This window comes from Micromonospora sp. NPDC049679 (assembly GCF_040659735.1).
In the GTDB taxonomy this organism is placed as follows: Bacteria; Actinomycetota; Actinomycetes; order Mycobacteriales; family Micromonosporaceae; genus Micromonospora_I.
Genome location: NZ_JBFANZ010000036.1, coordinates 1 through 53,935, shown reverse-complemented (window position 1 = coordinate 53,935; position 53,935 = coordinate 1). Strand labels below are relative to the sequence as shown.

Annotated in this window: 44 protein-coding genes and 3 pseudogenes; 26 read left to right on the top strand and 21 right to left on the bottom strand. The window is 70.4% G+C overall.

All coding sequences use genetic code 11. The annotated features are described in order from the left end of the window. Positions 1 to 168 (top strand): annotated as a pseudogene (locus AB0J06_RS21075) (galactose-1-phosphate uridylyltransferase); the annotation flags it as partial. A 44-nt stretch (positions 169 to 212) separates the two neighbouring features. Here AB0J06_RS21075 and AB0J06_RS21070 read toward each other — a convergent pair. The 8 genes from AB0J06_RS21070 to AB0J06_RS21035 all read right to left on the bottom strand — a co-directional run bounded on the left by AB0J06_RS21070 (position 213) and on the right by AB0J06_RS21035 (position 8,803). Continuing rightward, positions 213 to 2,237: an EAL domain-containing protein gene (locus tag AB0J06_RS21070; protein WP_357430643.1), complete on the bottom strand. Its 2,025-nt coding sequence runs from the start codon at positions 2,235 to 2,237 to the stop codon at positions 213 to 215. Positions 2,238 to 2,400: 163 nt separating this feature from the next. Then, positions 2,401 to 3,423, bottom strand: coding sequence for a mechanosensitive ion channel domain-containing protein (locus tag AB0J06_RS21065; protein ID WP_357430642.1), 1,023 nt, complete (start codon positions 3,421 to 3,423; stop codon positions 2,401 to 2,403). 230 nt (positions 3,424 to 3,653) lie between these two features. Next, positions 3,654 to 4,454 carry a rhomboid family intramembrane serine protease gene (locus AB0J06_RS21060; RefSeq protein ID WP_357430641.1) on the bottom strand — a complete coding sequence of 267 codons (801 nt, stop codon included), beginning with the start codon at positions 4,452 to 4,454 and terminating at the stop codon, positions 3,654 to 3,656. A 61-nt stretch (positions 4,455 to 4,515) separates the two neighbouring features. Beyond that, positions 4,516 to 4,926: a hypothetical protein gene (locus tag AB0J06_RS21055; RefSeq protein ID WP_357430640.1), complete on the bottom strand. Its 411-nt coding sequence runs from the start codon at positions 4,924 to 4,926 to the stop codon at positions 4,516 to 4,518. Positions 4,927 to 4,971: 45 nt separating this feature from the next. After that, positions 4,972 to 5,838: a universal stress protein gene (locus AB0J06_RS21050; protein ID WP_357430639.1), complete on the bottom strand. Its 867-nt coding sequence runs from the start codon at positions 5,836 to 5,838 to the stop codon at positions 4,972 to 4,974. Between the two features lie 43 nt (positions 5,839 to 5,881). After that, positions 5,882 to 6,766 (bottom strand): universal stress protein, encoded by an 885-nt coding sequence (locus AB0J06_RS21045; protein ID WP_357430638.1) that lies wholly within the window; start codon positions 6,764 to 6,766, stop codon positions 5,882 to 5,884. A 141-nt stretch (positions 6,767 to 6,907) separates the two neighbouring features. Then, positions 6,908 to 7,711 carry a universal stress protein gene (locus AB0J06_RS21040; protein ID WP_357430637.1) on the bottom strand — a complete coding sequence of 268 codons (804 nt, stop codon included), beginning with the start codon at positions 7,709 to 7,711 and terminating at the stop codon, positions 6,908 to 6,910. 252 nt (positions 7,712 to 7,963) lie between these two features. Next, positions 7,964 to 8,803, bottom strand: a complete 840-nt coding sequence (locus tag AB0J06_RS21035; protein ID WP_357430647.1) for a universal stress protein — start codon at positions 8,801 to 8,803, stop codon at positions 7,964 to 7,966. 137 nt (positions 8,804 to 8,940) lie between these two features. Between AB0J06_RS21035 and AB0J06_RS21030 the strand changes: the two genes are divergently transcribed. The 5 genes and pseudogenes from AB0J06_RS21030 to AB0J06_RS21010 all read left to right on the top strand — a co-directional run bounded on the left by AB0J06_RS21030 (position 8,941) and on the right by AB0J06_RS21010 (position 11,952). After that, positions 8,941 to 9,612 (top strand): HAD family phosphatase, encoded by a 672-nt coding sequence (locus AB0J06_RS21030; protein WP_357430636.1) that lies wholly within the window; start codon positions 8,941 to 8,943, stop codon positions 9,610 to 9,612. A gap of 73 nt (positions 9,613 to 9,685) precedes the next feature. Next, a complete protein-coding gene (locus AB0J06_RS21025; protein WP_357430635.1) occupies positions 9,686 to 9,922 on the top strand; it encodes a helix-turn-helix domain-containing protein in 237 nt (78 codons plus the stop codon). Continuing rightward, a pseudogene (locus AB0J06_RS21020) lies at positions 9,919 to 10,113 on the top strand (Clp protease N-terminal domain-containing protein); the annotation flags it as partial. The gene AB0J06_RS21025 and the pseudogene AB0J06_RS21020, both read left to right, overlap by 4 nt. Positions 10,114 to 10,293: 180 nt before the next feature. Then, positions 10,294 to 10,473 (top strand): annotated as a pseudogene (locus AB0J06_RS21015) (Clp protease N-terminal domain-containing protein); the annotation flags it as partial. Between the two features lie 363 nt (positions 10,474 to 10,836). Further along, positions 10,837 to 11,952, top strand: coding sequence for a S1 family peptidase (locus AB0J06_RS21010; RefSeq protein ID WP_357430634.1), 1,116 nt, complete (start codon positions 10,837 to 10,839; stop codon positions 11,950 to 11,952). A 161-nt stretch (positions 11,953 to 12,113) separates the two neighbouring features. On the opposite strand, the gene AB0J06_RS21005 is transcribed toward AB0J06_RS21010, so the two are convergent. Next, the gene (locus AB0J06_RS21005; protein ID WP_357430633.1) at positions 12,114 to 14,306 is read right to left on the bottom strand and encodes a hypothetical protein; all 2,193 of its coding nucleotides are present in this window, start codon (positions 14,304 to 14,306) and stop codon (positions 12,114 to 12,116) included. Positions 14,307 to 15,567: 1,261 nt separating this feature from the next. On the opposite strand from AB0J06_RS21005, the gene AB0J06_RS21000 reads away from it, so the two are divergent. Continuing rightward, on the top strand, positions 15,568 to 15,870 hold the full coding sequence (locus AB0J06_RS21000; protein WP_357430632.1) for a hypothetical protein: 303 nt from the start codon (positions 15,568 to 15,570) through the stop codon (positions 15,868 to 15,870). 208 nt (positions 15,871 to 16,078) lie between these two features. On the opposite strand, the gene AB0J06_RS20995 is transcribed toward AB0J06_RS21000, so the two are convergent. Further along, positions 16,079 to 16,354 carry a hypothetical protein gene (locus AB0J06_RS20995; RefSeq protein ID WP_357430646.1) on the bottom strand — a complete coding sequence of 92 codons (276 nt, stop codon included), beginning with the start codon at positions 16,352 to 16,354 and terminating at the stop codon, positions 16,079 to 16,081. A gap of 733 nt (positions 16,355 to 17,087) precedes the next feature. Here AB0J06_RS20995 and AB0J06_RS20990 point away from each other — a divergent pair. The 10 genes from AB0J06_RS20990 (at position 17,088) to AB0J06_RS20945 (ending at position 32,123) form a co-directional block, all read left to right on the top strand. Continuing rightward, a complete protein-coding gene (locus AB0J06_RS20990) occupies positions 17,088 to 18,314 on the top strand; it encodes a helix-turn-helix transcriptional regulator (protein WP_357430631.1) in 1,227 nt (408 codons plus the stop codon). Between the two features lie 12 nt (positions 18,315 to 18,326). Continuing rightward, positions 18,327 to 18,857, top strand: coding sequence for a GNAT family N-acetyltransferase (locus tag AB0J06_RS20985; protein ID WP_357430630.1), 531 nt, complete (start codon positions 18,327 to 18,329; stop codon positions 18,855 to 18,857). A 268-nt stretch (positions 18,858 to 19,125) separates the two neighbouring features. After that, a complete protein-coding gene (locus tag AB0J06_RS20980) occupies positions 19,126 to 25,161 on the top strand; it encodes a polymorphic toxin-type HINT domain-containing protein (RefSeq protein WP_357430629.1) in 6,036 nt (2,011 codons plus the stop codon). Next, the gene (locus AB0J06_RS20975; protein ID WP_357430628.1) at positions 25,158 to 25,565 is read left to right on the top strand and encodes a DUF4240 domain-containing protein; all 408 of its coding nucleotides are present in this window, start codon (positions 25,158 to 25,160) and stop codon (positions 25,563 to 25,565) included. Before AB0J06_RS20980 ends, AB0J06_RS20975 begins: the two co-directional genes overlap by 4 nt. Positions 25,566 to 26,083: 518 nt before the next feature. Continuing rightward, positions 26,084 to 27,082, top strand: coding sequence for a diacylglycerol kinase family protein (locus AB0J06_RS20970; RefSeq protein WP_357430627.1), 999 nt, complete (start codon positions 26,084 to 26,086; stop codon positions 27,080 to 27,082). Beyond that, the gene (locus tag AB0J06_RS20965) at positions 27,079 to 28,074 is read left to right on the top strand and encodes a YihY/virulence factor BrkB family protein (protein WP_357430626.1); all 996 of its coding nucleotides are present in this window, start codon (positions 27,079 to 27,081) and stop codon (positions 28,072 to 28,074) included. The genes AB0J06_RS20970 and AB0J06_RS20965 overlap by 4 nt, the downstream gene beginning before the upstream one ends. A gap of 100 nt (positions 28,075 to 28,174) precedes the next feature. After that, positions 28,175 to 29,677 (top strand): phosphatase PAP2 family protein, encoded by a 1,503-nt coding sequence (locus AB0J06_RS20960; protein WP_357430625.1) that lies wholly within the window; start codon positions 28,175 to 28,177, stop codon positions 29,675 to 29,677. Positions 29,678 to 29,723: 46 nt separating this feature from the next. Further along, positions 29,724 to 30,533, top strand: a complete 810-nt coding sequence (locus AB0J06_RS20955; RefSeq protein ID WP_357430624.1) for an endonuclease/exonuclease/phosphatase family protein — start codon at positions 29,724 to 29,726, stop codon at positions 30,531 to 30,533. A 190-nt stretch (positions 30,534 to 30,723) separates the two neighbouring features. After that, positions 30,724 to 31,551 carry an NAD(+) diphosphatase gene (gene nudC / locus AB0J06_RS20950; protein WP_357430623.1) on the top strand — a complete coding sequence of 276 codons (828 nt, stop codon included), beginning with the start codon at positions 30,724 to 30,726 and terminating at the stop codon, positions 31,549 to 31,551. Positions 31,552 to 31,592: 41 nt separating this feature from the next. Next, positions 31,593 to 32,123, top strand: a complete 531-nt coding sequence (locus AB0J06_RS20945; RefSeq protein ID WP_357430622.1) for a GNAT family N-acetyltransferase — start codon at positions 31,593 to 31,595, stop codon at positions 32,121 to 32,123. Positions 32,124 to 32,134: 11 nt separating this feature from the next. Here the strand turns inward: AB0J06_RS20945 and AB0J06_RS20940 are convergent, their stop codons facing one another. The 3 genes from AB0J06_RS20940 to AB0J06_RS20930 all read right to left on the bottom strand — a co-directional run bounded on the left by AB0J06_RS20940 (position 32,135) and on the right by AB0J06_RS20930 (position 34,738). Continuing rightward, on the bottom strand, positions 32,135 to 32,290 hold the full coding sequence (locus AB0J06_RS20940; protein ID WP_357430621.1) for a hypothetical protein: 156 nt from the start codon (positions 32,288 to 32,290) through the stop codon (positions 32,135 to 32,137). Between the two features lie 25 nt (positions 32,291 to 32,315). Continuing rightward, the gene (locus AB0J06_RS20935; protein ID WP_357430620.1) at positions 32,316 to 33,278 is read right to left on the bottom strand and encodes a TIGR03557 family F420-dependent LLM class oxidoreductase; all 963 of its coding nucleotides are present in this window, start codon (positions 33,276 to 33,278) and stop codon (positions 32,316 to 32,318) included. Positions 33,279 to 33,442: 164 nt separating this feature from the next. Beyond that, entirely contained in the window at positions 33,443 to 34,738 is a 1,296-nt protein-coding gene (locus AB0J06_RS20930) for a hemolysin family protein (protein WP_357430645.1), read from the bottom strand. Between the two features lie 155 nt (positions 34,739 to 34,893). Here AB0J06_RS20930 and AB0J06_RS20925 point away from each other — a divergent pair, with 155 nt between their 5' ends. Continuing rightward, complete coding sequence (locus tag AB0J06_RS20925) at positions 34,894 to 35,514, top strand: DedA family protein (protein ID WP_357430619.1); 621 nt, start codon at positions 34,894 to 34,896, stop codon at positions 35,512 to 35,514. Between the two features lie 24 nt (positions 35,515 to 35,538). Here the strand turns inward: AB0J06_RS20925 and AB0J06_RS20920 are convergent, their stop codons facing one another. Genes AB0J06_RS20920 through ureA form a run of 3 tightly spaced genes read right to left on the bottom strand, consistent with a single transcriptional unit; the run spans position 35,539 to position 38,638 of the window. Beyond that, a complete protein-coding gene (locus AB0J06_RS20920) occupies positions 35,539 to 36,237 on the bottom strand; it encodes a VOC family protein (protein ID WP_357430618.1) in 699 nt (232 codons plus the stop codon). 26 nt (positions 36,238 to 36,263) lie between these two features. Continuing rightward, positions 36,264 to 37,955, bottom strand: a complete 1,692-nt coding sequence (locus AB0J06_RS20915) for an urease subunit alpha (protein ID WP_357430617.1) — start codon at positions 37,953 to 37,955, stop codon at positions 36,264 to 36,266. Next, positions 37,952 to 38,638: an urease subunit gamma gene (gene ureA, locus AB0J06_RS20910; RefSeq protein ID WP_357430616.1), complete on the bottom strand. Its 687-nt coding sequence runs from the start codon at positions 38,636 to 38,638 to the stop codon at positions 37,952 to 37,954. The genes AB0J06_RS20915 and ureA overlap by 4 nt, the downstream gene beginning before the upstream one ends. 178 nt (positions 38,639 to 38,816) lie before the next feature. Between ureA and AB0J06_RS20905 the strand changes: the two genes are divergently transcribed. Beyond that, positions 38,817 to 40,460 (top strand): methyl-accepting chemotaxis protein, encoded by a 1,644-nt coding sequence (locus AB0J06_RS20905; protein ID WP_357430615.1) that lies wholly within the window; start codon positions 38,817 to 38,819, stop codon positions 40,458 to 40,460. Between the two features lie 391 nt (positions 40,461 to 40,851). On the opposite strand, the gene AB0J06_RS20900 is transcribed toward AB0J06_RS20905, so the two are convergent. Beyond that, positions 40,852 to 42,474 (bottom strand): methyl-accepting chemotaxis protein, encoded by a 1,623-nt coding sequence (locus AB0J06_RS20900; RefSeq protein ID WP_357430614.1) that lies wholly within the window; start codon positions 42,472 to 42,474, stop codon positions 40,852 to 40,854. 180 nt (positions 42,475 to 42,654) lie between these two features. On the opposite strand from AB0J06_RS20900, the gene AB0J06_RS20895 reads away from it, so the two are divergent. Continuing rightward, positions 42,655 to 43,839 carry a saccharopine dehydrogenase NADP-binding domain-containing protein gene (locus AB0J06_RS20895; protein ID WP_357430613.1) on the top strand — a complete coding sequence of 395 codons (1,185 nt, stop codon included), beginning with the start codon at positions 42,655 to 42,657 and terminating at the stop codon, positions 43,837 to 43,839. Here AB0J06_RS20895 and AB0J06_RS20890 read toward each other — a convergent pair. Continuing rightward, complete coding sequence (locus AB0J06_RS20890; RefSeq protein ID WP_357430612.1) at positions 43,829 to 44,263, bottom strand: NUDIX domain-containing protein; 435 nt, start codon at positions 44,261 to 44,263, stop codon at positions 43,829 to 43,831. The two genes, AB0J06_RS20895 and AB0J06_RS20890, sit on opposite strands and share 11 nt — an antisense overlap. 246 nt (positions 44,264 to 44,509) lie before the next feature. On the opposite strand from AB0J06_RS20890, the gene AB0J06_RS20885 reads away from it, so the two are divergent. Together AB0J06_RS20885 and AB0J06_RS20880 are read left to right on the top strand one after the other, a co-directional pair. Beyond that, on the top strand, positions 44,510 to 44,956 hold the full coding sequence (locus AB0J06_RS20885) for a hypothetical protein (protein WP_357430611.1): 447 nt from the start codon (positions 44,510 to 44,512) through the stop codon (positions 44,954 to 44,956). Positions 44,957 to 45,175: 219 nt separating this feature from the next. Continuing rightward, a complete protein-coding gene (locus AB0J06_RS20880; RefSeq protein WP_357430610.1) occupies positions 45,176 to 46,531 on the top strand; it encodes a cellulase family glycosylhydrolase in 1,356 nt (451 codons plus the stop codon). A gap of 252 nt (positions 46,532 to 46,783) precedes the next feature. On the opposite strand, the gene AB0J06_RS20875 is transcribed toward AB0J06_RS20880, so the two are convergent. Further along, on the bottom strand, positions 46,784 to 47,917 hold the full coding sequence (locus AB0J06_RS20875) for a hypothetical protein (RefSeq protein ID WP_357430609.1): 1,134 nt from the start codon (positions 47,915 to 47,917) through the stop codon (positions 46,784 to 46,786). Positions 47,918 to 48,064: 147 nt separating this feature from the next. Here AB0J06_RS20875 and AB0J06_RS20870 point away from each other — a divergent pair, with 147 nt between their 5' ends. Next, on the top strand, positions 48,065 to 48,721 hold the full coding sequence (locus tag AB0J06_RS20870) for a response regulator transcription factor (protein ID WP_357430608.1): 657 nt from the start codon (positions 48,065 to 48,067) through the stop codon (positions 48,719 to 48,721). Positions 48,722 to 48,828: 107 nt separating this feature from the next. Beyond that, a complete protein-coding gene (locus tag AB0J06_RS20865) occupies positions 48,829 to 50,160 on the top strand; it encodes an ATP-binding protein (RefSeq protein ID WP_357430644.1) in 1,332 nt (443 codons plus the stop codon). Here the strand turns inward: AB0J06_RS20865 and AB0J06_RS20860 are convergent. Together AB0J06_RS20860 and AB0J06_RS20855 are read right to left on the bottom strand one after the other, a co-directional pair. Next, positions 50,149 to 51,819 carry a tetratricopeptide repeat protein gene (locus AB0J06_RS20860; RefSeq protein ID WP_357430607.1) on the bottom strand — a complete coding sequence of 557 codons (1,671 nt, stop codon included), beginning with the start codon at positions 51,817 to 51,819 and terminating at the stop codon, positions 50,149 to 50,151. The genes AB0J06_RS20865 and AB0J06_RS20860 overlap by 12 nt on opposite strands. 58 nt (positions 51,820 to 51,877) lie before the next feature. Then, positions 51,878 to 52,354, bottom strand: a complete 477-nt coding sequence (locus AB0J06_RS20855) for a MarR family transcriptional regulator (protein WP_357430606.1) — start codon at positions 52,352 to 52,354, stop codon at positions 51,878 to 51,880. Between the two features lie 47 nt (positions 52,355 to 52,401). Here AB0J06_RS20855 and AB0J06_RS20850 point away from each other — a divergent pair, with 47 nt between their 5' ends. Both AB0J06_RS20850 and AB0J06_RS20845 read left to right on the top strand, forming a co-directional pair. Then, entirely contained in the window at positions 52,402 to 52,923 is a 522-nt protein-coding gene (locus AB0J06_RS20850; RefSeq protein WP_357430605.1) for a VOC family protein, read from the top strand. A 32-nt stretch (positions 52,924 to 52,955) separates the two neighbouring features. Further along, complete coding sequence (locus AB0J06_RS20845; RefSeq protein WP_357430604.1) at positions 52,956 to 53,840, top strand: hypothetical protein; 885 nt, start codon at positions 52,956 to 52,958, stop codon at positions 53,838 to 53,840. Positions 53,841 to 53,935: the final 95 nt, after the last annotated feature.

Here is a 53,935-nt window from a genome sequence, read left to right as displayed (position 1 = left end):
CGGGAGTTGGGTTATCTGCATCTGCAGTTGTTCAGTCCGCGGCGGGCGCCGGGCAAGCTGAAGTATCTTGCCGGTTCGGAGGCGGCGATGGGGGTCTTCGTCAACGACGTACGTCCGGAGGACGCCGCGCGGATGCTGCGCGACAGGGGCGTCGCTCGACTGATCTGACCGTGCCGGCTGGACGCGCACAGCGCAGGCGCGACAGCCGTTGATCAACCGCGAGCGAGGAGCCGGTCGACGGCCTCCGGAGCGAGTGGTCGGGCGAAGTGGAAACCCTGGGCCTGCCGATAGCCCATGTCGCGCAGTCGTTCCGCCTGCGCCGCGGCCTCCACGCCCTCGGCGATCACCTCGATTGCGAGGCTCTCCGCCAGTTGGACGACGGCGCTGGCGACCGCGGCCTTGCGGCCATCGACGGTGACATCGTCAACGAAGGATTTGTCGATCTTGATGATGTCGACGGGACAGTTCGCGAGGATCCCCAGCGACGACTGTCCGGTGCCGAAGTCGTCCAGCGCGACACGGACGCCCAGTTCGCGTACAGCGTGCAAGGTCGCCAACACGGCGCCGTCGTCGGCCATGGCGGTCTCGGTGAGCTCGATGACCAGGCCGGCGGGATCGAGTCCGGTTTCGGCGAGCACCTTCTGCAGTTCGACCGCGAACTGCGGTTCCCGGAGCTGATGGGCCGAGACGTTGACGTGCGTGGCGAACGCCGTGACACGCGGCGCCGCGCGCTGCCACCGGCTCGCCTGCCGGCAGGCCTGCTCGAGCACCCACCGGCCCAGTGGAATGATCAGACCGGTGCGCTCGGCGACCGGGACGAAGTCCGCCGGTGACACCGGCCCGCGGGTAGGATGCCGCCACCGCGCCAGCGCCTCCACACCGACCACGGCGCCGTCGGTGAGCTGGACGATCGGCTGATATTCCAGGTGCAGCTGCCCCTCGGTGAGGGCCTGCCGCAGCCCGTCGAGCAACGCCGCCTGTTCCACGACGCGGGCCTTCATCCCGGGGCGGTAGTAGGCGGCCCGGCACTTGCCCCCGTCCTTCGCCACGTACAGCGCGATGTCCGCGTTGCGCAGCAGGTCGGCGCCGCGGTCCCCGGGGCGGCCGTGGGCCACACCGATGCTGGCCCGCACGGCCAGGTGATGGCCGGCCGCCACCACCGGCTGGGTGAGCGCCGCGAGGACCCGCCGCACCAGCCGCTCGACCTCCGCCTCCCGCAGGCCATGCACGAGTACGGCGAACTCGTCCCCGCCCAGACGCGCCACCGTGTCGACCCCGCGTACGTGTCGGGACAACAGCTCCGTCGCGGTGACCAGAAGCTGATCGCCGACGTCGTGCCCCAGCGTGTCGTTGACCATCTTGAAGTCGTCGAGATCGATGAGCAGCACGGCCGGCGGGCGGTCACCGTGGTCGCCGGCGGCCGCCGCGTCGAGCTCGCGGGAGAACAACCCGCGGTTCGCCGCTCCGGTCAGCGGGTCCCGGTCGGCGAGCAGTTGCAGCTTCGCCTCCAGCGCCCGCCGGTCGGTGATGTCGAGGAGCGCCCCGGAGAGTCCCTGCACAGTGCCCCGCTCGTCGGTGATGACGCCCTTGTAGAACGTGACGTCATGCACCGATCCGTCCGCGTACCGCACCTGCGCTTCGTAGATCTGGCTGCCGCCCGCCTCGATCAGCGCCCGATCGGCTTCGGCGTACACCGCGGCCAGTTCGCTCGACCAGATCTCGTGGACCGTACGCCCGATGATCTGATCGCGCGGCACGCCGACGTACTCCTCGAAGGCCCGGTTGCAGGCGCCGTACACGCCGTCGGCGGCCTTGCTGAAGATGGGCGCCGGAATGTTGTCGATCGCGGTCTGCAACTGCTGAAGCGTCCGCGCGGTCTGCACGACGCCGGTCCCGGCGAGCAGCACGCTCACCGGTCCATCGAAGCCGGCGGTCTCCAGCTGGGCCAGCGCCGCGGCCGCGGCGGACAGCTCGGCGGCGGCCACCACGATCCGGTCCGGGCGTGCCTGTCTCCCGGTCGGTCCGTTCGTGGCCAGCAGGCACGACGCCTCCGCCGGTGAGATCCACGGCGGTGACCCCGGATCGGCGTGGCCGGCGGGCGCGAGCCCGTCGGCGCTGATCCTGAGTATGACGGGCTCGTCACGACAGCGGTCGTCGCGACGGGACGGTCCATCGCCGTCGCGGCCCGCGGGAAGCCGCCGGTCGGACGGATCCGTTTCCCGATCCGCGATGCTCACCCGGCAGGCCCTTCGTCTCAGAGGGAGAAACTCCGAGCTACCTATCGGCATGATCAACGCCGACGTTAAGGGCGGGCGTGACCGATCTCGCCGTCGACCGTCCCGCGCGGCGCACGGCGCGGATGAAGCCGTGGGGTTCTGCTGGAGGCCGAAAGGGCCCGTGTCAGGGTTGGTAGGCGCTGCGGGTGCGCGGCAGCCACTGGGGATGCTGATCGCGGAGGTATTTGATGAGCGCCTCGCGCAATTGGCAACGGAGCCACCAGACACGGGCGCCGTCCGGCGCGGACACCGCGATCCGGATCGTGACCCCCTGCGGGGTGGTCTCCGTCGTCTCAAGCACCCAGTACTGGTGGTCCCAGTTCTCGTTCGTTTCGAGCAGCCGCCCGGTCTCCGCACGCACGTTGTCGATGTCGGCCGTGTAGTCGAGCTGGAGTTCGATGGTGCCGATCACGCGGGATTCGTAGCGGGTCCAGTTCTGGTACGGCTTGGTGGTGAAGTAGGTCGTCGGCAGGACCAACCGACGTTCGTCCCAGCTCCGCACGATCACGTGGGTGAGCTGCACGTTCTCGACATGCCCCCACTCGCCTTCCAGCACGACGACGTCGTCGACGCGCAGGGCGTCGGTGAAGGCGATCTGGATGCCCGCCAGCACATGCGAGAGGGTGCCCTGCGCGGCGATGCCGAAAACGATGCTGGCCAGGCCGGCCGAGGCGAGCAGGGACTGCCCGACCACCCGGACCGGGGCGAAGGTCATCAACACGAAGGCGAGCGCCAGCACAGCGAGGAGCGAGGCGACCAGCCGGCGGATGATCTGGATCTGTGTCCGGAGCCGCCGGGCGCGCGGATTCTTCGCCAACTCCTGCACCGGGTAGCGGTGGATCAGTGCCTCCTCCACCACCCGCAACAGCTTCATCAAGGACCAGGCGACCGCGACGATCAGCAGAATCAGCAGCAGGTGCCGCAGCGGGCCCAACTGTTTGCGGGGCAGGCCGGTGAGGGGCAGCGCGACGTACATCGCGATGATCGCGAACAGGGCGGCCAACGACCGTTGATAGTTCTGCTTCGCCTCCGCGAGGTGCGCCTCGTAGCGGCGCCCCTTCAACGCCTTGAGCACCACCAGGACGAACAGCCAGGCCAGCACTCCGGCCCCGAGCCCGGCACCCAGCAGAATGAGCCACCCGCGCATCACCCGCGCCCCCGCCCATCGCGGCACGACAGCGGTGGCACGGTCGGGCCGGGTGCGCCCCGCTGCCGTCGTGGCACACATCGCTGCCCAAGTGGCAGCTTCCCGATCCCCGTCACCGGATGCCCCCGTCGCATGCGTTCCCGGATTGCCTCCGGCTCGGTCAACGACGCTTTCCGGCAGCGGCTACGTCCGGCCGCGCGCGTCGCGCGCGACACGTCCACGGCTCCTGGTCACGCCCGGACCCGACCGCTCCTTCGCGTCGTGCCCGGCGGACGCCGCTCACGCAGCGGCAGCGCGATCATCATGCCGACGACGAACCCGACCAGGTGGGCCAGGTACGCCACGGAACCGGCGTTGGAGACCGCGTACCCGGACGAGTAGAGCCACTGCAGTGCGAACCACAGCCCGAGCACGAACCAGGCCGGCAGGCGGAGCGGGATGAACAGCAGAATCGGCACCAGGCTCCACACCCGGGCCCGCGGAAAGAGCATCAGGTAGGCGCCGAGCACGCCGGAAACCGCACCGGACGCCCCGACCAGCGGCTGCGTCTGCGTCGCGTTGGCCAGCGCGAAGCCGTACGCCGCGGCGTATCCGCAGAAGAGGTAGAACAGCAGGAACCGCAGCCGTCCGAAACGGTCCTCGACGTTGTTGCCGAAGACCCAGAGGAAGAGCATGTTGCCGAGCAGGTGCAGCCAGCCGCCGTGCAGGAACATCGAGAACAGCACCGACAGGGCGGGGATCTTGTCGTACCACCGTCGTTCGATGACGCAACCGGGGCCGCCGGGTCCGACGCCCACCTCGCCGGTGGCGACCGTGGGCAGCGGCCGGTTGTCGACCAGCTCGCGAGGAACCGCGCCGTACCGCTCGTAGAACGCCTCCTGGCGGCAGAGCTCGCCGAGACTGTCGCGGGTGACGCCCGTGCTCGCCGCCGCGGGTGTCAGCAGGAACACGACAATGTTGACGCCGATCAGCAGCCAGGTGATCCAGGGCGTACGGCGTACCGGATTGATGTCATGGACCGGGACCACCACACGCCCTACTGTGCCGCAGCCGCCTCGTCGACGCGACCCCCTTTGTGGGCGTCCGGGGGTGTCAGCCCGGGACCGTGGCCCGCTCGGCAGGGCGGATGAGAACGGCCGCGGCGGCGAGCGCGACCAACCCGGCGACCGGCCAGAGCAGGCCGGGCGCCGCGCCGTACAGCGTCGTGCCGAGCAGCGGAGACAGGAGCATGCCGCCGATCGACGCGGCCGCGTACAGACTCTGGTAGCGCCCCACCGCGCCCGGCGGTGCCAGATCGGCCGCGCGGGCGGTGGCGGTGGGCTTGTAGAGCATCTCGCCGGCGGTCCCGACGAGCACCGCCACGAACGCGATGATGACGCCCGGCACGGCGCCGAGCACCAGCCAGCCCAGGCCGACCAGGAGATAACCGGCGCCGATCACGGATGACGCGTGGTGTCCGGCGAGGCGGCGGGCGATCCGTGGCTCCAGCAGCACGATCACCACGGCGCGGCCCCGACCTGTGCGGCTCCGCCGGACCCTGCTCCTGGACTACGAGCCGGCCACCAGGACCGGGCACTCCGCGTGCTGCACGAGCCGTTGGCTGACCGAGCCGAGCAGCAGCCCGGCGAAGCCACCGTGTCCACGTGACCCCACCACCATCAGCCCCGCGCCCCGGCTCGCCTCCACCAGCGCGTGCGCGGGATCAGGGCCACGCAGCAGGCTCTCCTCCACGAGGATCCCGGGACACCGCGCCTGCACGCTCGCCACCGCCGCGGCGACCAGTTCCGCGGCATCCGCCACCGCCGTCGCCTCGATGCCGGCATGCGTCTCACGCACCTCGCGGACCGTCTCTCCCCACCAGACATGCGCCACCACCAGCAGCCGTGACCGGCGCACCGCCTCGTCCGCCGCGTGCGTGAGCGCGGCGGCGCTCGTCGGCGACCCGTCGACGCCGACCATCACCGGTCCGGAGTGGTCGACCGGCCGGTCCGGGGGGCGCACCACCAGCACCGGGCAGTGCGCGTGGCTGGTCACCTGCGCGCCGACGGATCCGAGCAGCAGTTCGGCGAAGCCGCCCCGGCCGCGGTTGCCGACGACCACCAGGTCGGCGTGACGTGACTCCTCGACCAGCGTCGCCGCCCCGCCACCGGGCACCTGCCGCGTCTCCACGGTGAGCCCCGGCCAACTCCGGCGCAGCTGCGCGGCCGTGTCGGTCAGCATCCGCTGCGCGGGCTCGCTCGGGGTGGGCGTTTCGCCGTCGTACGGGTTGGTCGGCAGGCCGTAATCGGACGCGTGCAGGAAACCGTGCACCAGATGCAGCGGGCGGGACCGGGTGGTCGCCGCGTAGGCCGCGTGGTCCGCCGCGACGAGACTCGCCGGCGACCCGTCGACCCCGGCGATGACCGGTTGGCTCATGGCTCCTCCGTCTCGCCGTGCGCGCGCGGTCAGGACCGGTAGGTCACGGCTGTGGCTGCTGGACGATGGTGAGCGGACAGCAACCGTGGTGCAGCACCGCATGGCTCACCGCGCCGAGCCGCAGCCCGGGAAAGCCGCCGCGGCCGCGGGCGCCGACCACGAGCAGTTGCGCGCCTCCCGACTCCGTCACGAAGACCTTGGTCGCCCGCCCCTGGACGAGCCGGTGGGTGATCGGCACCTGCGGATAGCGTTCGCGCCACCCCGCCACCGTCGCGGCGAGCGCCACGTTCTCGTCGGCGTCGAGCGCGTCGATGTCGGAGACCGGCGCCTGCGGTTGACCGAACGCGGCGGGCAGTGACTGGGTCCGGGCGTGCAGCACCACGACGGCGGCCCCGCGCAGCGCGGCCTCCTCGACGGCGAATCCGACGGCCAGTTCCGACAGGGGTGAGCCGTCGACCCCGACGACGACGGGACCGTCGGCGCGGTCGTCGCCGCGCGCGACCATCACGGGACACGCGGCGTGCGCGGCGACCTGGGTGGCGACCGAGCCGATCAGCGCGCCGGCGATGGCACCGAGCCCCTGGTAGCCGAGGACGAGCAGGGCGGCCCGCCGCGACTCGCGGAGCAGCACCGGCGCGGGGGAGCCGTCGACGATTGCGTGGATCACCACCCGGTCCGGCGCCGCGCGGGTGGCCTCGCCGACCGCTTCGGCGAGGATGTGCTCGGCCTGGTTACGTAGGCCGCCATCGGGTGGTCCGGCCGGAGCGGGACCGAGCGGCACCTTCAGCTGCGGCCAGATGAACGCGTGCACCACTCGCAGCGGGCGGCGCCGCAGGGCGGCCTCGCGTGCGGCCAACCGGACCGCGGCGAGTGCGGACGGCGAACCGTCCACACCGACGACGACGGGCGCACCGGTCTCGGTACTCATCGATCCCACCTCCGCCGACCGGGTGCAGAGCTGAGGCCGGCGACCCCGTCGGTCACCGTCTCACCATAGCCGTGAGCGAGCTGCGGTTTGCCCAGTTCGCGGGCTTGACGGGTGCGGGGGCGGACGGTGGGTGACCGGCGGTCAGCGGGCGACGGCCACCGGGCAGGCTGCATGGTGCAGCATGGCCTGGGTCACCGAGCCGAGCAGCCGCGCCTGCCAGCCGCGGGCCCCGACGACCAGCAGTTGCGCCTCGCGGGACAGTTCGCCGAGGGCCACGTCCGCGCGGCCGGCGACCGGGCGTCGCTCGACCGGCACGTCGGGGTGGCGCGTGAGCCAGGGCGCGAGCGCGCCGTCGAGCAGTGGGTCGCCGTCGGTCGGTGCTCCGCTCGCGCCGGCGTGCACCACGATCAACGGCGCGCGCCGCAGCGCCGCCTCCTCGAAGGCCAGGTCGAGCGTGGGCGCCATCCAGGGCGAGCCGTCCACCCCGACGACGACGGGCGCACGGGGCCGCTCCGAACCGTCGGTGACGATGACGGGGCATCCGGCCCGGGCGGAGACCTGCACCGCCACCGAGTCGACCGGCATGCTGACGGACGCCCGGAGGGTCTCGTTGCCGAGCACCAGCAGCGCGGCCCGCGCGGAGAGATTCAGCAGCGTGGGGAGCGGCGCGGCGTCGACGACCTCGCCCGACACGGGCAGCGCGGGTCGGTCGGCGCGGGCCTCGGCGACCGCGTCCGCGACGATCCGCTCGGCGTCCTGACGTGGCGATCCGTAGTCGCCACCGGGAGCGTCGGGTGGTGCGAACGGTGGCCAGACGAATGCGTGTACGACGTGCAGCCGGCGCTTGCGCAACAGGGCCTCCCTCCGCGCGAGCCGTACGGCGGGAAATTGGGCTTTCGTCGCTTTGACCCCGACCACGACGGGGAGTCTCTCTCCGCTGTCCACCACGATCACCTCCGGGTGCGCTTGAGCACCGGATCCACCGGCCTCCCCAATCATCGCTGGCACTCGATGGTGTGGACCACCGTTGCGGGGGGCCAGATCTCGGGTCAAACGCCGGAGATCGGCGATCGGTGCGGTCGAAGCGCTTCCACAGTGGATGACCAGAGCGGATGTCGACCTGCGCGGCGTCGGCGCGGTCGCGACGGAGGGCGGACGCGTTCCACGATGGACATCAGCCTCAGCTGGTGAACCGCGCTAGACGATGGCGGGGATGTCCCGCACGATCACCACCGGGCAGGGGGAGTGGTGCAGCACGGCCTGGGCGACCGGCCCGAGCGGTCCGCGCAGGGGGTGCTCGCCCCGCGCGCCGACCACCAGCAGTCCCGCGGACTGCGACTGCGCGACCATGACGGCGGCGGGTTCGCCGGGCAGGACCTGCCGGCGGGTGGAGACGCCCGGGTGCTTCTCCTGCCACGGTCCCACCGCCTCGGCGAGCTGCGCCGCGGTGACGTCATCCGCGTCGGGTGAGTCGCCGTCGGTGACCCGGACGACCACGAGTTCGGCATGGCGGTGCGAGGCGGCCTCGAACGCGAATTCGAGCGCGCGCTCGCCTCCGGCCGAGCGGTCCACGCCCACCACGACCGGCCCGAGACCGCAGCGCTGCTCCCCGCGCGCGAGCATCACGGTGCAGTTGGCCCGCGCCGCGAGCTGTACCGCCGGGGCGTCCATCGGCAGGCAGGTGTGGTGCGAAAGGTCCCCGTCGCCCATCACGATGAGCCCGGCGAGGTGCGACTCGCGCAGCAGCGTGGCGGTCAGGGTGCCCTCGCCGATCTCGACCGAGGTGTCGATCCGGGGAGCGACCTCGGCGGCGACCGCGGTCGCGCGGCCGACCAGCGCCTCCGCCGCCGGCCGCAGCTCGCCGTCCGGCGGCGCCGACCCGTCGGGGATCCAGTTGAGCGCGTGCACCAGTCGGAGCGGACGGCGCTGCAGGGCCGCCTCACGCGCGGCCAGTCGGACCGCGCTGAGACTGGATGCCGAATCGTCCACGCCGACCGCGATCCGGCTTTCCGCTCGCTGTGGATGCTGAGTTGGCATCATGCCCCCTAGCTTGGGCGCGCCTTCCACTCCGGCGCTGCCGGCCCTGCCGCCGTGGTGCCCGTACCGCCAGGCCGAGGGTATCGGCCGGGGGAGGTACGGCGCCGCGAAACGGTGAGCCAGGGCAGGATGGAGCCATGATCGCTGCGGTTGTCTTCGACCTCGACGGTGTGCTCGTCGATTCCGAGCCGGTGTGGGAAGAGGTGCGGCGGGCGTACGTCGCCGAGACGGGCGGATCGTGGTTAGCGGAGACGCAGCGACGGTTGATGGGGATGAGCACGGGTGAGTGGTCCTGTTACCTGAGCGGCGATCTCGGCGTCGGCCGCGATCCGGAGCGCGTCGCGGTCGAGGTGATCGGGCGGATGGCGGAGCGCTACCAGGAGCGTCTGCCGTTGGTGCCGGGTGCCGCCGGGGCGGTCCGGCGGCTCGCCGCCCGTTATCCGCTCGCGCTGGCCAGCTCGTCGCCGCGGCTTCTGATCGATCGGGTGCTGCAGGCGGCCGGGCTCACCGACGACTTCGCCGTGACGGTCTCGACCGAGGAGGTGGCGGCGGGGAAGCCGTCGCCGGACGTCTATCTCGCGGCGGCGGCGGGTCTCGGGATCGCCCCGGAGCGGTGCGCCGCGGTGGAGGATTCGAGCAACGGGCTTCGCTCCGCGGCGGCGGCCGGGTTGGCGGTGATCGCGTTGCCCCATCCCACGTACCCGCCGGCGCCCGACGCGCTCGCCTCGGCGGACCTGGTCATCACGACGCTGGACGAGCTGACGCCCGAGGCCGTCGCCGGCCTCGCTTCCGACCGGACCGCGCGCTGACGTAGGCCGCCGGCGCTGCCTTCTATTGTCAACCAGGGTTGACAAAGTTCGCCTGTCAACCTAGGTTGACACTATGAGTCACGCAACGGAACTGGCCGCGGCGGCCGCGAGCACCGATCCCCGGATCGGGCTGCGTGCCGTGCTCGCCCTGCGCCGTCTGTTGGAGAGCCTGGAGATCGTGCAGGTCGACAACGCCCGGCGCCAGGGGTGGTCCTGGCAGGAGATCGCCGACGCGCTCGAGGTCAGCAGGCAGGGAGTCCATAAGAAGCACGCCGGCCGCGCGCCGGCGCGCACCTCTCGGGAGGCATGATGTTCGAACGGTTCACCAATCGTGCCCGCGAGGTCGTCACGCGCGCGGTCACCGAGGCCGAACGCCTCGAACACGACCTGGTCGGCACCGAGCACCTTCTGCTCGCCCTGCTCGGCGACGACGCCGGTCTCGGCGTGACGGTCCTGCGAGATGCCGGGGTCGACGCCGATGACCTGCGCGCGCGGATCGAGCGACATGTCGGGCGGGGGCCGCGCGTGCTCGGCGACGCCGACGCCGCCGCGCTACGCGAGATCGGTATCGATCTCGACGCGGTACGGGCGAAGATCGAGGCGACCTTCGGCGCCGGGGCCCTCCGGCCGCCGGCCGACCCTCCGCGGTGGGGGTTGCGGCGCTGGCGCCGCGGTGGTCGCTTCTCGCCCCGCGCGAAGAAGGTGCTGGAGTTGTCGTTGCGTGAGGCGCTGCACCTCAAGCACAACTACATCGGTACCGAGCACATCCTGCTCGGGCTGGTGCGCGAGGGCGAGGGGCTCGCGGCGCTCGTTCTCACCGAGGCCGGTGTCGACCTGGCCGACCTTCGTCGCCGCGTTCTCGACGCCCTCCGCGCGGCGGCCTGATCCTCCGGGCGCCTGAACCCCGGGGTCCGGTGGGCCCGAGACCGTCCCGCTGGTTCCGCACCGCCCGCAGCATGACTTTCCAGCGCCGGCATTCCATCCCGGGATGCCGGCGCTGTCCTCACCCGAACGGGTGCCCGGCGGGAGGGGAACGCGGGGCCGGGTGATGTCCGATCCGCTGGTTAATGCAGATGGTGCACGTCTTGATATGACATGAAAGTGATGTACTGCCATGCATACATGCGGATTAGCGTTACGAACCTGACGGCGTTGCCACATTAGCCGGTTAACCGGGGTTAATGCGCGCGCACCGTTCCTTACCCCCCTATGAAGGGACCGTCAATGCGCAGACTCGCGTCCGCCGCGGCAGCCACGCTGTTCGCAGCAGGCATCGTCGCCGCGTTCCACCAGCCGGCCACCGCCGCCGCCCCGACCGAGGACCCGGCCGCCGGCGTCTCGGCCGAGGTCTTCACCGCCATGCAGCGCGACCTGGGCCTCAACGTCGACCAGGCCAAGGCCCGGCTGCGCAGCGACGCCAAGGCCGCCCGCACCGAGCAGACGATGCGCGGCAGCCTCGGCAACCGCTTCGGCGGCGCCTGGGTGCGCCCCGACGGCGCGCTCGCCGTCGCGATCACCGACGCGTCGCAGGCCGCCAAGGTCCGTGCCGCCGGCGCGACCCCGACGGTGGTGAGCCGCAGCGAGGCCAGCCTCAACGCCCTCAAGGACACCCTGGACGCCCGCACGGCGCCGAAGTCGGTGACCGGCTGGTACGTCGACGTCGCCAGCAACACCGTGGTCGTCGAGACCGTCAAGGGCGGCGAGGCCGCGGCCAAGGCGTTCGCGGGCAGCAGCGACGCGGTCCGGGTCACCGTGGTCAACGAGGCCCCGAAGACCCTCTACAACTTCTACGGCGGCGACGCCTACTACATCGGCGGCGGGCGCTGCTCCGTCGGCTTCGCGGTCTCCGGCGGCTTCGTCAGCGCCGGCCACTGCGGCAGGACCGGCCAGGCCGTCAGCGGCAGCAACCAGGTCGCCATGGGCAGCTTCGCCGGCTCGTCCTTCCCCGGCAACGACTACTCCTGGGTGCGCACCAACTCCAGCTGGGTCGGAAAGGGCTCGGTCAACCAGTACAACGGCTACGCGGTCGCGGTGAAGGGCTCCTCGGCGGCGGCGGTCGGCGCCTCGGTCTGCCGCTCCGGCTCCACCACCGGGTGGCGCTGCGGCACCATCCAGTCAAAGAACCAGTCCATCCAGTACGCAGAGGGCACCGTCAGCGGTATGACCCGGACCAACGCCTGCGCCGAGCCGGGCGACTCGGGCGGCTCGTGGATCTCGGGCAACCAGGCCCAGGGCGTCACCTCCGGCGGCTCGGGGAACTGCTCCTCCGGCGGCACCACCTACTTCCAGCCGGTGGGCGAGATCCTCAGCGCGTACGGGCTGAGCCTCACCACCTCCTGATCCACGCGTAACACCGATGGGGCCGGCGCATGCCGGCCCCATCGGTCGTACGCAGGAGGTAGAGGTTTGAATCTTCAGTCTCACCGCAGGTGAAAGGCGTACCCGGTCGGCTGCCGGCGGTGTCCGGCGGCGATGTTGTCCACAGTTTCTCCGGTAGGCGGTCAGCGTTCCGTGTTCCAGAGGGCGCGGCTTTGGTTCAGTTCGTCCTCGGTCAGGTTCAGGTCGCCTTCCACCGCGATCATCGTTGTGTCCCACTCCCGGTAGCCATCGTGGCGCGGAGTCAGAAGGACTCCAATCGATGTTGTTTCGGACACCGACCCAAGATCGCCTCGTTCGTGGTGTCGAAGCAGCAGCCACGATTTGAAAGCCGCCTGGGTAACGTCCGACAGGGTGGAACAAACACCAAAGCCCAGTTGAGCTCCATTCCCGCTGGCCCGAAAGGTTCTGAATCGCCATGATGTGCTCCCTGGCTCAGTCCGCCTAGCAGAACTCAATCCGTCGAGCAGCAACCGCCCGAGTTCCGTCCGGTAGCCAACAGGCAATCCATCAATGGCCGCTAGAACGCGGAGCCTGTCCTCTTCGGAGCGTTCGTCGAGGCGCGTGGTCGCTATGTCCTCACACATGATCCGGACCATGCCGTGTGCTTCATCGTCGTCGCTTCCGGCTGGCGCACTCGGTAGGAACGGCACCGAATGTAACTCCCCTAGTCCCCGTAGGGCTGGATCAACGTTGGACGGAGCTGCAGCATCGGCTGAGGCCAACTCGTAGTATCGCTGCGGCTCGCCGCCGAGGAACTCAGCGGAGGTTTTGATCCTATGCAAGTAGTCGATCACAGCGTGTGAAGAGCGAAGCTGGCTGAAGAGAAATTCCCAGTCGCGACGAAGCAACACTACGGACGGTGTGCGACTCTCAAGGTCCGGGATGCGATAGTCATGCGGTGGGCTAGGGTGGTCAATAATGACTACGCCAATCCAACGGATAGCGCCTCCGTTGATCGAGATATTGCGGCCTCGGCCGTTCTCCATCTCGGTCATCTTCGCCGATAGCCGTCGAGCCGTGCCGCTGACTTGTCCGGTTGCCTTTTTGATTTGCTTACTGACCCATCGGGCTTCCTGGGAGGGGTCATCCGGATCGGCGTCACGGCTTTTTACCTGAATAATCGCTCCAAGGTTACCGACGATGATGAGTCCGTCGCTGATTTCGCGGACACCGGACCCCTTTCGTTCGACATGTGGGCGCATGACGAAGTCGGGAAGGCCCCAGGTTGCTGCAGCCTCTTGAGTTGCCCGTTCCGCCGCAGGGCCACGCTTGATGTGGTGTCGCAGAGGAGTTGCGTCAGGAATGACACGTTCATAGACGCCGTCCGGGGTGGCAACGATCAGGGTAAGATCGTCAGCTCCTGCAACAATGCCCAGTCCGAGATCAGACGCTGCAAGGCCGGTCAGTTCCTCCTCGGTCCATCGCCGGTCTGACCGGCTTGCCTGGATCCATGTCTCGCGTGGGTCGGTACCGGCCTCAGGGATCCGTCTTGCCCCCGGGGCCTTGTGGGCGAGCCACCAAAAGGAGACGGCAAATCGTGTAACGATGTCTATGACCGAGTTCAGGCGTTCATCGAATGTGTCCCCCACCTCGCGCGAAATGAATCCATCGGGGAATGCGAGATCTACGTAGCTTCCCGCATGGCCGTCAACTGATAGGCCCGGCCTATAGGCTGTCAGCTTGTATTGCGCCACCACTCGTTCGTCGTCAAGCTCGCCGGGCTCCTGGGCCTCGAGGCAGTCCACTTGAGTCGGTTCTTCCACGTGGAGCCGTGGTTCGATCGGCGTTACCCACGCACCTACTCTCGATCCTTCCTCGAGTCGGTTTGTCCAGTCGAGGAGCTGACTCAGTCCAGACCGAAATCGTTCGATACGTTCATCCACTGGCACGCGTTGAAAGGGCTGACAATCCCGAATCATCTCATACTGGAGCTGCAGTATCCCGTCAATGCAAGACTCTGCCAACAGGCCATGGAAGTTCTCCAGGGAGTCCGCCATCGGGAAAAAGCGAGGTAGATCAGCATTTCGTGGTCGCCTGAGGATACTGAACATCTCCACCGACTCCACTACAAGGGAATCCAAGCAAGACCACAGCTCTTTCACGCATGATGCGAATACAGCGGTGAGCTGCTCTCGAGCGCCCGCTGGCCAGTCAGCGTAGACAACGATGCGACCCGTGGCGTTGGGGTCGGTGATCACCCTGACGTCGGCGAGATCGGCATCAAGAAGGCCATGCCAAATGGAGGCCAGTTCGGACTTCGCCTGGCGCGCAGCCTCCAGGTGTGCCGACGCCTGCGGGTAGAGCTCAGCGATCACGTTGGCAACGTTATCGCTTGCCACCGGCAGCGAGCCTGGCCGACATCGAGGCAGGATGCGGCGAAGGTGCGGTTTGGGGAAAGGTCAGGCTGCGACCACTGTGCACGGGCCGACAACAGCAGTTACCCGTCGTCAAAGCGGTGCAGCGGCGGCGCGGCCTCCAGTGCTGCAGTTTCCGCAGCTAAGGGCTGCTGACATGAGCCTTCCGTCGATTGCTCTACCCTGAGGCCACGTCATTACGGCCGCCGCCCAGGCCGAAAACCGCTGCGCAGGTCCCAGCGCTCGCTGGGTGAATCGACGATCGTTGTGCCACGTTAAGCCTTCCTCGCGTCACCAAAACCGATGAAACTGCCCTGACAGTCGGAAGTCGCCGAGCCGTTGGCACTGGCGGCCGACCGCAACTGGTGCTGTCGTCCCTACTCGTTGTCGTGCTGCACTGCGCTGATGCGAACTGGTCTGACGTGGTGGGCGCGTTGGCGTTCCGACGGGTTGGGCGGCGCGTAAATCGGCGGGTGTAAGTGAGACGCTGCTCTGGCAGGGCAAGCTTCCGCGCGGGCGGCCGCTGACTCGGCCCGGCAGGGCTGCGGAACTTTCAGGAAGTCGACCTGAACGCGGTGCCGATCAGCGATCAGGCTCAAAAGCAGGCGCCGATGGATCTCCTGACACGTTTGGAGGAGACCGACGTGAGTGAGGAGGCGACACAGGAGGAGATCGACGTGGCGAAGGCAGATGCCAGCCGGGAGATGGGCTGGTGAACCGGTCTGACGAGATCGAGCAGGGGTTGTCGACAGCCACGGTGACAGCAATGAGGCGCGACGAGGGGAGCCCCGGCGGCTGGGGCACTGCGGTTCTTGGCGGCGTACTGACTATTTGCGCTCGTCCGTGTGGCCGCTAGTCCCGTACTTCGAGTTGCTCTACAGTCGCCCGCGATGCCTTTAGCAAACGGAGCGTGAAGGCGTCCCAACCCAGAGAGACGGAAACAATGGAGCCTTCTATCCCGCCTGTACCGCCGGCGAACGACGGACCGCCAGCCGACGAGCAGCCGCCACCGGGCGCCGCCGCCTCACCGGGAGTTGCACCCCAGCGACCGATTCAGCCATGGATCATTCTGGGTGCCGGCGCGGCTGCCATGGTCGGCTCGTTTCTGCCCTGGGCCAGCGTCACCGCCCCGTTCGTGGGCACGATCAGCAAATCGGGTGTGGACGGCTCCGATGGCTGAATCACGGCAGCACTCGGACTGATCCTGACCGGGTACAGCACCATGATCCTGCGCGGGCAGCGCGTACCAAGCGCCGTGCCGATCCTCGCTGTCCTTGCTTCTGTTGCCCTGCTTGGTCTCGGCGTATGGACGGTTGCTGACCTGTCATCGGCTGAGGAAAACGTGCGGGAAGAAATGGCCAGGGCCTCGAAAGACGACGTCTTCGGCATCGGTGAGTCGATGAGTAAGGCCGTCCAGATGAAGGTCGGATTTGGGCTATGGCTGATCACGCTGGCCGGCCTGGCGGGCTCGGTAACGACGATCCTGATGCTGGTGACAGGCCGCCGCACCATGCAGCAGGCGTAGCGGGCACCGGTCCCAGGGTCTTCGACGGCCATTGCTACGTCGGTGTCAGCGAGAAGTCTGCGAAGGCAACGCCAGCCGTGTTACCCGGATGTCTCGTGAGTTGCACCAGACGGAGCGATGGACATCGGGCGGGCGCGGAACGGGTCCTATACCCGCCTTGACATGGAACAGGCCACTTCGGCGGGCGTCTTCGCGGTGACCGTCGGGCCTACGGCATTCGCCTCGATCCGGGACGGGTCCAGCCGATGAATCGGGTGAAGAGCGTGCCCGAGTCCGGTGTTTCGAGGGGGCTGATCGCGTACAGGTCCGCCACGGCCTCGTGCAACTGTGCGCACAGGTATACCGCGAGGCCGACGGGGTTGCGGGCGTACGACCGGGTCAGGGCGAGTTTCGCACGGCCGCACGGCCATGGGTGCGCGCACGTGCGGCACAGCCATAAGGGGCGTTGCGGGAGGTGTGCGCGGGCGCTGGAGGTCAACACCAGTGGCGTCCAGCGTTGGCGCGGAACTGCTGGGCGGGCGTGAGTCTGCCGGGGTCGCCGGGGCGAGGGGTGGCGACGGTGGCGGCGTTCCATGCGGGCGCCTGCCTTACGCGATCGGCGAGGTCGTCGTCTGTCGGGAAGCGCAGCCGGCGGATCGGGGGTTGGCTGCCGCTGTCGAGACAAGGCCAGCGGACACCGCAGGTGCAGTATCGCCACAGCCGACGCCAGTCGCGGCGATGACGCTGGGCCGACGCTGTTAGCCGGTGCACCTCATACTCCCTTCACTGAGCCGTGAGCGCGGGCAGCGTTTGCGGTCGAGAGCAGGGGGACCCTTCGACTAGCGGCCGTACGCATTTCGAGGTGAGATGCAGTCCCCGGCGCGGCGCGGTACTCCGTGCACACGGTCATCTACGACCGTCGGTGCAACTGGGCTGTTCCCCGGAGCGGTACGAACAGGTGGCGCAGGACAGCGTGTGCCCGCACTCGGGGCACCATCGGTTGGACCGCTTGAACACGAGCAGACCGGCCAAGAACCCGATCACGAACGCGATCACGGGCGCTACGTACGCCACTGCGCCACCTCCCAGCGCTGATCGCGGGATGACATCAGAGGGACGTCTGCCGCTTCGTGGGTCACCGCCGTTACGGCCATGGCGGTAGCGTCTTGCATACGCAGTGCGATCGATAGTGGTGAGCGCAGGGCCCACGCTTCTGCCCACACGGCCGGGAGACCGCGATGGATTCGTTCGGACCTGCTCTCCGCCAGCTCCGGCGGAGCCGCGGGCTGTCTCTACGTGCTCTGTCCGCGCAGGTTGCCTACGACTACGGCTATCTCGGGCAGATCGAGCGGGGCGACAGGCCGCCCACAGCGGCCGTCGCCGCCGCCTGCGATCGTGCGCTGGACGCCGATGGTGCACTGGTGGGCGCCTATCACGAGCAAGCAGCAGGGGAGGGGGACATGCGGCGGCGAACTGTCCTGCAGGTTCTTGCAGGGATGGCCGCTGCTGGCACCTCGCCGCTCGTGTCCCTGGAGGCGTTGCGGCAAGGGCTCGGGCAGGCGTTGGATGCGGATCACGACAGTTGGCGGGCGGTGGTCGCCGAGTACGGACGCGCCTACTACACCACCCCGCCAACGACGTTGGCCGAGCAAATCACCGCTGATCTCACGGTGCTGCAGCAGATGATCTCCGTCGAGTCGGGTGTCCGTCGCGAAGGACTGATCCGGGCGTCAAGTCAACTCTCGGTACTGCTGGCGATGGCGCTCTCGGCGACAGGTGACACGCATCTGGCGGCGCGATGGTGGGCGTCCGCACGACTGGCCGCGCGCCAGTCCCATGACATAGACACCGAGGTGCTTGTCGGTGCCTGGGAGATGGTCAACGCCATCTATGCTGGCCGTCCACTCAGCCGGGTCATCGTGCGCGCCGACGAGACGATTGCGCTGGCCGGCACGCGGGTCAACGCGGCAGTTGCCGGCGTACTCGCGGGCCGCGCCCAGGCGCTGGCTCTCGTCGGGCGATCGGGCGACGCCGAGACGGCGGTGCAGCAGGTGGCGCGGGTGACCGACGCGATGCCGAACGGGGTCGTCGCCGATGAGGAATCGGTGTTCGGGTGGCCGGAGCATCGCCTACGGCACACGGAGAGTTTCGTCCATACCCACACTGGCAACACGGAGGCGGCGATGGCCGCGCAGGACCGTGCGCTGGCGCTGTACCCCGCTTGTCAGGTGCGGCTGCGGACCCAGGTGCAGTTGCATCACGCGACGTGCCTCGTCAAACGCGGGGAGATCGGTGACGGAGTGCGGCGAGCGGCGCAGCTGCTCGACGAGTTGCCCGGCGAGCACCACACGACCAACCTGCGCCGGGTGGCGACGCAGCTCATCGCCGCCGTCCCCGCTGCGGAGCAACGGCGCCCCGAGGTACGCGACATGAGCGCCCGCCTCGCCGATGGCCCGGCGGTGTAGGCAGTCATACGAATGGCCGATGTGCGGTACGAGAAGCTGTCCGGCCCGCAAGCCGGCGACGTGATCCCGGATCTGGTCGACCTCTACGCCAACGTGTACGCCGAACCGCCGTACCAGGAAGGCCCCGAGCAGGTTCGGCGCTTTGCCGACAAGCTGCCGGCGGAACTGGACAACCCGGGCTTCACGCTGACCCGTGCGCTCGAGGCTGACCGGCTGGTCGGTGCCGCGTATGGATGGACGATGCCGGCTGGACGCTGGTTTTCCCGCGCCGAACACGATCCTCCACCCGAGATCAAGGAGGCGGCGAAGCTGGCCGTCATGGAATGGATCGTGCATCCGGCATACCGCGGGCAGGGGATCGGCCGAGGCCTGATCCGCCTGCTTCTTGCCGACCGCACCGAGCCGTGGGCGGTCCTGGCCTCAGATCCACGGTCCGACGCACGCGGGATGTACGAGCGGGCCGGCTGGCAGCAGTGCGGGCGGTCCGTACTGCCATGGGGGCCGGCGATGCATCTGTTGACGTTGCCTCTACCACTGCGGTGACACCCCGGAAGCCCGACCTCGGCATCAAGCGAGCCGCGGGCACGGAATCCCCGTTACATCGACGGCTGTAAGTTCCTCTTTCTTTGTCCGTTCGGTGGGTTGCGTGCTGGTCACACATGATCGGAGCGCCTGCCGCATCATTGCTCATCGATTCCCCGTTGCGTGACGACCGTCGATACGTACATGGTGGCCAGGACCGTAAGTCACCTCACGTACACGGGGGAACATCGTGCGTGCCTTACCGGGCTTCAGGCTGTGGTGCCATGCGTTGGCGCTGTTCATGACCGTCTCGATGGTGCTGGTGGTGCTGCCGCGCACCGCGGCGCACGCGGCGCCGCCGGTGGCCACGCCGGGCCGGGGCCCGGTGCAGCGGCCATTGCCGGATTCGGCGAAACCCCGCCACGGTCTGCCGCCGGGGGTGACGGCCCCGGCGGTGCCGCCGTCGGTGAAGGCGGGGGGCAAGCCGCAGGCCGCCGCGAAACGCTCCGCGCGGACGACGGTGAGCAGCGGGGACACCCCGAACGCCGCGTCGGACCCGGTGCTGCGGTCCGGATTCATGCTGGGCGACACGTCGCTGGTCGCCTACTTCGACGGGGACTTCGAGCGCGACGACCCGCAGTCGTGGGCGCGCTGGTACGCCACGGTCACCGACGTGGAGGCGCGCACGGAGCAGCGGTCGGTCGACCTCGGCCATGGGGATGTCGCTGAGTGTTTCCAGCAGGACCGGCGGTTGTGCCGCAGCTTCGGCGCCGCCGAGGGCTGGGTGCTGGACCCGGCCCGTCAGTACACGGTGACGGTGACCGTGGTGCAGCCCGACGGCGCGGAGGTGGTCTCGACGCCGTCGAACCCGGCGAAGCCGCGGGTCACGGAGGTGCCGCCGTCGGTGCCGGCCGGCCAGGCGATCGGCTGCGGCTGCGCCACGGTGCTGGGCCAGACGCTGTCCGGGCAGGCGATGCGGGGCGCGGGCGTCAACACCGCCACCGGGACGTACTCCCGCACGGAGCGCGATTTCGTGATGGCCTCGTACGGCATCCCGTTCAACGCCTCGCGCTACTACTCGTCCGGGAACCCGACGGCGGGGATGTTCGGGCCGGGCTGGACCTGGACCTATGACGCGCGGGTGGTGGCCGGCGACGACGGCGCGGTGCGGGTGCGCGCCGAGGACGCCTCCGAAGCGGTGTTCAGCCGTAACGGGGACGGTTCGTACCGGGCGCCCGCCGGCATCCGGTCGAAGCTGTCCGCCGTGGACGGCGGCTGGCAGTTGGTGACGCCGGATCAGCGGACGCTGCGCTTCGACGGCCAGGGCCGGCTGTCGAGCATCAGGAACGCCCGCGGACACGGTGTGGCGCTGGCGTACGGGACCAGCGGCCTGCTGTCCACGGTCACGGACGCCTCGGGGCGCGTGGCCAAGGTCGAGTGGCGGTCCGACCTCCGGCTGATTTACAAGATCACGCTGCCGGACCACCGGTCGGTGCAGTTCGACTACTCGGGCGGCCGCCTGGCGAAGACGCAGGATCCGCGTGGCTTCACCACCCGCTACACATACGACGCGTCCGGTCGGTTGGTGAAGATCGTCGACGCGCGCGGCAACTTCGGGATCCGTAACGCCTACGGCCCGGACGGCCGGGTGATCGAGCAGACCGACCCCGAGGGCGCGGTCACGAAGTTCAGGTGGGACGCCGGCGAGCAGGTGGCGACCACCACCGATCCGGACAACGTGACGGTCATCGACGGCTACCGCGACAACGTGCTGCTGTACTCGCGCAACGCGAACCAGGACGTCGTCAACCACCGGTACGACAAGGGCTTGCGCCGCAATCTGGTGGTCGATCCGAAGGGCAACCAGGAGGAGGTCAAGTACGACGACGCCGGTAACCCGGTCGAGCGGCAGGCCCCCGATCCGTTCGCGTTCACCACGGCGAGCAGCTTCGACGAGCGCAACAACCTCACGGCGTACAAGGACGGGCGCGGCAACGCCTGGGTGTACGAGTTCAACGAGTACAACGAGATGATCGCGCAGCGGAATCCGAAGCAGCCGAAGGGCAAGGGTTACCGCTACACCTACGACGACAAGGGTCAGGTCGTCACCCGCACCGACCCCCGGGACAAGGTCACGCGCTACGAGTACGACCAGCACGGCGACCGTACGGCGGAGATCTCGCCGACCGGGCGGCGTACCGAGATGACGTACGACGTCACGGGCCGGATGACCTCGGTGGTGGACCCCCGCGGCACCATCGCGGGTGGGCACAGGGACGCCTACCGCACCCGCTTCGTCTACGACGAGCAGAGCCGAATCGTCCAGGTGTGGCAGCCGGGCAAGTTCGCCCCGAGCCGCACCCACTACGACGAGCTCGGTAACCCGGTGGTGATCACCGACCCGCTGGCCAACTCGTCGCGGGTCACGTACGACAAGAACAGCCGGGTCATCGAGGTCAAGGACCCGGTCGGCAACGTCTCGAAGCAGACCTACACCCCGGGCGGCCGCAACGCGTCGGTCACCGACGGCGCGCGCAACACCATCAGCTGGACCTACGACGAGCAGGGCCGGTCGAAGACCGAGACGTCGCCGCGCGGCAACGCCGATCCGGCGAACCGGGACAGGTACACGACGATCTTCTACTACGACCACAACGGCAACATGATCCGGGCCGACCGCCCGTACGGCACACAGGGGCAGCGGGTGCAGGTCGACACCGGCTTCGACGCGCTCGACCGGCCGACCGAGCAGCGTGACCAGTTCAACGTCGCGACCAAGGTGGGGTACGACAACAACGGCAACGTCGTCGAGATGACCAACGAGAACGGGGAGAAGCTCACCCACTCGTTCGACGAGGCCAACCGGCGCACCGGTTCCGGTGGCGCGGGGGTGCCGGCGAAGATCGAGTACGACGACGCCGGCAACCCCACCAAGCAGACCACCCCGACCGGCGGCGTGATCACCTGGCAGTACGACGACGACGGCCGCCCGGTCGCCATCACCGAGCCGCGCGGCAACGTCGCCGGCGGGAACCCGGACGACTACACCACCCGCTACGCGTACGACCCGGCCGGCAACATGGAGTCGGTCACCGATCCGCTCGGCAACGTCACCAGGACCAGCTATGACGCGATCAACCGGGTGGTCTCGCAGTCCGACGCGAACAACAAGACGACCCGGTACGGCTACGACGCGGCCGACCGGCTCCAGTCGGTGCTCGGTCCGGACGCGACCCATTCCTCGCAGGCGACCCGGTACGACTACAACGCCAACGGGCAGCCCATCAAGGTCACCGACCCGCTGAATCACACCACGAGCATGGAGTACGACAGGGCGGGCCGCCTGGTCGTCTCCACAGATCCGATCGGCCGGCGGCGGGAGCTCGTCTACGATGCCGACTCCAACCTCGTCGAGCAGGTCACCGCGCGGATCGGTCCCGAGTGGCCCGACCCGAACCGTGCGAAGCGCACGATCTTCTTCGGGTACGACAACCTCGGCCGACTGACCAGCAAGCAGCTCGGCCAGGGCGGCGCCACCTACACCTACGGCTACGACGCCAAGAACCGGCTGGTCTCCGCCGCCGACCCGTCCGGACTGCAGGAACGCGGCTATGACGCGACCGGCCGGCTGGTGGAGGTCAAACGGGGCGACGAGAAGTTCGGCTACACCTACGACGCGCTCGACCGGGTCACCGCCCGGACCTACCCGGACGGCACCCGGATCAACGCCGACTACGACGACGGCGACCGCGTCACGGCGCTGACCGCGAGCAAGGGTGGCAGTTCCGCGCGGTACGGCTTCGAGTACGACATCGCGGACAACCTCAAGAAGATCACCTACCCGCAGTCCACCGGACTGGTGCAGAACCGCGACTACGACCGGGCCGGGCGGCTCACCAGCGTCGCCTCCACCCAGGGCGAACAGGTCGTGTCCGCGTTCGACCTGACCCTCGACCCGGTCGGCAACCCCACGAAGGTCACCTCCCGGCGGGGCCAGGCCGGCCAGCCGACCATCACCGAGACGACCGCCTACGGCTACGACGCGGCGAATCGGCTCACCTCGGCGTGCTTCGGCGCGCAGACCTGCGATGGCGCCGCAGCCGAGCGGATCGACTACACGTACGACCCGGTCGGCAACCGGAGGACGCAGCGCAAAACGGCACCGGGGGAGAAGACCCTCACCACGTACACGTATGACGGCGCGGACCAGCTCACCGCCGAACTGACGGTCGGCTCCCGCTCGACGCTGCGCACGTTCGACTACGACCTCGAGGGCAACCAGACCCGCGCCGGCTCCGACCGGTACACCTACGCCCTCGACCACACGATGACATCGGCCACCGTCGACGGCCGCACGACGAAGTACACCTACGACGCGATCGGTAACCGCATCGCCGGCGTGTCCGGCACCGGGGCCGACGAGGTCCGCCAGACCTGGAGCTGGGACGTCAACGCCGGGATGCCGATGCTGGCGGTCGACTCGCAGACCAGCTCGGCGGGGACCGCGCGGCGCTCCTTCCTGTACGACCCGGCGGGCACCCCGCTGGCGCTGCTCACCCCCAGCGGCGACGGCCAGACCGCGCACTCGTACACCCACGACTGGCTCGGCGGGGTCGCCGCGGTGGTGGCGCCCAACGGCACCCAGGAGTGGGCGTACGACTACGACCCGTTCGGGGTGGCGCGCGGAGAAGGCCTGACCGACGGCGGAAAGAAGCTGACCGACGACGCGCCGGCCAACCCGATGCAGTTCGCCGGCGGCTACCACGACACCAGCCAGGGTGACCGCTATCAGCTGCGGGCCCGCAACTACGACCCCGGCACCGGACGCTTCGACGCCCAGGACCCGGCCGCCCAACCGGCGACCCAACCGGCGATCTCGTCGTACGCGTACGCCAACAACCGGCCCGGCGTGCTGACCGACCCGACCGGGATGCGCCCGATCCCGGACGACTACGGCGGCAGCTCCATCCCGAACTCGACGCCGGCCGACCCGACCACGACGACCGGCCCGGGCGGCGGCGAGCAGTGCATCGCCGACGGCCAGCTGGACTGCGAGTCGAACCCCGAGTACGACGGCGCGAAGAAGCTCGTCGACGAGGCTGAGGGGTTCATCAAGCAGATCGCGGACGAGATCGTCAACCTGATTCTCGACCTTGTCGGGTTCAACGATGCCAAGAAGTGCGTCACCGAGGGCGACATCGTCGCGTGCATCTCCACGGCGTTGCAGGCCGTGCCGTGGGGCAAGCTCTTCAAGGCCGCCAAGGTCATGATCAAGGCCATCGGCGTGGGCCGTCGGCTGGTCGAGGCGTACGGCAAGCTGAAGTCTGCCCGGAGCGCCTTGAGCAACATCCCGCGGTGGGTCAAGAAGGCCGGCAAGACCGCGCAGGAGGCCGAGGACAGCGCCAAGTACACGAAGGCGGTCGAGGCCTCGGCCGGCGGGGCGAAGAAGACCGGCGCGGAGGCGAAACAGACCACCAAGAAGGCCACCGAGGGGGCGAAGCAACAGCGGAAGAAGCAGGCCGACGAGGGCGGCGAGAGCTGCCGGATCGCGAAGGGCCGGGAGCTGACCAACTCGTTCCTGCCCGGCACCGAGGTCCGGATGGGCGACGGCAGCGCCAAGCCCATCGAGCAGGTACAGGCCGGCGACAGCGTCCTGGCGACCAACCCGGACACGGGGGCCACCGAGCCCGAGCAGGTCACCGCGACCGTCGAGGGCTCCGGGGAGAAGAACCTGGTGGACCTGACCCTGGTGGGAGCCGGTGCCGGAGGCGGCGGGCCACCGGCGAAGGTCACCGCCACCGACGGCCACAAGTTCTACTCACCCGAGCGTGGCTGGGTCCCCGCCACGCAGCTCGAGGTCGGCGACCAGCTCCGCGACAGCGATGGCGGGCCGGTCACTGTCACGGCCATCGGGCGATACACCCGCCAGGCGACCGTCCACAACCTCTCCGTCAACGACACCCACACGTACTATGTGGCGGCCGGCACCACACCGGTCCTCGTACACAACTGCGGGAAAGACCAAGGAATCTATGAGTTCCCGGACATGCACAACCCTGGCAAGACCTATGTCGGCAAGTCGATAAACTTGACGAATCGTCTGGGGGATCACCTCCGTAGTGGTCGGTTGGCGAGCATGGATGACGTCAAGATCACGCATGTGTGCGGATGTGAAGACGACGTATTTGTGGCTGAACACCTAAGGATTCAACAGTTGCGCAAACAGGGCGTCCCCCTGTCGAATGATATTAATTCCCCCGGAAAGGCGATCCTTGACAGGCGTAACCAGCCGATGCTTCCCGGCGCCGAGGAGTGGGGTCAATGATGGTCGCTGATTTCTGGTCAGTGATCGGTTCGAATGCTGTTACGAGTCGGGCGGACGTCGAAGCGGCGGTTGAGCAAGTTGAGCGGCGACTGCGTGCGCTGGACCTGCCGGACCTGGTTAGCTTTCAAGGTCAGCTTGATCAGAATCTGGATGCGCTGGACTTGAGTTCTCTAGCGTCCATCCAAGTTGAATTAGCGGAAGGTTTGGTTCTGGAGCAAACTGCCGATCACTTCCTTTACGCTCGGTGCGCGTGCTTGCTTGCTGGGCGGAAGGAAGTTCGGGCGGTGCTTGAGGAATCGGAGCGCTTCAGTGACTTTGTGGCCCCCAGGCTCCAATCGGCTGAGGCGCTGCTTTATCTCGCTCGAACTGAGTATCAAAAGCGCACGGGTCAGCCAATGAGATAACTCTTCAGGGGCGTCTGTGAACGGCACGTTCGCCGTGCTGAAGAGCCGGTGACTGGCCATGTGCCGGCTGTGCCCGGTCGCGGAATGGCGAGTAGGAGCATGTCCTGCGGCTCGGTGGTCGTCTCGTGCGGCTCCGACTTCACAGCGGTATGGGATTGAGCACTGGCAATGGGAAGTGGCTACGACATCAGCGACGTTCAGCTGGATGAACCTGCCCATGCGGCCTTCGTCGCGGCGGCTACTGCGTGTCGGCGTGGAGCGAGGCGAATGGCCGTGATCGGGCTCTGACGGTCCGGCGCTCCCCGTGCCGGCCGTGCCTTTCACCGAAGGGTGCACGGCCGGGACGGGGACTGTCCGCCAGGGCTCCGCGTCGGATCGGGGAAGCTGCCATCGGACTGCATTCGGGAGAGTCAGCCGCCGCTCGCCGGACGGTTCGCCGCACAAACGTCTTCGCGCGTAGCGTCACATCGGGGTGGCTGGGCTCGCCGCCGCGCTCGGTGTGGTGCAGACTTTCCGCCGTGAACAGCCCCTCCAGTTCCGACGTAGAGCGGCCGGCCCGCTCCGCGGTCGTGGTAAACCCGGCGAAGGTCGCTGATATCGGCCGCCTGCGGCGCACGGTGGAAAAGGCGCTGTCGGCGGCGGGGTGGCCGGCGCCGATGTGGTTCGAGACCACGGTGGCGGATCCGGGCGGCGGCCAGACGCGGCGCGCCATCGAGGCGGGCGCCGAGGTGGTCTTCGTCTGCGGCGGCGACGGCACGGTCATGTCGTGCGTGAGCGAACTCGTCGGCACCGACGTCGCGATGGCGGTTCTCCCGCAGGGCACCGGCAACCTCCTCGCCGCCAACCTCGGACTCTCCAACGACCTCGCCGCCGGCATCCAGGTGGCGATCGAGCGCGGTCATCGGCAGCTCGACGTCGGCGTGGTGGACGGCCGCTACTTCGTCGTGATGGCCGGGATGGGCTTCGACGCGGAGATGCTCGCCGCCACCTCCGAGACGACCAAGGCGCGGATCGGGTGGCCGGCGTACGTCATGGGCGCCCTGCGTCACCTGCGGGACCGGCCGATGCGGGTCTCCATCCGGGTGGACGACGCGGCGCCGGTGCACCGCCGCGCGCGTACCGTCCTGGTCGCCAACGTGGGCCGTCTGCAGGGCGGGGTGCGGCTGCTCCCCGACGCGGAGCCGGACGACGGCTGGCTCGACGTCGCCGTGCTGACGCCGCGGACGCTCGGGCACTGGGCGTCGCTCGGCTGGGCCGTGCTGCGTCGGCGTCGCCGCGTGCCCCGCTTGGAGGTGTTCCGCGGACGACGGGTGGAGATCACCAGCAACCGGCCGCAGCCCCGCGAGCTCGACGGCGATCTCATCGACCCCGGCCGGACGCTGCGCGTCGACATCCGGCCGCGGGCACTCTGGCTCTGCGTCCCGCAGCCCGCCGGGGCGCCCGACCTTGCCGTGGACGCCGGGGCGGCCGCGGAGCGCGGGCGGGAGTTGATCGACGGGGTGGAGGAGCGGCCGTGAGCAGCACCCGGATCGTCCCCGAGACGCGGTTGATGGCCGATCAGGAGTTGGCGGCCGACGACGCGTGGCACACCCTGCGCCGGCACGGCGGCTGGCACCTGCTGCGGGACGCCTTCATCCGGTTCCGCTACGGCGACGGCTTCAGCCACTCGCGGGCGCTGGCGCTGCAGCTCTGCCTCGCCGTGGTGCCGTTCCTGATCGCGCTGACCGGCCTGATCAGCGAGCTCGGCGCCGACGAGGGCGGCAGGGTGGTCGCCGACACCGTCCTGGCCATCACCCCCGGCGCCAGCGCCGAGATGGTCCGCGAGCTGCTGACCGACACCGAGCACACGGAGCGCGCCGGTGAGCTGGCGCTCGTGCTCGGTCTGATCACCGGGCTGGTCGCGCTGACCACGGCGATGGCCCAGATCGAGCGCGGCGCCAACCGCATCTACGGCGTGGAGCGCGACCGCCCGGCCGTGTGGAAGTACATCCGCGCGTCGATCCTCGCGCTCTGCGCCGGGGTCCCGGCGCTGACCGGATTCCTCGTGCTGGTCGCCGGAAACCCGCTGGGCGACTCGGTGCAGCGGCACTACGCGTGGGGCTCCGCCGCCGGCCTGGTCTGGGACGTGCTGCGCTGGCCGTTGAGCCTCAGCCTGACCGTGCTCGCCGTCGCGGTGCTGTTCCGGCACTCGCCCCGACGCCGCCAGCCGGGGCTGTCGTGGCTGCTGTTGGGGGCCGGCATCGCGATGGCGCTCTGGTGGCTGGCCACCCTGGCGCTCGCCGGGTACGTGCGGTTCAGCGACGCGTTCGGGCAGACGTACGGCGCACTGGCCGGGATCATGGCGCTGCTGCTCTGGGCCAACCTCACCGGGATGGCGCTCTTTTTCGGCCTGGCCTTCGCCGCTCAGCTGGAGGCGTTGCGGGTGGGCGTCCCCGAGCCGGCCGAGCCGGACCGCTGGGAGCCGGCGGACACCGACGCGCGCGGGGACGTGCGGCTGCCGGCCGGCTGAGTCACGTGTAAGCGACCGCCGCACCGGGTATCGGCCACGCCAGGCCCGATACCGGAGGTGCGACGTGGTCAGTGCGGACAGCGGGGTTTCGCCTCAACGGGTGAAGAGCTTCACCGGCCGTACCCTTGCCGGCCTGGCGGCGGTGGGCGCGGCGGGGGTCGGCTTCGGCGTCCTGCTGATGCTCGTCCGGTTTCACTTCACTCCGCTGTACACCTTCGACCAGGGTGTCGCGGAGTGGCTCAACGAGCAGATCGCGCCGCATCACCCGCTGGTCACCGTGCTGCAGGCGGTGAGCAGCCTCGGTGGCCGTCCGATCATGATCTGGCTGGTCGGCGCGGCGGTGGTCGGGCTCTTCATCCGTCGCCAGCCCCGGCTGGCGATCTACCTGATCGTCACCGGCATCGGCGCGCTTCTCCTCGATCCCTCGCTGAAGCTCCTCGTCGGGCGGTTGCGGCCGATCGTGGAGGTGCCGGTGCTGCACGCGCCGGGCAACAGCTTCCCGAGCGGACACGCGCTCGGTTCGATGGTGGTCTACGGCGCCCTGTTACTGGTCTTCCTGCCGGCGCTGGGACGCCGGTCGCGCGGCTTCGCCGCGGCCCTCGTCGCCACGGTGGTCGTCGCCGTCGGCTTCACCCGGATCGCCCTGGGCGTGCACTTCGTCTCCGACGTGCTCGGCGGTTGGCTGGTGGGGGTGGCGTGGCTGGGCGTGACCGCGTACGCCTTCCGGTTGTGGCGGCGCGAGGCGGGCCGACCGTTGCCGCCGATCACCGAAGGGCTGGAGCCGGAGGCGGGCCGGGAGGTCGTTCCGGCGCCCGACGAGCACCACGTTCTGCCGCATCCGTGGGTCGCCGCCGCGGAACTGCTCACCGGCTGGGCGCTGATCTTCGGCGCTCTCGTCGGCTTCGGCATGCTGGTGAGCTACCACCTCAAGGGCACCTTCGTGGCGACGCTGGACACCGTGCCGGAGTGGATGGCCCGGCACCGCACGCCCGCCCTCAACGAGCTGAGCTGGTACTGGAGCAAGGCGGGGGACACCCACGCGATCCTCTTCGTCGCGCTGATCGCCTGTCCGTTGATGCTGGCGATGTGGCGGCGGTGGCGGCCGGTGCTGTTCCTGGTCCTGACCATGTTCGGGGAGCTGAGCCTCTTCCTGGCCACCGCCCGCGCGGTGGACCGTCCGCGCCCGCCGGTCGAGCACCTCGACGGGAAGCTGCCGACCGCCGCGTTCCCCTCCGGCCACATCGCGGCGACCATGTGTCTCTACGTGGCGATCGCCGTGCTCGTCTTCCCGCGCACCAACCGGTGGTGGCGCTGGGTGACCGTGGCGGCCGCGATCGTCATGCCGCTCGGCGTCGCGCTCTCCCGGATGTACCGGGGCATGCACCACCCGAGCGACGTGGCGGGCGCAGCCCTGCTCACTCTGATGTTGATCAGTTTGCTCTGGTGGGTGGTCCGGCCCAACGCCGACCGCGCCCCCGATGAGCTGCCCCCGCCCGACGCACCGCAACCGGCGCGCACCGCTCCCGCCGAGCCCGGCCCTGCGGTCTCCGCGCAGGCCGTCCCGGCTGACCGTGCGACGGTGGAAGCGGGGCGGTCACGCTGATCGGGTCGACCCGCGGCAGCGGGACGGGGGCGCGCCGGTGAGGGTGATGACGTACAACATCAAGACCGGTGGCCAGGACCGCGGCGACCGACGGCGGCTGGACCAGGTCCTCGCGGTGATCGACGAGCAGCGGCCGGACGTGCTGGCCCTGCAGGAACTGCGGGGGTTCGGCGGGTTTCCCGGGTTCCGCCGGGACCGGTTGGTCGACCGGTGCGCGATGGCGCTCGGGATGACCGCGTTCCTCGCCGGCTCGTTGATCGGTCAACCGGTCGCCGTCCTGATCCGTCGGCCCGGACGCCGGGTCTCGGCGGCGCCGATCCGGCGTCCGTTCCACCACGCGGCGGCTCGGGTGGTCGTCGACACCGATCGCGGGCCGCTCGCGGTGGTCGGCACCCATCTGGACCCGTTCTCCGGTCGGCGCCGGCTGCGGGAGGCACGGTGGCTCGCGGCTCGACTGCGGCACGACCCGATGGCGCTGCTCATGGGGGACCTCAACTCGTTGGACCCGTGGAGCGAGCACGACGAACGGATCGAGCGCCTCGCCGCCCGGCACCGGTCCCGGCATCTGATGGCCGGCTCGTCGGCCACAGTGGACACCCGGGCCGTCGCGACCCTCGAAGCGGCCGGCCTGGTCGACCTGTTCCGGCAGGCGCCGTCCGGATCGAAGGACTATACGGCCCCGACCGAACAGGGCGGGGGGCGTGAGTTCTCCGGCATGCGGCTCGACTACATCATGGCCACCGCGCGCGTCGCCGCGTTGGCGCGCGGTTGCCGGGTGGTCGACGGCGGGGCGGCGGAGTGGGCCTCGGACCACCACCCGGTCGTCGCCGACCTCGACCTGTCGTTGGCAACCTGACGGACCGAACCCCGGTGAGCGCGGCCCGCGCGCCGACGCCGGATGTTAGCCTCGCGTCGATGATCGCTGTCGCCCTTCACCGCGCGTCATATCCGGCGATCACGGGAGACACATGAGGCGACGATGACGTGCTGACGTACTCGGGGGTTGGCTCGACCGCGCGGCCGGGCGCCGGGCCGATCCGGCCTGGGTGGCGGCGGCGCTGGCGGGCGGCGACGCGCAGATCGTCCCGCTCTGGCGCGACAGCTGTCTCGTCGCCGGCGACCGGCCGGTGGTCCTGTCCGCCGCCGAGGCGTCGCGGCTACTCGCCGCCGCCGACGAGCCGGTCTTCCTCGGCTTCGACGGCGGCGCCCCGGTCTTCGCCGCCGATCTCTCCGCCCTCGACGAGGAGCCGGCCGTCGCGCTGGCCGGCGCGTCCGGGGTACGGGACGTCCGCGCGCTCGTCGCCACCCTCACCCCGCCGCAGGCGGCGACGTTCGGCTACGCCCGCGGGATCCTGCACTGGCACCGCAACCAGCGCTTCTGCGGTGCGTGCGGGGGGCCGACCACGAGTCGGCAGGGCGGCAGCGTGCGCGCCTGCGGCGGCTGCGACCACCTGCTCTTCCCGCGCATCGAACCCGCCGTGATCGTGCTCGTCGAGAGCGACGGCGAGCCGTCCCGCTGCCTGCTCGGGCGGCACAGGGGCGCGCCGGAGGGCTCCTACGGCACGCTCGCGGGGTTCGTCGAGATCGGTGAGAGCCTGGAGGACGCGGTCCGCCGGGAGATTGCCGAGGAGGCCGGCGTGCGGGTGGGTCCGGTGAGCTATCAGGCATCACAGGCGTGGCCGTTCCCGGCCGGTCTCATGATCGGATTCCGGGCCCGCGCGCTCACCGACGCCATCGACGTCGACCGGGACGAGCTGATCGAGGCGCGGTGGTTCACCCGTCCCGAGCTCCGGACGATGCTCGCGCGCTGGCCGTTGCGCGGCGACTCGATCGAGAGCTTTCTGATCGAGGGCTGGCTGGGCGACGGCGGGTAATGGATTTGTCCCGAGACGCACCGGGGCGAGAAGATCGGGCGATGGAACCGCCAGAGATGATCAATGCCGGTGGCGTGGTGCTGAAGCGCTGGGAGCCGGCCTGGGCCGACGAACTCGCGCTGACCGTTCGCGCGTCCCTCCCCGAGCTCACGCGCTTCATGCCGTGGGCACACGAGGGCTACGACGTCGAGGACGCGCGCGGTTTCCTGAAGCTGACCGTGGACGACTGGGAGAGTGGCGTCGCGTTCAACTACGCGATCTTCACCGCGGTCGGCGAACTCGTCGGCGCCGCGAGCATGATGACCCGGATGGGTCCGGACGTGCTCGAGATCGGGTACTGGATCCACAGCGCGCACACCGGGCGCGGCTACGCGACCGCGGCCGCGCGCTCGCTGGCCAGCCTCGCGCTGACCATGCCCGGCATCGATCGGGTCGCCATCCGGCACGACGGGGCCAACGCCACCTCGGCGTCCGTCGCCACGAAGGCCGGCTTCGTCGAGGTCGAGCGCTTCGTGCGCCCGGTGGAGGCGCCGGGAGAGTCCGGCGTGGCGGTGATCCGGGAGCGTCGGTGACCCGCGCCCTTCTACCGGAGCGCGAGGTTGACCAGGACGGTCAACACGATCGAGCCGACCACCGAGAACAGGATCATCAACAGGCAGCCGAGGCCACCACCGGCCGGGCGCACGTCTACATTGCCGATTCGCATGCCGTCGACGTACCCGATCGCCTCGCTCGCCATGCCCCCGCATGCCACGGTGCGACGGCTACAACTCGCGTAGCCGGGGAAGCAGCTGCTCGCGGGCCCAGTCCAGGAACATCGGCTGGCTCTCGCCGCCGACCTGCACGACGGCGACGTGGGTGAAGCCCGCGTCGACGTACTTCTTGAACGCCGCGACGTGGCGCTCGACGTCCGGCCCGCACGGCACGGTCTGCGCCACGTCCTCCTCGCGCACGAACTGCGTCGCGCTGGCGAACGAGTCCGGCCCGGGCAGTTCGGCGTTGACCTTCCAGCCCAGGCCCGTCCAGCGAAACTGGTCGTGCGCGATCCGGCGGCATTCGGCCTCGTCCGGTCCGTAGCAGATGGCGAACTGCCCGTAGCGGGGTTTCCCGGTCCCGCCCGCCGCGTCGAAGAGCTGCAGCAGCTCCGGCTTCGGCTCCACCGCGACGACCCCGTCGGCGTACTCGCCGGCGAGGTCGCAGGAGGACGGCCCGGAGACCGCGATCGCGATCGGCACCCCCTGCTCCGGCCGGTCCCACAGGTAGGCCTCCGGCACCTCGAAGTGGTTGCCCGAATAGGTCAGCGTCTCCCCGTCGAGCAGCGGGCGGATGATCTGCAGCGCCTCTTCGAACATGTCGTGTCGCTGCTGCACGTGCGGCCATTCGCCCACCACGTGCTCGTTGAGGTTTTCCCCCGCGCCGAGCCCCAGGGTGAACCGGCCGTCGGCGAGGAGACCGACGGTCGCCGCCTTCTGCGCCACCACCGCGGGGTGATAGCGGCGGATCGGACAGGTCACAAAGGACATCAGCTCCAGGCGGGAGGTGGCGTGCGCGACCGCGCCCAGCACCGACCAGGCGTACGGCGAGTGCCCCTGGGAGTCGAGCCACGGGTAGTAGTGGTCGGAGATGACCGCGAGATCGAAACCGGCGTTCTCGGCCCGCACCGCGTAGTCGACCAGCTCCTTGGGGCCGGTCTGCTCGGTCATCAGCGTGTATCCCACCGCCACCATGTCAAGCTCCTCACCATCGGGTCTCCCTCCCGTTTCCGTGCCGCGGCCGGTCAAACCTCCAGCCCGCGCCGAGCCGCTCCGACTCGCGCGCCCCGCCGTGCTCAACCGGTTGAGACATGCAGGCGCCACCCGGGCAGCACGACGCCACGCGCGCCCCCGACGGGTCATCTTCCCTGATCGTCCGGCGGCGCCGGCTCGGCGCGCTCGCGCAGTCGGATCTTGGAGATCGCATGTCCGGTGACCTCGACGACCTCGGCGGTCAGTCCGGGCAGCTGAACGGCCTCGCCCGGCTCGGTCGGGATGTGTCCGAGCCGGGCGAGCAGCAGTCCGGCGACGGTGGTGTAGTCGCCGGCGTCGGGCAGGTTCAGGGTGACGCCGATGTCGGGGAGGTCGTGGATGGGGAACCCGCCGGGTACGAGCATCGCTCCGTCGGGTTCGCGCACGACGGCCTGCACGTCCCGGTCGGTCTCGTCGTAGATCTCCCCGACCACCTCTTCGAGCAGGTCTTCCATCGTGACGATGCCGTCGATGGCGCCCCACTCGTCGACGACGAGCGCGAACTGCTGGCGTTGCTGGCGGAGTTGCCGCATCGCGTCGGAGACCTGGAGCGTTTCGGGCAGGAACGTGGCCGGGAAGGCGTGCGCGCCGACCGTTCCCTCGCGGTGCAGCAGGTCGCGGATGTGCACGATGCCGACCACGTCGTCGAGGCCGGTCGGGCCGGTGACCGGTGCCCGCGAGTGGCCGGCGGCGGCCATCCGGCGCAGCGCCTCCTCGATGGGGAGTTCGGCCGGGAGGGCCGTGACGTTGCCGCGGGGGACGAGGATCTCCCGCAGGATCCGATCGGTGATCTCGAAGGCTCCCGTGATGATCGTGCGCTGCTGCGGCGTGAAGTTCCGTTCGGCGATCACCATCTCCCGTAGTTCCTCGGTGCTGATCTCTTCGCGACCGGCGTTGGGGTCCCCGCCGGTGAACCGGACGACGAGGTTGGTGGCGTGGCTCAGCAGCCAGATCGCGGGCCGGGAGAAGGTGGAGAGCAGGTCGAGGGGGCGGGCCACCAGGAGTGCCCACCGTTCGGCGCGCTGCATGGCGATCCGTTTCGGCGCGAGCTCCCCGAGGACGAGCGTGACGAAGGTCAGCACGATGGTGACCAGCACGATCGACAGGGGCTCGGCGGCGGAGCCGAGGAAGCTGAGCAGACCGCGGACCGGCTGCGCGAGCGAGACGGCGGCGGCCGCGGAGGCCAGGAAACCGGCGAGCGTGATGCCGATCTGGATGGTGGCGAGGAACCGGTTGGGGTCGCGGGCCAGCCGGGCCAGGACCTGTCCGCCGCGTGATGACCGCTCCAGGCGCTTGAGCTGGCCCTGCCGCAGCGAGATCAACGCCATCTCGCTGCCGGCGAAGACCGCGTTGACCAGCACGAGCACCAGTACGAGCGCCAACTGGCCGCCGAAGCCTCCCACGGGCCGATGCGCCCCCTTCACAGTCACGTCCGGTCACCTCACCGTAGCTATTGGTGGGTGCCCGGTGGTCCTGACCGGTTAGGGTGCTACTCGGTCCGCCCTCGAACACCGCCAGGCCGCCGCCGGCCCACGTCGTCACAGGGGGAGCGCGGCCGGTGACTGAATGGCTGGAGCAGCTGCTGGGGCTCGACGGGCCGTTGATCTATGTCCTGGTCGGGCTGATGGTCCTCGCCGAGGACGCGCTCTTCATCGGTTTTCTCGTGCCGGGTGAGACGGCGGCGATCCTGGGTGGTGTCGCCGCCAGCCTCCGCCGGGTCTCGGTGGTGTGGATGATCGTGGTGGTCGGCGTCGCGGCGATCCTGGGTGACTCCGTCGGCTACGGCGTGGGGCGCTGGCTCGGTCCCCGCCTGCTGCGCACCCGACTGCTGCGCAAGCAGCACGCCCGGCTGGAACGCGCCCAGCAGCAGTTGGCCGTCCGGGGCGGCGCGGCCGTCTTCGTCGGTCGCTTCGTGACCTTCCTGCACGCCCTGATGCCGTTCCTCGCCGGGGTCGCGCGCATGCCGTACCTGCGGTTCCTGGCGTACAACGCCACCGGCGGCGTCGTCTGGAGCGTCGCCACCGTCCTGCTCGGGTATCTGGCCGGCACCTCGTACGCCGCGATCGCCAAGACCGCCGGCCACGCCGCCGCCGGCATCGTCGCGCTGATCGCCGTGACCGCGCTCGTCATGTGGCGGTTGCGGCGGCGCCGTCGCGAACGCGCACGCGAGGAGGAGTAGGCGGACGCGTCCACGCGACGGAGGTCAGCGCGGTGGGAAGGCGCAGAACTCGTTGCCTTCCGGGTCGGCCAGCACCCACCAGCCGAGCTGCTCGTCCCGTTCCCGCAGCATCGTCGCGCCCGCGGCGAGCAGCGCGCCCGGCTCCGGTCCGGTCAACTGGACGTCCCAGTGCAGGCGGTTCTTCACCGTCTTCGGTGTCGGGACCGGGCTGAAGAGCCATCGCTCCCAGGGGAAACCGTGCGCGCCGGTGATCGACGCCGTCTCCTCGTCGCGCGTCACCGTGCCGCCGACGATCGCCGCCCACCATCCGGCGAGCTCGGGTGCGGCGCGGCAGTCGGTGACGAGTGCGAACGCCGGGCCGGGCCCCGGTTCGACGGTCAGCGGCGGGAACGCCCGGAACTCGTTGCCCTCCGGATCGGCCAGCGCCCACCACGGGCGGTCCCCGGGTTCGGCGACGAGGCGCGCGCCGGCCCGCAACAGTCCCCGGGGGTCGGGCTCGTCGAGCCGGAGGCTCAGATGGACGCGGGTGTCGCCGGTGCGCGGCTCGGGCACGCCGTTGACCCAGATCGCCTCGCCGGCCGGGCGCCCCGCCGCGGGGTCGAGCCTCGCGTCGCCGCCGTCGAGTTCGACCAGCGGCGCGCCGAGCGCCTGCTGCCAGAAGCGTGCCTGGGCCGCCACGTCCGAGGCGTCCATGCAGAGATCCTTGAACTGCGCGATCGTCACCGGGACAGCATGCCGTTCCGGCCGGGTCAGAGGAAGTAAAGCCGGCTCAGCGACACGGTGTCGGCCGCGGCCGACCGGATCGGCTCGCCGTCGAAGGTCACCCGGCCGGTGCCCGGCGCGACCCGCACCTCGCCGATCCGGTCGTTGCGGACCATGTCGGCGGGGCCGATGCCGCGGGTGTGCCGTACGGCGACGCGTCGACGCCGGGTCGGCATCCGATCGCCGTCCGCCTGCGCCGCCGCGCCGCTGACGAAGGCGAGGGAGAGGTCGGCGGCGGTGGCGCCGTACGCGCCGAACTGGGGCCCCACGACGAGCGGCTCGCACGCCTCGGTGGCAGCGTTGGGGTCCCCGGTCACCCCGTAGGCCGGAAAGCCGGCCTTCAGGACGAGTTGCGGCTTGGCGCCGAAGTAGGCGGGCCGCCACAGCACGATGTCGGCCAGCCGGCCGGGAGTGATCGCGCCGATCTCGTGCGCGAGGCCGTGGGCGATGGCGGGATTGATGGTCAACTTCGCCAGATAACGCAGGACGCGGTCGTTGTCATGACCACCGGCGTCGCGACCGCCACCGTCGCCCCGTTCCGCCTTCATCTTCGCGGCGAGCGCGAACGTACGGCGTACGGTCTCGCCGGCGCGGCCCATGCCCTGCGAGTCCGACGAGGTGATCGGGATGACGCCGAGATCGTGCAGCACGTCCTCGGCGCCCATCGTCTCGGCGCGGACCCGGTCGTGCGCCAGCGCGGCGTCGCCCGGCGAATCCAGCCGCAGCCCGTGGACGGCGACGATCATCGCGTAGTGCTCATCGAGCGCGTCCCGGGCGTACGGCAGGGTGGGGTTGGTGGAGGAGCCGATCACGTTGGGCACTCCGGCGAGGCGCAGCACGTCGGGGACGTGGCCGCCACCGCATCCCTCGACGTGGAAGGCGTGGATCGTGCGTCCCTCCAGCACGGCGAGGGTGTCCGTCACGCAGAGGCATTCGTTGAGGCCGTCGCTGTGCAGCGCGACCTGCACGTCGTGCTCCTCGGCGACGCGCAGGGCGGTGTCGAGGGCCCGGATGTGCGCCCCCATGTCCTCGTGCACCTTGAATCCGCACGCCCCGCCGTCGACCAGCGCCTCGACGAGCGGGGCGGGATCGGAGGACGATCCGCGGGCGAGGAAACCGATGTTGACCGGCCAGGCGTCGAACGCGTTGAAGGTGTGGCGCAGCGCCCAGGGGGAGTTGATCCCGGTGCCCCAGACCGGCCCGAAGTTCTGCCCGATCAGCGTGGTGACCCCGGAGGCCAGGGCGGCTTCCATGATCCGGGGCGACAGAAGGTGCACGTGGGTGTCGATGGCGCCCGGCGTCGCGATCAGTCCCTCCCCGGCGATCATCGTGGTGCCCGTACCGACCACGACCTGCACGCCGTCGACCGTGTCCGGGTTGCCGGCGCGCCCCACGGCGCTGACCCGTCCGTCCCGGATCCCGATCGAGGCCTTGCGGACGCCGAGCAGCGGGTCGACCACGAGCGCATTCGTGATCACGACGTCGCAGGTGTCGGCGACCGCGGCCGCCTTCAGGTGTTGGCCGTCGCGCGCCGTCTTGCCGAAGCCGACCAGGAACTCGTCGCCGGGGTGCTGCGAATCGTGGGTCACCTCGACGACCAGGCCGGTGTCGCCGAGCAGTACCCGGTCGCCCGCACGCGGGCCGTGCACGGCCGGGTAGTCGCGCGGATCGACGGTCACGTGGCCGCCGTCTCCAGGTAGCCGGCCGCCCGGGCCCGGCGCAGCGCCGCCTCCTTGGCCCCCGGGGCGTCCAGCGGCCCGTCGACGAGGCCGGAGAAGCCGATCGCCACCCGCTGCCCGCCGATGGGGGTCAGCGCGACGGACCGGGTGACGCCGGGATCGAACCGGACGGTCGTGCCGGCCGGGATGGCCAGGCGCCGGCCGTACGCGACGGCCCGGTCGAACCGCAGTCGCGGGTTCACCTCGAAGAAATGGAAGTGCGAGGTGATGCTGATCGGCACGTCCCCGACGTTCGTGACCTGCACCGGCAGCGCGTCGGGGAAGTGGAGTTCCGGATGCGGCGCGGGCAGGATCGCGCCCGGCGCGTCCGGGCGACGTGGCGCGGCGATCGGATCGGGCACCACCGCGAGCCTCGTGCCGTCGTCGAAGACCGCCTCAACCTCGATCTCGGTGACGATGTCGGCGACCCCCGGCAACACGTCCTCGGCGCTCAGCACGGCGCGGGCGCGGGCGATCGCGTCGGCCAGCCTGGCCCCGTCCCGGGCCGCTTCGCACAAGGTGTCGGCGACGATCGCGGTGGCCTCGGGCACGTTCAGCCGCAGTCCCCGGGCGCGGCGGGCCCGCGCCAGTTCGGCCGTGGTGAACAGCAGCAGCCGGTCGCGTTCGGTCGGGGTGAGGCGCACGGGGCGTACCTCCGAGGCTGGTGGAGCGCGTGCCCGGGAGGGTGCCCGCTGACGCGAGGGTTAATCCGCCGTCATTCGCGGCCGCCACGGCCGCGGCGGGGCTGACGCCCGGTGTGGATTCCCTCACCACGGTCTTGCGCGGGCCGATCTTGCGATACCGACGAAAGGATGTGCTGGTATGCCCGGGATCGATGCGAAACGCGCCATGGACGTTGCGGCTCTGTCTGCTCCATCCTCAGACGGGGCGGTACGGCGGTGGTTCGGCAATCGGCGTGTTCTGACCAAGATTTTGATCGTCGCCGGCGTCGCGATCGTCGGCACCGCCGCCACGGGCCTGCTGAGCGTGAGCGGGATCAGCGACCTGAAGCAGACCCGCGACCAGGAGGTCGGGCAGGGGATGCCCTACATCGCGAGCCTGCATTCGGCGGCGTTGCACGCGAAAGCCGCGGCGAATGACGAGCGCGGTTACCTCATCGCCGGGGACGTGAAGTTCCGCGACGAGGCGCTCGGCCGTCAGCAGAAGGTCGATGAGGCGCTGGCGCGTGCCCGGTCGGCCCCGGACGCGGTCGGCGACCCGGCGCACGTGGGCGAGGTCCAGGAGGCGACGGACGCCTGGTTCGCCGCGCTGGAGAAGGAGTTCGCGCTGTACGCCCAGGGGGACCGGGCGGCGGCGATCAGTGCGGCTATGGGCCCGAACCGCGATCTGCGCAAGGCCTACGAGGAGTTGCTGGCCGAGGAGATCGGCCACGCGGAGACCGGGCTGGTCGCGGGGCGCGGCTTCGACGCCACGGTGAGCAAGACCCGGGCGAGTGTGATCGGGCTGGTGGTCGTCGCGCTTCTGCTCGCGGTGGTGCTGGCCGTCTACGTCGGCCGGCTGATCGTGCTGCCGCTGCGACGGGTCTCCACCGTGCTCGACGCTGTCGCGGACGGTGACCTGTCGCAGGACGCTCAGGTCGACCAGCGCGACGAGGTGGGGCAGATGGCGGGGTCGCTGCGGCGGGCGACAGCGACCCTGCGGGAGACCGTGCAGTCCCTCACCGCCCACGCCACCGGCCTCGCCGAGGCGTCGCAAGGGCTCGCCGCGACGAGCCAGCAGAGCGCGTCCAGCACCGAGATCGCGGCCCAGCAGGCCGGATACGTGGCGGAATCCGCCGCGGACATGTCCCGCAACATCCAGACGGTTGCCGCGGGCGCCGAGGAGATGGGCGCCTCCATCCGCGAGATCTCGCAGAACGCGACCCAGGCCGTGAACGTGGCGGCCCGGGCGGTTGAGGTGACCGAGAGCACCAACGCGGTCATGGCGAAGCTCGGTGACTCGTCCGCCGAGATCGGCAGCGTCATCAAGGTGATCACGTCGATCGCGGAGCAGACCAACCTGCTGGCGCTCAATGCCACGATCGAGGCGGCGCGGGCGGGGGACGCCGGCAAGGGCTTCGCCGTGGTCGCCAACGAGGTCAAGGAGCTCGCCCAGGAGACGGCCCGGGCGACCGGCGACATCAGCGCGCGGGTCGCGGCGATCCAGTCCGACACGACGGGGGCGGCCGCCGCCATCGGGGAGATCAGCGGGATCATCGCGCAGATCAACGACTTCCAGACCACGATCGCCTCCGCCGTGGAGGAGCAGAGCGTCACCACCAACGAGATGAGCCGCAGCGTCACCGAGGCGGCCAGCGCCGGCACCCGGGTCGCAGAGACGATCACGGAGGTCGCCAGCTCGGTGCAGGTGACGACCGTCGGCGTCGGCGAGGCCAACCGTGCCGCGGGGCAACTGGCGCAGATGTCGAGCGACCTGCGTGGACTCGTGAACCGGTTCCGCCTCTGACGTCACCGACCACCCGTTGCGGGCCAGTTCCGGATGGAACCGGCCCGCACGTGTTTGCCCGCACACCTGGCCACACCTGGCCCACACGTGGCCACACCTGGCCCGCACCTGGGCCGCACGCCTGGCTCGGGAACGTGGCTCGCACAGCTGGCCACGACCGGTCGATGGCCGGACCCGTCACGCCAGCCGACGCGAGAAGACGAACGCGTTCGATTCGGCTGCCGCATCACGATGCGCGACACGCATCAACCCGTACAAGGGGTTGTGGCTCGGTGCGGACAGATGACGGCGAACGAGTCGTCGCCGCCCGTGCGCGGCATCCGGAACGGGCCGCTGAAACGCCGCGTGGGTTGCGGCGCCTGAGCGCCGCAACCCACCGAAGGCGCCGGGATCAGACGCGGAAGTGCGCGACCGACGCGTTGAGACTGGTGGCCAGCGCCGACAGCTCCTTGGCCGCGCCAGCGGCCTGCGCCGCGCCCGCGTTGGACTCCTCCGCGGTGCCCGACACGTCGGCCACGCTGGCGGCGATGCGGTTCATCCCGGTGGCCGCCTCTCCGACGCTGCGGCTGATCTCCTGGGTCGTCGCCGTCTGCTGCTCGACCGCCGACGCGACCGTCGTCTGGTGCTCGTTGATCTGCTCGACGATCTGGGTGATCTCGGCGAGCGCCTGCGCGGCGTCGGCGCTGCTGCCCTGGATCGCCTGGATCTTGCGGCTGATCTCCTCGGTCGCCTTCGCGGTCTCCTGCGCCAGATCCTTGACCTCGGTGGCGACCACCGCGAAGCCCTTGCCCGCCTCGCCCGCGCGGGCGGCCTCAATGGTGGCGTTCAGCGCCAGCAGATTGGTCTGCTCCGCGATGCTGTTGATTACCTTGATCACGTCGCCGACCTCGCTGCTCGCCGAGCCGAGCGCGGCGACGGAGGTGTTGGTCTGCGCGGCGACGGTCAGCGCCTTCTGCGCGACCTGCACCGCGCTGCCGGCGCTACGGGAGATCTCCGCGATCGCGGCGTTCATCTCCTCGCTGGCGGCGGCGACGGTCGAGACGCTGGCCGACACCTGGTTCGCGGCCGACGCCGCGGCCTGCGACCGCGTCGAGGTGGTGCTCGCCCCCGACTCGATCCGGGACGCCACCTCGGAAAGATCGGCGGCGGCGGTGGTGAGCCGTCGGGACTGGGTCAGCACCTCGCCGACGCTGCCGCGCATCGCCGCGAGCGAACCGCGCAGCGCCCGCGACATCGTGCCCACCTCGTCCCGCCCGTGGGCGTCGGGCACCTCGGTCGTCAGATCGCCGTCGGCGACGGCGTCCAGGGCCGCGACCACGCGGCTCAGCGGCCGGCTGATGCCCCGCGCGACGGACAGGGCGAGCAGGAGGCCCGCCGCTACGGCGACTCCGAGCACCGTCAGGGAGACGGTCAACGCCGTGCGGTACTGGCTGTCGAGCTCTTTCGCCGTGGCGGTCGCCTCGGTCTGCTCCGCCGCGAGCATCTGCTTGATGAGCGCCTTGCAGTTCTCGAACGGCTCCTTCGCCTCGCCCTCCTTGATCGCTACGAAAGCGCGCGCGTCGCCCTGCTTCGCCGCCGGGATCATCTTCTCGTTCACCAGCGTGGCGTAGGCCGCGAACTGCTCCGAGAACTTGTCGACCAGCTTCGGATCCGCCGCCTGGCCGCGGTACGTCGCGATCAGTGCATCCAGCTCCGTGTACCCGTCCTCGACGTCCTTGAGCATCGAGTCCATGGCTTCCGAGCCGGGTTCGAGCACCGCGACCGCGTGCGTGTCGATCCGCAGGACGCGGAATGCGTCCCGCAGGTTGGACAGCACGGTCATCGGAGCCACCGTGCCGGTCGAGATCGACTGTCCGGCGGAGCGCACCTTGCCGGTCTGCACCAGCGCCGCGACGGTGGCGAGTGACGACAACGCGAGCGTGACGAGCACGGTGGCGGTGATCTTCGCGCCGACGGGCAGGTTACTGAACAGGCGACCCCGAGCAGATGGCTCGACTGTGGCTGCGGACTCCATGGCGACTCCAGACGATCGAATAGTCATCGGTGTCACCATCGGTGTGCTGAAAGTTCACGTTAGGCATCCGTTGTGGCATTACCCGGCGTGCCGCCTCCGCTGATCGTGTCGGAGCTTATGTGCACGGCGCGAGCCGGGCGTGGGTCGTCATCGACCGGGCCGGGCACTAGCGTGAGCGGCGTGACGAATCCTCCGCCGCGCGACTACGACATCGTCGTCTTCGGCGCCACCGGTTTCACCGGCGGGCTCACGGCCGAATACCTCGCCGCCCATGCTCCGGTCGGGATGCGATGGGCGCTCGCGGGGCGTAACCGGGAGAAGCTGACGGCGCTACGGGATCGGCTCGGCGGCGCGGCCGGGAGCGTCGGCATCGTCGACGCCGACGTCACGGACGCGGGGTCGCTGCGGCGCCTGGCGGAAGCGACCCGGGTCGTGGTGACCACGGTCGGCCCCTACATCCGGTACGGCGAACCGCTCGTGGCGGCCTGCGCGGCGGCCGGCACCGACTATGTGGACCTGACCGGCGAACCCGAGTTCATCGACCTCATGTACCTGCGTCACCACCCCGCCGCCGAGCGCACCGGCGCGCGCCTGGTTCATGCCTGCGGCTTCGACTCGATCCCGCACGACCTCGGCGCGCTCTTCACCGTCGGGCAGTTGCCGGCGGAGCAGCCGATCCGGCTGCGTGGCTACGTCAGAGCCGGCGGCGTCGTGTCCGGCGGGACGTTCGAGTCCGCGCTGACCGCGTTCGCGCGGTTCCGTCGGGCCGCCGCCGTGCACGGCGAGCGGCGGCGGGCGCAACCGCGCGGCGGCGAGCGGCGGGTGCGGGCGATCGCGGGTCGCCCCGGCTACGACCGCGACGCGGGTACCTGGGTGCTGCCGTTGCCGACGGTGGACCCGCAGATCGTGGTCCGCTCGGCGCAGGCCCTCGACCGCTACGGACCAGACTTCTCCTACAGCCACTTCGTGGCGCTGAAGAGTCCGGTCGCGGCGGTCGCGTTGACCGCCGGTGTGGCCGGCGCGTTCGCGTTGGCGCAACTGCCGCCCACCCGGAAGCTGCTGCTGCGGATGCGCCCCGCCGGCGCCGGCCCGACGCCCGAGCAGCGGGAGAAGGGCTGGTTCCGGGTGCGGTTCATCGGCGAGAGCGGCGATCAGCGGGTGGTCACCGAGGTCGCGGGGGGAGATCCCGGTTACGGCGAGACCGCGAAGATGCTGGCCGAGTCCGCGCTCTGCCTGGCGTACGATCCGCTGTCGCCCACGGCCGGGCAGGTGACCACTGCCGTGGCGATGGGTGACGCGCTGCGGGTGCGTCTGGAGCAGGCGGGCATGTCGTTCCGGGTGGTCGACGAAACCGTTACCAGGTGACGGTGTCGATCAGCCGGAGGCCGTCCTCGGCAGGGGGTGACAGGGGCAGTTCGCGGACCCGGTCCAGCGGCACCCATTGCACGGCGTCCGCCGCGCCGTCGACCTCGGTCACCCGGGCCTCGCCGGGCCCCAGCGCCACCCCGTAGAGCATCGACACCACGTGCCAGCTCACATCTTTGCGTTCGGCCATGTAGGAGCGGGCGTCGAGCAGTTTGGCGTCGACGATCTCCAGTCCCGCTTCTTCGCGCAGTTCACGCGCGAGCGCGTCACCGGGCTGCTCGCCGGGATCCATCCCGCCACCGGGGAGGTGCCAGGCGCCGGGCGGAAAGACCGGGGAGGCCTCGGAGAGCCGGGTCAACAGGACTGAGGTGTCACGGACGACCACGCCGTAGGTGGTGACCCGTAGCCGGGGCTGCTCGCTCAACGTACCCTCCAAGCCCTTGCTCGTGACCTCCACGCTGCCACAGCGGTGCCGGCCCTGCTGGCGCATCCGTGAAGCCGGATGAGGCGTGCCAGCGCTACTGCGATCGCGACCGTGAGAGCGAGCGCGGCGGCCAGCAGGACCTAAAGGAGCCACAACACGATGGTCATGGATCATTGACGACATAGACGGCCGCCGTGTGACACGGCGGGGACATCCCCCGGTGGCGCGACCCAGTACGGTCGGGCGATGGATGAACGGGCCACGGAAGCGGTGCCGCCGGCCGGGATGCGGATCGCGGCGTGCGTCCAGCAGTCGGTGGTGATCGTCTTCCTGCTCGGGGCGGTGGTCCCGCTGGTCACCGCCGCGATCGGAACCGGCGACTACGCGGGGTTGCTTGATCCAGGGTTGGAGCGGTTCGACGACCCGAAGGTGTGGATCCCCCCGGTGGGGCCCGATTCGGTGTGGAACCCGTTGACGTGGGCGTTCGGCATCGCGCGCGCGGCGGCCATCTTCATCGCACCGTTCGCGGTGCTGGCTGTGCTGTTCGGGCTGGCTTATCTGCCCCGCCCCGAGGTCTGGGCGCATCGGCCGGCCGCTGAACGACTGGCAATCTGGACCTTGCTCTGCTTTGCGCTGGTGGTGTTCACCCTGACTCCGTACTTCGCGCAACTGCAGAACTGGCTGCTCGACTGACGTCCGCACGACCCGCGCGGCTGTTGGCGCGAACCGGACGAGTGAGACCCGCGCCGGTACGAGCGTTCACACGGCGACCGCGAGTTCACATCAGGGACCAGCGTGGCAGTTACTTAACCGGTTGACCGACGTCGATGCGCGTGGCTACGCTGGGGCCGCGCGAGGGCAGCCGGGCGGTTCTGTCGTTTCCCGTTCACGGGGCTCTACCCGAGGTAGGTCATGAAAACGAGACTCACCGTCGCGGTCGCGACGTTCATCGCCCTGCTCACCTCCATCGTCCTCTTTGTGCACCCAGCGTCCGCCGCGGTCGGTTTCCACGTCAGCGGCGGACGGCTCGTCGAGTCCAACGGCAGCGCGTTCGTCATGCGCGGCGTCAACCACGCCCATACCTGGTATACGAGCCAGACCAGCTCGTTCGCCAACATCAAGTCCCTGGGCGCGAACACCGTGCGGGTCGTGCTGAGCAGCGGCGACCGTTGGACGAAGAACACCGCCAGCGACGTCGCCAACGTCATCTCGCTCTGCAAGGCCAATCGCCTGATCTGCGTCCTCGAGGTGCATGACACCACCGGGTACGGCGAGGAGGGCGCGGCGATCACCCTCAACCGCGCCGTCGACTACTGGCTGAGCATCCAGAGCGTGCTCACCGGCCAGGAGCGCTACGTCATCGTCAACATCGGCAACGAGCCGTACGGCAACGCGAACTACGCCTCGTGGGCCACCGACACCGGCAATGCGATCAAGCGGCTGCGCAGCGCCGGCTTCGAGCACACGATCATGGTCGACGCGCCCAACTGGGGGCAGGACTGGTCGTTCACCATGCGCGACAACGCCGCGTCGGTCTTCAACGCCGATCCGCAGCGCAACACCGTCTTCTCGATCCACATGTACGGCGTCTTCGACACCGCCGCCGAGATCAGCGACTATCTCGGCCGCTTCCGCAGCGCGGGCCTGCCGATCGTGGTCGGCGAGTTCGGCCACAACCACTCCGACGGCAACCCCGACGAGGACGCGATCCTGTCGTACAGCCAGGCCAATGGCATCGGCTATCTCGGCTGGTCGTGGAGTGGCAACGGTGGCGGGGTCGAGTATCTCGACATGGTGACCAACTTCGACGTCGGCAGTCTCACGTCGTGGGGGCAGCGGATCTTCAATGGCGCCAACGGCATCAAGTCGACCGCCCGGGAAGCGTCGGTCTTCAGCGGCTCAACCAACCCGCCGACCAACCCGCCGACCACTCCGCCCACGACGCCCCCGACGACTCCGCCCGGGGGGCCCAGCTGCTCCGCGACGTACGCGATCACCGGGCAGTGGCAGGGCGGTTTCCAGGGCGACGTCAAGGTGACCGCCGGCGGCTCGGCGATCAGCGGCTGGACGGTCACCTGGACCTTCGGCAACGGACAGACCGTCAGCCAGGCGTGGGGCGCCACGATCACCAGCAGCGGATCGAACGTCACCGCCCGCAACGTCAGCTACAACGGGAGCCTCGGCGCCGGCGCCAGCACCAACTTCGGCTTCATCGGCTCCTGGACCGCCGCCAACCCCGTCCCGACGGTCCGCTGCACCGCCACCTGACCACTCCGCGGCGGGGTGGGGTGGGGTGGAAACGATCTTGCACCCGTACGTGGTCTGCGGGCGCAACCCGCGCCACGTGCACTGGACTTCATGAGCGCACCGTTCACGCGCTCATGTGATCGTTGGCCCGCCACCCGTATGGCTTCCGGTGCCTCGTACGGCTGGCGGGCCAACTCGCGTTCACAGTGGACCCACGGCAGAGCGCCCGGCTCGACGAGCCGGGCGCTCTGCGAAGCGATCATCGAGAAACGGTCACTTGGTGGTCCCGGCCACCTCGTACAGCCGCTCCGGGTTCACCGCGCCGGCCAAGACCCGGCCGTCATCGGTCAGCAGAACGCTGAAGAGTCGACTGGAGAGAAGCCGCCCGCTGCCCCACGCGCCGTTGACCTTCGGCAGCACGTTGAGCATGCTCTGCGCCTGGGCGTCGCCCTGGTCGGGCGTCCCCACCTTGCCCACCATCACTGTCGTCCAGCCCTCGCCGACGCTGGTCGGCTTCGTGCCTTCGCCGTGGTCGGCCCGGTCCGGGGTGCCGGCCTTCGGCTTCTCGCCGGCCTTCTCGCCGAGGTCCATCCCGGGCAGCAGCCCGGGCGCGCCCGAATCCTCGGTCACCTTCGTGCCGGGCGGCGGGTTGAACCGGAACTGCTCCGCCGCCGGCCGGGCGAAGTCCACCTGCGTGAACGCCACCTCGAAGGCGGTGTTGTCCGAGCCCTTCGGGTAGATCTCGAAGCGCAGCGGCACATGCTCCTTGGCGTCGATGGCGATCCGCGCCTGACCGACCAGCGAAGCCTTGTCGCGCGGCGCGATCACCAGTTCGTATGCGTCCCGTCCGGCGATCTTCGCGGATCGCCCGACGCTGACCTCGGTGCTCGGTCCGATCGCCGCGAGCGCCTGGTCGGCGGCCTCCTGCGGCGAGGTCGGCAGGCCGGTGGCGAGCCCCTTCGGACGCTCGGCCTCGGCTGCGCTCAGCGTGTGGTGCGCCGCCTCCTTGGACTGGCTCGACCAGATCCACAGGTCCTTGCCGTTGCGGATCACATCGGTCTCGCCGAGGGTGTCCATCAACGCCACCCGAGCCTGGTCCGGGCCGGCGTACCAGACCCGCAGCGTGTGCGTCCCCGCCACCAGCGAGGTCAGGCCCGGGCCGACCTTGCCGGCCAGATCCATCACCGACGGCAGGCCCAGGTCGGCCTTCTGTACGACCGTGCCGGACATCCCGTCGAGCCGCGCCGTCTGCAGATCGACGAGGAGTTGGGCGGCGCTGCGCGTGGGCAGGCTCGGCTCCGCCGAGGCGCTGAACGTGCCGACCGCCGCGCCACCGCCGATCACCACTACCGCGGCCGCACCGGGGACCAGCCACCGCATCGCTGGTCGTGACTTCATAACAGACATGTGTTGCACCTCCTGCGACCATGGTGCGCCCGGAGCGCTGTGAGCGTGCTGAGAACATCCCGTAAGGGGCGAACCGGGGGATGAGCCGGACCGAAACTCGCCTTCAGGGTGCGTGGCGGACCGGCGCCGGGGTGGCACGCTGGGCCGGTGCGGTTGCTGGTGGTGGAGGACGAGACGCGGTTGGCCCTGGCGCTGCAGCGCGGGCTGCAGGCGGAGGGGTTCGCGGTCGACGTCGCGGGCACCGGGCCCGCGGGCCTGGAGATGGCCCGGCACGGGGGATACGACGCGATGATTCTCGACGTCATGCTCCCCGGTCTGTCCGGATACCGGATCGTGCGGCAGTTGCGCACCGAGGAGCACTGGCTCCCCGTCCTCATGCTCTCGGCCAAGGACGGTGAATATGACCAGGCGGACGGTCTGGACTGCGGCGCCGACGACTACCTGACCAAACCCTTCTCGTACGTGGTGCTGCTCGCCCGGATGCGGGCGTTGCTGCGCCGTGGCGCCCCGCAGCGTCCGGCGGTGCTCACCGCTGGTGATCTCAGCCTCGATCCGGCCGGTCGTCGGGTCAGTCGCGCGGGGGTGGAGGTCAGCCTGACGGCCCGCGAGTACGCGCTACTCGAATACCTCATGCGCCACGCGGGCGAGGTGGTCTCCAAGACGGAGCTGCTCGACCACGTCTGGGACGCCGGCATGGACACGGCGCCCAACGTCGTCGAGGTCTACGTCGGCTACCTGCGCCGCAAGATCGGACGGGAACTGCTGGAGACCGTCCGCGGCGCGGGTTACCGGCTCGCCGGATGACCGCGACGATGGGGAAGGCCCCTTCCTCGACACGGAGCGACGACAGCGGGCCGGCGCCTGCCCGCGAGGTGGGGTGGTGGGGGCGGCGCAGTCTGCGGGCGCGGCTCATGCTGATCGGCGTACTCGGGCTCGCCGTCGGACTCGGGGTCGGCGGGGTGGCCCTGGTCGCCGCGCTCGGCTTCGCGCTACAGCGGACCGCCGACACCGAGGCGTTCACGACGGCGGACGCCGTCGCGAGCCTGGTCACCGCGGAGGCGCTCCCGGACCCGCTGCCGGTGGCGGGCAGCGAGGTACGGGTGCAGGTGGTCGACGCCCAGGGCCGGGTACGGGCGGCCTCGATCGGCGCGGACCGGCTGGTGCCGATCCTCTATGCCGCGGAGCGGGCCCGGGCGACCGATCGGACCGGCCTCTTCATCCCCGGTGAGCGGCTGGGGCTGCGTGGACCGGTCCGCGTGGTCGCCGTTCCCGCGGGGCCGCCCGGGGCGCGCGAGACGGTGCTGGTGGCGAAGTCGATGGCCGACATCGCGCACAGCGTCGACCTGCTCAAGGTCACCCTGCTGATCACGTTTCCGCTGATGGTGGCGGTCCTCGCGGCGGTCGCCTGGCGGGTTGTCGGTGCCACCCTGCGCCCGGTGGAGGCGCTGCGCGCGGGCGCGGAGGAGATCACCGACGGGGGCCTACCCGGCCAGCTGCCGGTGCCCGCCTCGCGCGACGAGATCCACCGTCTCGCCGTGACGCTCAACGGCATGTTGGACCGGTTGGCGGGGGCCCGGGCCCGGCAGCGCGCGTTCGTCGCCGACGCCGCCCACGAGCTGCGTAGCCCGCTGGCGAACATGCGGACGCAGTTGGAGGTCGCGCAGCGGCTCGGCGGGCGCACGGACTGGCCGGCGGTGGCGGACGATCTGCTCGTCGACACGGAGCGGCTCGCCCGGCTCGTCGACGATCTGCTGCTGCTCGCCCGCGCCGACGACGCGAGCGAGGCCCAGCGCCGCCAGATCGGTCCGGTGGAGCTGGGGGAGTTGCTCGCCCTGCTGATCACCCGCTATCCGTCACCGCCGGTGCGGTTCGTGCCGCCGGCCACGCCACTGTGGACGTCGGGGGAGCCGGACGGGCTGACCCGGGTGGTCGCCAACCTGCTCGACAACGCGGTCCGCCATGCGCGCAGCGAGGTGGTGGTCACGGCGACGCAGGCCGGCGGATGGCATCTGGTGACCGTCTCCGACAACGGGCCCGGCATCCCGGCCGCCGACCGTGGCCGGGTATTCGACCGGTTCACCCGACTGGACGACGCCCGCGCCCGCGACGCGGGCGGCGCCGGGCTGGGCCTGGCGATCGTGCGGGAGCTGGTACGGCGGCACGGCGGCTCGGTCACGCTGACCGACGCCGGGCCGGGACTGCGCGTTGAGGTGCGGTTGCCGGCCGAAGGATCAGCGGTTTGACCCACCCGTCCGGGCGGTGCAGACCGGCGCCGCCCGCCCGATCGTGTCGGTGGAGTAGATGACCGCGACGGTGAAGCAGTAGTCGGTCCGCTCGTTCAGGCCGTACACGACGTAGGTGGTGGTGCCGGCCGGGATTTCCTGGAAGGCGCGGGGCTGCTGTCCGGAACGACCTCCGGAGATCAGCACGGGTCCCTCCGCGCCGGCCGGATAGGTCCAGGTCAGCGTCACGCTGTCCCGGTTGTCCCGCAGGGTCACGCCGGTCGGCGGGGCCCCGGCCGGCGCGGGCGGCGCCGCCACGGTGGTCGAGGTGACCGGGGTGGCCGGAGTGGACGGTGGGGTGTCCGACGGCGAGCCGGTCGCGGCCGAGGTGCCCGGCGCCGTGGCGGTGGTGGCGCGTGGCGCCGGGTCGCCGCCGAGCGCGAGGCTGACGATCACCGTGACGGCGATGAACAGGATGAACACCAGGGTGGCGACGACGATCGGCTGCGTCCGTCGGCGCGGCGGGTCGTAGACCGGCATCGACGGTTGTGCCGCGGGGCGGGGTCCGAATGCGATGCCGCCCGGGTGCGGGGCGCCGGCGGATGCCCGGGCCGCCGACAAGAACTCGGGATCAAGCGGCGGCCCGGCGGTGGGCGGATCCGGGATCGGCGGCGTGTCGTCGTCCGGCCCGGCCAGCTCCGGCGGCCACCACGGTTCGTCCGAGTCGTCTCCCGTCGCGGCGCCGGCGCCACTGGTTGGTCCGGGCTCCTCGTCCGACGCGGTGCGGGGCGGGATCGCGGGTGGCCACAAGGGCTGCTCCGCCACGGAGAAGCGCGGTGTCTCCGACACGCCCTGCTCCGCGGGGGAGAAGCCCGGCAACCTGATCGGCGGCGGCGGTGCAGGCGCCTCAGGCACGGGCGGCTGCGGCTCGATCGCGCGTGGCCCCGCGGTGGGCGGGTCCCCGTGCGACGGTGAAGGCATCACCTCGCAGACATGATCGGGGTCGGCGGCGGCGTCGGCCAGGGCCGCGACCTGCAGCGCCAGCGGATGCTCGGCGGACAGGTGCTCCCGGCAGAGTTCCCGCGCCAGCGCCAGGTGGTCGTGTGCCTCGGTGCCGCGTCCGCAGTCGCGCTGCATCGCGCCGAGCCGGGCGAGCATCTTCATCCCGGCGGGGTGCCCGTCGCCGTACACCTCGCGGTGCAGCTCCCAGGCGTCCTCCAGCCGGTTGCGCGCCGTCTCACACTGGCCGCGCGCGTATTCGACCGTCGCCAGGTCGGCATGGGCCGCGAGCGTCCGCAACGACTCCGGCCCGTCGATCGCGGAGAGTTCGGCGATCACGTCACGGTAGAGGCGGGCGGCGCGGGCATGGCTGCCGACCCGGTGCAGGACGGCGGCGAGCGTCGCCGCCGCCGAGACGGACCGTTCGTCCTGGCGGCCGTAGAGACGCGTCGTCGCTGAATGGGCGAAGGCGGCCCAGCCGCGGGCGGCCTGCGGGTCGCCGAGCGCGACCAGCACGCGCGCCTGCAGCGCGGCCGCCTCGGCCAGTTCGGGAGAGGCGTGGGCCGATTGCGGGTCGCCGCCCGCCAGCGCCTCGTCGAGCAGCTTCTTCGCGCCGCCGAGATCACCGGTCCCGACGAGGCCCTGCGCACGTGCGGTGATGTCGCCCAGGCCGAAAGACACGTCCCATCGTGCGTGTCCGGCAACGCGGAGTACAAGGGGGTGGTGTGCCGGAGTTTGCTCAGGACGGCGGTCCGTCGGGCTCCAGGTGGCGGAGAAGAGCCTCGCTGATCTCACCGAGCTGCTTCAGCTGTTCGGGAGTGAGCGGGTCGAAGAGGTGTTGGCGTACGCCCTGGACGTGCCCGGGGGCCGCGCCGGAGAGCGCGGCCAGGCCCTGCTCGGTGAGGGTGGCGAGCTGCCCGCGTCGATCGGTCGGGCACTCCTCGCGCCGCACCAGACCCGACTCCTCCAGCCGGGCCACGGCGTGCGACAGGCGGCTGCGGGAGGAGCCGGTCGCGTCGGCGAGTTCGCTCATCCGCAGCGTGCGCCGGGGCACCTCGGAGAGGCGCACCAGGATCTCGTAGTACGCGTGCGGCATCCCCGCGTCGCGCTGCAGCTCCCGGTCGAGGGTTGTCATCAGGGCCCGTGAGGCGGTCAGGAAGGCACGCCACGTGCGCTGCTCGTCGGGGTCCAGCCAGCGGGTCATGACGACGATCATATCCTATCTAATTGAAAGCTCAACAAAATGCGGCTACCGTGGTCCGCATGGGCATACACCGACTCAACCACGCCGTACTCTTCGTTTCCCAGCTTTCCCGCAGTGTCGCCTTCTACCGTGACGTACTGGGCTTCCGGCCGATCCCGATGACGCCCGACGGCTTCGCCGGCGCCGCCTTCCTGCAGGCCCCCGGCTCGACCAACGACCACGACCTCGGGCTGTTCGAGGTGGGCGCCGGCGCCGGACCGTCGCAGGCCGGGCGCGCCACGGTCGGGCTCTACCACCTGGCGTGGGAGGTCGACACGCTCGACGAACTCGAGGCGACCGCGGTGCGGCTCGCCGGGGCGGGGGCGCTGGTCGGTACCTCCGACCACGGCACCACCAAGAGCCTCTACGCCAAGGACCCCGACGGGCTGGAGTTCGAGGTCGTCTGGCTCATTCCGGCCAACCTCCTCGACCAGGCGGCGCTCGACGCGCGCAAGCGGATCGGACCGCTGGACCTGGCGAAGGAGAAGCAGCGGTACGGCGGCCAGACGCGCGGCGGGGTGGGCATCTCCGTCCCGGCGTGACACGGCGATGCTCGCACCGGTAGAACGGCACTATGTCCGCTGACCCGATCGGTGCCGTCACCCGCGAACTGCTCGTACGCCAACTCGACACCTGGATCCCGGCGGCGCTGCACCGCGCGCGGCGGGCGACGCTCGTGACGGCCGGCGCCGACGTGCCCACGGTCGAGGCGGCGCTGCGCGTCTTCGCCGAGTTCGCCGATCTGCTGCGCGGGCGTCAGCTCGCCGTGGTGCTGCTCGGCCCGCAGGCCGGCGAGCTCGCCACGCGGGTCGCCGGTGGTCAGCCGCAGGTGGCCGTCCACGGGATGCCGGGCGACGCCGAGAGCCTGCCGGTGGCGCTCAAGGCCGCCTCGGCGGCGGGGGCGCCTACGCTCGTGCACGTCGATGCGCGGCACGGTGCGGCGCCGAGCGCGAAAGCGCTGGCCGCGGTGACGGCCGGTCGTCCCGGTGAAATGCTGCTGGTGCTGGGGGCCGAGGCGCGGGTCGGACTCGACCACCGCCGAGCACTGCGCGAGGCCGGGTTCGCGCTCGTCGCCGACGTGGAGTTGGTCGCCGACGGGGGCGCCGCGCTGGTCGCCTTCGCGACCTCGTCGGGGAAGAGTCTCGACGCGTTCAAGGACGCGATGTGGGCCGTCGACGAGTACGCCGGGGTGCGCTACCGCGACCCGCACGACCCGGACGGGCATCTGCTGGACATCTCGCTGGAACCACATCCGGGGCCGCTCCGGCGTGAGCTGCTCGCCCGGTTGGCCGCCGGCCCCGGCACGGTCACCGAGCTGCGCCAGTTCACCGCCACCGAGACCGTCTACCGGCCGACCGACACCAACCGGGTGCTCGCCGCGCTGCTGACCGCCGGCGCCGTGACCCGCGAGCCCGAGCACGGTCGTCTCGGCGGCGACGTGGTGATCCGCCCCGTCTAGAACCAGTTGACCGGGGGCCCGCAGCACGACATCTCGGCGCTCGCGGTGAGGATGCGGGTCCGCGTGTCCTCGCCCCTCGTTGGCATGGTCGTCCC

Coding starts and splice junctions, on each gene's coding strand:
- AB0J06_RS21050 (WP_357430639.1), bottom strand. CDS start 5,838: ATGAGCCAACCGGTCATCGCCGGGGTCGACGGGTCGCCGGCGAGTCTC.
- AB0J06_RS20985 (WP_357430630.1), top strand. CDS start 18,327: ATGGCCGATGTGCGGTACGAGAAGCTGTCCGGCCCGCAAGCCGGCGAC.
- AB0J06_RS20865 (WP_357430644.1), top strand. CDS start 48,829: ATGCTGATCGGCGTACTCGGGCTCGCCGTCGGACTCGGGGTCGGCGGG.
- AB0J06_RS20900 (WP_357430614.1), bottom strand. CDS start 42,474: ATGGAGTCCGCAGCCACAGTCGAGCCATCTGCTCGGGGTCGCCTGTTC.
- AB0J06_RS21000 (WP_357430632.1), top strand. CDS start 15,568: ATGATCCTGCGCGGGCAGCGCGTACCAAGCGCCGTGCCGATCCTCGCT.
- AB0J06_RS20885 (WP_357430611.1), top strand. CDS start 44,510: ATGGATGAACGGGCCACGGAAGCGGTGCCGCCGGCCGGGATGCGGATC.
- AB0J06_RS20880 (WP_357430610.1), top strand. CDS start 45,176: ATGAAAACGAGACTCACCGTCGCGGTCGCGACGTTCATCGCCCTGCTC.
- AB0J06_RS20905 (WP_357430615.1), top strand. CDS start 38,817: ATGCCCGGGATCGATGCGAAACGCGCCATGGACGTTGCGGCTCTGTCT.
- AB0J06_RS20990 (WP_357430631.1), top strand. CDS start 17,088: ATGGATTCGTTCGGACCTGCTCTCCGCCAGCTCCGGCGGAGCCGCGGG.
- AB0J06_RS21030 (WP_357430636.1), top strand. CDS start 8,941: ATGATCGCTGCGGTTGTCTTCGACCTCGACGGTGTGCTCGTCGATTCC.
- AB0J06_RS20935 (WP_357430620.1), bottom strand. CDS start 33,278: ATGGTGGCGGTGGGATACACGCTGATGACCGAGCAGACCGGCCCCAAG.
- AB0J06_RS20875 (WP_357430609.1), bottom strand. CDS start 47,917: ATGTCTGTTATGAAGTCACGACCAGCGATGCGGTGGCTGGTCCCCGGT.
- AB0J06_RS21010 (WP_357430634.1), top strand. CDS start 10,837: ATGCGCAGACTCGCGTCCGCCGCGGCAGCCACGCTGTTCGCAGCAGGC.
- AB0J06_RS21025 (WP_357430635.1), top strand. CDS start 9,686: ATGAGTCACGCAACGGAACTGGCCGCGGCGGCCGCGAGCACCGATCCC.
- AB0J06_RS21035 (WP_357430647.1), bottom strand. CDS start 8,803: ATGCCAACTCAGCATCCACAGCGAGCGGAAAGCCGGATCGCGGTCGGC.
- AB0J06_RS20850 (WP_357430605.1), top strand. CDS start 52,402: ATGGGCATACACCGACTCAACCACGCCGTACTCTTCGTTTCCCAGCTT.
- AB0J06_RS20845 (WP_357430604.1), top strand. CDS start 52,956: ATGTCCGCTGACCCGATCGGTGCCGTCACCCGCGAACTGCTCGTACGC.
- AB0J06_RS20975 (WP_357430628.1), top strand. CDS start 25,158: ATGATGGTCGCTGATTTCTGGTCAGTGATCGGTTCGAATGCTGTTACG.
- AB0J06_RS20955 (WP_357430624.1), top strand. CDS start 29,724: ATGACGTACAACATCAAGACCGGTGGCCAGGACCGCGGCGACCGACGG.
- AB0J06_RS20940 (WP_357430621.1), bottom strand. CDS start 32,290: ATGGCGAGCGAGGCGATCGGGTACGTCGACGGCATGCGAATCGGCAAT.
- AB0J06_RS21065 (WP_357430642.1), bottom strand. CDS start 3,423: ATGCGCGGGTGGCTCATTCTGCTGGGTGCCGGGCTCGGGGCCGGAGTG.
- AB0J06_RS20945 (WP_357430622.1), top strand. CDS start 31,593: ATGGAACCGCCAGAGATGATCAATGCCGGTGGCGTGGTGCTGAAGCGC.
- AB0J06_RS20855 (WP_357430606.1), bottom strand. CDS start 52,354: ATGATCGTCGTCATGACCCGCTGGCTGGACCCCGACGAGCAGCGCACG.
- AB0J06_RS21045 (WP_357430638.1), bottom strand. CDS start 6,766: ATGAGTACCGAGACCGGTGCGCCCGTCGTCGTCGGTGTGGACGGTTCG.